The 57,671-nt window shown below is 29.4% G+C and carries 57 protein-coding genes and 2 tRNA genes (1 of these 59 running past the window's edge); 26 read left to right on the top strand and 33 right to left on the bottom strand.

Annotated features, from left to right (window positions below; translation table 11 throughout):
• Positions 1-974, bottom strand: the 5' portion of a protein-coding gene (locus Q0881_RS16660; protein ID WP_299162779.1) for a hypothetical protein. It extends 1,888 nt beyond the left edge of the window; 974 of the gene's 2,862 nt are visible here — the first part of the coding sequence; its start codon is at positions 972-974; its stop codon lies off the left edge, out of view.
• Positions 975-1,086: 112 nt separating this feature from the next.
• Positions 1,087-1,335 (bottom strand): hypothetical protein, encoded by a 249-nt coding sequence (locus Q0881_RS16655; protein ID WP_299162777.1) that lies wholly within the window; start codon positions 1,333-1,335, stop codon positions 1,087-1,089.
• 36 nt (positions 1,336-1,371) lie between these two features.
• Between Q0881_RS16655 and Q0881_RS16650 the strand changes: the two genes are divergently transcribed.
• Positions 1,372-1,791, top strand: coding sequence for a helix-turn-helix transcriptional regulator (locus Q0881_RS16650; RefSeq protein WP_299162774.1), 420 nt, complete (start codon positions 1,372-1,374; stop codon positions 1,789-1,791).
• Between the two features lie 66 nt (positions 1,792-1,857).
• On the opposite strand, the gene Q0881_RS16645 is transcribed toward Q0881_RS16650, so the two are convergent.
• From Q0881_RS16645 to Q0881_RS16635, 3 genes are read right to left on the bottom strand one after another with little or no spacing between them, the layout of a single operon-like run.
• Entirely contained in the window at positions 1,858-2,142 is a 285-nt protein-coding gene (locus Q0881_RS16645; RefSeq protein ID WP_299162770.1) for a hypothetical protein, read from the bottom strand.
• On the bottom strand, positions 2,143-2,847 hold the full coding sequence (locus Q0881_RS16640) for a hypothetical protein (RefSeq protein ID WP_299162767.1): 705 nt from the start codon (positions 2,845-2,847) through the stop codon (positions 2,143-2,145).
• Positions 2,822-3,046, bottom strand: coding sequence for a hypothetical protein (locus tag Q0881_RS16635; RefSeq protein ID WP_299162764.1), 225 nt, complete (start codon positions 3,044-3,046; stop codon positions 2,822-2,824). The genes Q0881_RS16640 and Q0881_RS16635 overlap by 26 nt, the downstream gene beginning before the upstream one ends.
• An 819-nt stretch (positions 3,047-3,865) precedes the next feature.
• Here Q0881_RS16635 and Q0881_RS16630 point away from each other — a divergent pair.
• Positions 3,866-4,675: a zinc-dependent peptidase gene (locus Q0881_RS16630; RefSeq protein WP_299162762.1), complete on the top strand. Its 810-nt coding sequence runs from the start codon at positions 3,866-3,868 to the stop codon at positions 4,673-4,675.
• On the opposite strand, the gene Q0881_RS16625 is transcribed toward Q0881_RS16630, so the two are convergent.
• Complete coding sequence (locus tag Q0881_RS16625; protein WP_299162760.1) at positions 4,670-5,302, bottom strand: Crp/Fnr family transcriptional regulator; 633 nt, start codon at positions 5,300-5,302, stop codon at positions 4,670-4,672. The genes Q0881_RS16630 and Q0881_RS16625 overlap by 6 nt on opposite strands.
• Before the next feature lie 126 nt (positions 5,303-5,428).
• Between Q0881_RS16625 and Q0881_RS16620 the strand changes: the two genes are divergently transcribed.
• Positions 5,429-5,848 carry a CBS domain-containing protein gene (locus Q0881_RS16620; RefSeq protein WP_299162757.1) on the top strand — a complete coding sequence of 140 codons (420 nt, stop codon included), beginning with the start codon at positions 5,429-5,431 and terminating at the stop codon, positions 5,846-5,848.
• 98 nt (positions 5,849-5,946) lie between these two features.
• Positions 5,947-6,099: a hypothetical protein gene (locus Q0881_RS16615; protein WP_299162755.1), complete on the top strand. Its 153-nt coding sequence runs from the start codon at positions 5,947-5,949 to the stop codon at positions 6,097-6,099.
• A 108-nt stretch (positions 6,100-6,207) separates the two neighbouring features.
• Here Q0881_RS16615 and rpe read toward each other — a convergent pair whose 3' ends face one another.
• Both rpe and Q0881_RS16605 read right to left on the bottom strand, forming a co-directional pair.
• Complete coding sequence (gene rpe / locus Q0881_RS16610) at positions 6,208-6,864, bottom strand: ribulose-phosphate 3-epimerase (protein WP_299162752.1); 657 nt, start codon at positions 6,862-6,864, stop codon at positions 6,208-6,210.
• Positions 6,865-7,011: 147 nt separating this feature from the next.
• Positions 7,012-7,875, bottom strand: a complete 864-nt coding sequence (locus tag Q0881_RS16605) for a sigma-70 family RNA polymerase sigma factor (protein WP_058884193.1) — start codon at positions 7,873-7,875, stop codon at positions 7,012-7,014.
• 225 nt (positions 7,876-8,100) lie between these two features.
• On the opposite strand from Q0881_RS16605, the gene Q0881_RS16600 reads away from it, so the two are divergent.
• The 3 genes from Q0881_RS16600 to Q0881_RS16590 are packed head-to-tail and all read left to right on the top strand — an operon-like array spanning position 8,101 to position 9,728.
• The gene (locus Q0881_RS16600; protein ID WP_299162750.1) at positions 8,101-8,670 is read left to right on the top strand and encodes a sigma-70 family RNA polymerase sigma factor; all 570 of its coding nucleotides are present in this window, start codon (positions 8,101-8,103) and stop codon (positions 8,668-8,670) included.
• Between the two features lie 5 nt (positions 8,671-8,675).
• Positions 8,676-8,882: a hypothetical protein gene (locus tag Q0881_RS16595; RefSeq protein WP_299162748.1), complete on the top strand. Its 207-nt coding sequence runs from the start codon at positions 8,676-8,678 to the stop codon at positions 8,880-8,882.
• Positions 8,883-8,909: 27 nt separating this feature from the next.
• Complete coding sequence (locus Q0881_RS16590; protein WP_299162746.1) at positions 8,910-9,728, top strand: hypothetical protein; 819 nt, start codon at positions 8,910-8,912, stop codon at positions 9,726-9,728.
• A 409-nt stretch (positions 9,729-10,137) separates the two neighbouring features.
• Here Q0881_RS16590 and Q0881_RS16585 read toward each other — a convergent pair whose 3' ends face one another.
• The 5 genes from Q0881_RS16585 to Q0881_RS16565 form a co-directional block, all read right to left on the bottom strand.
• Positions 10,138-10,839, bottom strand: coding sequence for a porin family protein (locus tag Q0881_RS16585; protein ID WP_299162743.1), 702 nt, complete (start codon positions 10,837-10,839; stop codon positions 10,138-10,140).
• A gap of 1 nt (position 10,840) precedes the next feature.
• Positions 10,841-11,569, bottom strand: coding sequence for a bifunctional demethylmenaquinone methyltransferase/2-methoxy-6-polyprenyl-1,4-benzoquinol methylase UbiE (ubiE, locus tag Q0881_RS16580; protein WP_299162740.1), 729 nt, complete (start codon positions 11,567-11,569; stop codon positions 10,841-10,843).
• Between the two features lie 21 nt (positions 11,570-11,590).
• Positions 11,591-12,484: a NifU family protein gene (locus tag Q0881_RS16575; protein ID WP_299162737.1), complete on the bottom strand. Its 894-nt coding sequence runs from the start codon at positions 12,482-12,484 to the stop codon at positions 11,591-11,593.
• 101 nt (positions 12,485-12,585) lie between these two features.
• Positions 12,586-13,980, bottom strand: a complete 1,395-nt coding sequence (locus Q0881_RS16570) for a hemin receptor (protein WP_299162734.1) — start codon at positions 13,978-13,980, stop codon at positions 12,586-12,588.
• Positions 13,981-14,028: 48 nt separating this feature from the next.
• Positions 14,029-15,297: a hypothetical protein gene (locus Q0881_RS16565; RefSeq protein ID WP_299162731.1), complete on the bottom strand. Its 1,269-nt coding sequence runs from the start codon at positions 15,295-15,297 to the stop codon at positions 14,029-14,031.
• Between the two features lie 147 nt (positions 15,298-15,444).
• Here Q0881_RS16565 and proS point away from each other — a divergent pair, with 147 nt between their 5' ends.
• The 4 genes from proS (at position 15,445) to rpsT (ending at position 17,771) form a co-directional block, all read left to right on the top strand.
• Positions 15,445-16,923 carry a proline--tRNA ligase gene (proS, locus tag Q0881_RS16560; protein WP_299162728.1) on the top strand — a complete coding sequence of 493 codons (1,479 nt, stop codon included), beginning with the start codon at positions 15,445-15,447 and terminating at the stop codon, positions 16,921-16,923.
• A gap of 294 nt (positions 16,924-17,217) precedes the next feature.
• Positions 17,218-17,289 (top strand) — tRNA-Glu (locus Q0881_RS16555).
• A 124-nt stretch (positions 17,290-17,413) separates the two neighbouring features.
• Positions 17,414-17,485, top strand: a tRNA-Glu gene (locus Q0881_RS16550).
• A gap of 34 nt (positions 17,486-17,519) precedes the next feature.
• Positions 17,520-17,771: a 30S ribosomal protein S20 gene (gene rpsT, locus Q0881_RS16545; RefSeq protein WP_299162725.1), complete on the top strand. Its 252-nt coding sequence runs from the start codon at positions 17,520-17,522 to the stop codon at positions 17,769-17,771.
• A gap of 306 nt (positions 17,772-18,077) precedes the next feature.
• On the opposite strand, the gene rodA is transcribed toward rpsT, so the two are convergent.
• The 8 genes from rodA to Q0881_RS16505 all read right to left on the bottom strand — a co-directional run bounded on the left by rodA (position 18,078) and on the right by Q0881_RS16505 (position 26,062).
• A complete protein-coding gene (gene rodA / locus Q0881_RS16540; RefSeq protein WP_299162722.1) occupies positions 18,078-19,355 on the bottom strand; it encodes a rod shape-determining protein RodA in 1,278 nt (425 codons plus the stop codon).
• The gene (gene mrdA, locus Q0881_RS16535; protein ID WP_299162719.1) at positions 19,336-21,219 is read right to left on the bottom strand and encodes a penicillin-binding protein 2; all 1,884 of its coding nucleotides are present in this window, start codon (positions 21,217-21,219) and stop codon (positions 19,336-19,338) included. The genes rodA and mrdA overlap by 20 nt, the downstream gene beginning before the upstream one ends.
• Positions 21,220-21,270: 51 nt before the next feature.
• Positions 21,271-21,777: a rod shape-determining protein MreD gene (gene mreD, locus Q0881_RS16530; RefSeq protein WP_299162716.1), complete on the bottom strand. Its 507-nt coding sequence runs from the start codon at positions 21,775-21,777 to the stop codon at positions 21,271-21,273.
• Positions 21,770-22,597 carry a rod shape-determining protein MreC gene (gene mreC / locus Q0881_RS16525; RefSeq protein WP_299162713.1) on the bottom strand — a complete coding sequence of 276 codons (828 nt, stop codon included), beginning with the start codon at positions 22,595-22,597 and terminating at the stop codon, positions 21,770-21,772. The genes mreD and mreC overlap by 8 nt, the downstream gene beginning before the upstream one ends.
• 16 nt (positions 22,598-22,613) lie before the next feature.
• On the bottom strand, positions 22,614-23,642 hold the full coding sequence (locus Q0881_RS16520; protein WP_299162711.1) for a rod shape-determining protein: 1,029 nt from the start codon (positions 23,640-23,642) through the stop codon (positions 22,614-22,616).
• Positions 23,643-23,722: 80 nt separating this feature from the next.
• The gene (gene purH / locus Q0881_RS16515; RefSeq protein ID WP_299162707.1) at positions 23,723-25,255 is read right to left on the bottom strand and encodes a bifunctional phosphoribosylaminoimidazolecarboxamide formyltransferase/IMP cyclohydrolase; all 1,533 of its coding nucleotides are present in this window, start codon (positions 25,253-25,255) and stop codon (positions 23,723-23,725) included.
• Positions 25,256-25,402: 147 nt separating this feature from the next.
• On the bottom strand, positions 25,403-25,528 hold the full coding sequence (locus Q0881_RS16510) for a hypothetical protein (RefSeq protein ID WP_299162704.1): 126 nt from the start codon (positions 25,526-25,528) through the stop codon (positions 25,403-25,405).
• An 81-nt stretch (positions 25,529-25,609) separates the two neighbouring features.
• Positions 25,610-26,062 (bottom strand): GAF domain-containing protein, encoded by a 453-nt coding sequence (locus tag Q0881_RS16505; RefSeq protein WP_299162701.1) that lies wholly within the window; start codon positions 26,060-26,062, stop codon positions 25,610-25,612.
• A gap of 109 nt (positions 26,063-26,171) precedes the next feature.
• On the opposite strand from Q0881_RS16505, the gene Q0881_RS16500 reads away from it, so the two are divergent.
• The 3 genes from Q0881_RS16500 to Q0881_RS16490 are packed head-to-tail and all read left to right on the top strand — an operon-like array spanning position 26,172 to position 29,301.
• Positions 26,172-26,582 carry a hypothetical protein gene (locus Q0881_RS16500; RefSeq protein WP_299162698.1) on the top strand — a complete coding sequence of 137 codons (411 nt, stop codon included), beginning with the start codon at positions 26,172-26,174 and terminating at the stop codon, positions 26,580-26,582.
• Positions 26,583-26,638: 56 nt separating this feature from the next.
• Positions 26,639-28,885, top strand: a complete 2,247-nt coding sequence (locus Q0881_RS16495) for a TonB-dependent receptor (RefSeq protein ID WP_299162696.1) — start codon at positions 26,639-26,641, stop codon at positions 28,883-28,885.
• 44 nt (positions 28,886-28,929) lie between these two features.
• The gene (locus Q0881_RS16490) at positions 28,930-29,301 is read left to right on the top strand and encodes a heavy-metal-associated domain-containing protein (RefSeq protein WP_299162693.1); all 372 of its coding nucleotides are present in this window, start codon (positions 28,930-28,932) and stop codon (positions 29,299-29,301) included.
• Positions 29,302-29,336: 35 nt separating this feature from the next.
• Here the strand turns inward: Q0881_RS16490 and Q0881_RS16485 are convergent, their stop codons facing one another.
• Genes Q0881_RS16485 through Q0881_RS16455 form a run of 7 tightly spaced genes read right to left on the bottom strand, consistent with a single transcriptional unit; the run spans position 29,337 to position 35,189 of the window.
• Complete coding sequence (locus tag Q0881_RS16485) at positions 29,337-30,257, bottom strand: pseudouridine synthase (protein WP_299162691.1); 921 nt, start codon at positions 30,255-30,257, stop codon at positions 29,337-29,339.
• Between the two features lie 46 nt (positions 30,258-30,303).
• Positions 30,304-31,224, bottom strand: a complete 921-nt coding sequence (locus tag Q0881_RS16480) for a geranylgeranylglycerol-phosphate geranylgeranyltransferase (RefSeq protein WP_299162688.1) — start codon at positions 31,222-31,224, stop codon at positions 30,304-30,306.
• Between the two features lie 9 nt (positions 31,225-31,233).
• On the bottom strand, positions 31,234-32,160 hold the full coding sequence (locus tag Q0881_RS16475) for a mevalonate kinase (RefSeq protein ID WP_299162685.1): 927 nt from the start codon (positions 32,158-32,160) through the stop codon (positions 31,234-31,236).
• A 53-nt stretch (positions 32,161-32,213) separates the two neighbouring features.
• The gene (locus tag Q0881_RS16470; protein WP_299162682.1) at positions 32,214-32,708 is read right to left on the bottom strand and encodes a hypothetical protein; all 495 of its coding nucleotides are present in this window, start codon (positions 32,706-32,708) and stop codon (positions 32,214-32,216) included.
• 19 nt (positions 32,709-32,727) lie between these two features.
• Positions 32,728-33,807, bottom strand: a complete 1,080-nt coding sequence (locus tag Q0881_RS16465; protein ID WP_299162679.1) for a diphosphomevalonate decarboxylase — start codon at positions 33,805-33,807, stop codon at positions 32,728-32,730.
• Positions 33,808-33,841: 34 nt separating this feature from the next.
• Positions 33,842-34,552, bottom strand: coding sequence for a LytTR family DNA-binding domain-containing protein (locus Q0881_RS16460; protein WP_299162676.1), 711 nt, complete (start codon positions 34,550-34,552; stop codon positions 33,842-33,844).
• The gene (locus Q0881_RS16455) at positions 34,545-35,189 is read right to left on the bottom strand and encodes a histidine kinase (RefSeq protein WP_299162674.1); all 645 of its coding nucleotides are present in this window, start codon (positions 35,187-35,189) and stop codon (positions 34,545-34,547) included. Before Q0881_RS16455 ends, Q0881_RS16460 begins: the two co-directional genes overlap by 8 nt.
• Before the next feature lie 628 nt (positions 35,190-35,817).
• On the opposite strand from Q0881_RS16455, the gene Q0881_RS16450 reads away from it, so the two are divergent.
• The 6 genes from Q0881_RS16450 (at position 35,818) to Q0881_RS16425 (ending at position 38,907) form a co-directional block, all read left to right on the top strand.
• Positions 35,818-36,183: a MotA/TolQ/ExbB proton channel family protein gene (locus Q0881_RS16450; protein WP_299162671.1), complete on the top strand. Its 366-nt coding sequence runs from the start codon at positions 35,818-35,820 to the stop codon at positions 36,181-36,183.
• A gap of 152 nt (positions 36,184-36,335) precedes the next feature.
• Complete coding sequence (locus Q0881_RS16445) at positions 36,336-36,683, top strand: hypothetical protein (protein ID WP_299162669.1); 348 nt, start codon at positions 36,336-36,338, stop codon at positions 36,681-36,683.
• Between the two features lie 3 nt (positions 36,684-36,686).
• Positions 36,687-37,586, top strand: coding sequence for a DUF6624 domain-containing protein (locus Q0881_RS16440; protein WP_299162666.1), 900 nt, complete (start codon positions 36,687-36,689; stop codon positions 37,584-37,586).
• Between the two features lie 85 nt (positions 37,587-37,671).
• Complete coding sequence (locus Q0881_RS16435; protein ID WP_299162664.1) at positions 37,672-37,905, top strand: hypothetical protein; 234 nt, start codon at positions 37,672-37,674, stop codon at positions 37,903-37,905.
• A gap of 18 nt (positions 37,906-37,923) precedes the next feature.
• The gene (locus tag Q0881_RS16430; protein ID WP_299162662.1) at positions 37,924-38,208 is read left to right on the top strand and encodes a hypothetical protein; all 285 of its coding nucleotides are present in this window, start codon (positions 37,924-37,926) and stop codon (positions 38,206-38,208) included.
• 78 nt (positions 38,209-38,286) lie between these two features.
• A complete protein-coding gene (locus tag Q0881_RS16425; RefSeq protein WP_299162660.1) occupies positions 38,287-38,907 on the top strand; it encodes a hypothetical protein in 621 nt (206 codons plus the stop codon).
• Here Q0881_RS16425 and Q0881_RS16420 read toward each other — a convergent pair.
• Positions 38,904-39,392: a sterol desaturase family protein gene (locus Q0881_RS16420; protein ID WP_299162658.1), complete on the bottom strand. Its 489-nt coding sequence runs from the start codon at positions 39,390-39,392 to the stop codon at positions 38,904-38,906. The two genes, Q0881_RS16425 and Q0881_RS16420, sit on opposite strands and share 4 nt — an antisense overlap.
• Before the next feature lie 486 nt (positions 39,393-39,878).
• Between Q0881_RS16420 and Q0881_RS16415 the strand changes: the two genes are divergently transcribed.
• A complete protein-coding gene (locus Q0881_RS16415; RefSeq protein ID WP_299162656.1) occupies positions 39,879-40,325 on the top strand; it encodes a KTSC domain-containing protein in 447 nt (148 codons plus the stop codon).
• 59 nt (positions 40,326-40,384) lie between these two features.
• Here Q0881_RS16415 and Q0881_RS16410 read toward each other — a convergent pair whose 3' ends face one another.
• The 3 genes from Q0881_RS16410 to Q0881_RS16400 are packed head-to-tail and all read right to left on the bottom strand — an operon-like array spanning position 40,385 to position 43,795.
• Positions 40,385-41,593 (bottom strand): NAD(P)/FAD-dependent oxidoreductase, encoded by a 1,209-nt coding sequence (locus Q0881_RS16410; protein ID WP_299162654.1) that lies wholly within the window; start codon positions 41,591-41,593, stop codon positions 40,385-40,387.
• A complete protein-coding gene (locus tag Q0881_RS16405; RefSeq protein ID WP_299162652.1) occupies positions 41,593-42,522 on the bottom strand; it encodes a GYDIA family GHMP kinase in 930 nt (309 codons plus the stop codon). Before Q0881_RS16405 ends, Q0881_RS16410 begins: the two co-directional genes overlap by 1 nt.
• Position 42,523: 1 nt before the next feature.
• On the bottom strand, positions 42,524-43,795 hold the full coding sequence (locus Q0881_RS16400; protein ID WP_299162650.1) for a hydroxymethylglutaryl-CoA reductase, degradative: 1,272 nt from the start codon (positions 43,793-43,795) through the stop codon (positions 42,524-42,526).
• Positions 43,796-43,937: 142 nt separating this feature from the next.
• Between Q0881_RS16400 and Q0881_RS16395 the strand changes: the two genes are divergently transcribed.
• From Q0881_RS16395 to Q0881_RS16380, 4 genes are all read left to right on the top strand, one after another.
• Positions 43,938-46,085 (top strand): S9 family peptidase, encoded by a 2,148-nt coding sequence (locus Q0881_RS16395; RefSeq protein WP_299162791.1) that lies wholly within the window; start codon positions 43,938-43,940, stop codon positions 46,083-46,085.
• 9 nt (positions 46,086-46,094) lie between these two features.
• Complete coding sequence (locus Q0881_RS16390) at positions 46,095-47,486, top strand: peptide MFS transporter (protein WP_299162648.1); 1,392 nt, start codon at positions 46,095-46,097, stop codon at positions 47,484-47,486.
• Positions 47,487-47,557: 71 nt separating this feature from the next.
• The gene (locus Q0881_RS16385; protein ID WP_299162645.1) at positions 47,558-49,327 is read left to right on the top strand and encodes a peptide MFS transporter; all 1,770 of its coding nucleotides are present in this window, start codon (positions 47,558-47,560) and stop codon (positions 49,325-49,327) included.
• Positions 49,328-49,424: 97 nt separating this feature from the next.
• On the top strand, positions 49,425-49,943 hold the full coding sequence (locus Q0881_RS16380; protein WP_299162643.1) for a DUF255 domain-containing protein: 519 nt from the start codon (positions 49,425-49,427) through the stop codon (positions 49,941-49,943).
• 6 nt (positions 49,944-49,949) lie between these two features.
• Here the strand turns inward: Q0881_RS16380 and Q0881_RS16375 are convergent, their stop codons facing one another.
• Complete coding sequence (locus Q0881_RS16375; RefSeq protein WP_299162640.1) at positions 49,950-51,971, bottom strand: ComEC/Rec2 family competence protein; 2,022 nt, start codon at positions 51,969-51,971, stop codon at positions 49,950-49,952.
• Between the two features lie 163 nt (positions 51,972-52,134).
• On the opposite strand from Q0881_RS16375, the gene Q0881_RS16370 reads away from it, so the two are divergent.
• Positions 52,135-57,671, top strand: a 5,537-nt coding sequence (locus Q0881_RS16370; protein WP_299162638.1) for a GEVED domain-containing protein, incomplete at its 3' end; no start/stop codon positions are given.

Below are 57,671 nucleotides of genomic sequence, written 5' to 3'. Positions count from 1 at the left end.
GCATATTTTTTACCAGAATTATCTATATCTGGTAAATTGTAAAAATTTTGACATAGTTTATTTAATCTACTATACTGATCATAGCTTAATTGTTGTCCCTCACTATTTAACCAAATTGGATAATAATCGTCTGATATTGAAGCTAGGTTTAAACCGTCTGAGCCTCCACTACAGATAATAATATTTTTAACTTGTAGCTCTTTTATCTCATTAAGAATTTCTTTTCGAGCATCTCTACTTGAAGTACGTGTTAAATCTTCATATAATGAAGTAATGAGGTTTTCATCAACTTTCTTTAATATTCTATCCAATCCATGGATATAATCATTGTCTTTTGATCCTAAATAGCCATGTTTGAAGTTTACAGTTTTTCCTTCTGTATTTTTTCGTTTAAATTCTGCTGGTTTATAGGTTTTAGCCCATGTTTTTAAATCATTCGAATACGCAAAAATTGGATAATTTTCAGTACTACTTGTGATCATTAGCTTACCTTCTTTCTTGGTAATCTTTTTATAATATTCTACTTCAAAAAAATTGAATTCTTTTGCTATTGGAGAAGTAATAAACCTACCTATACTTATTAAGTTATGATATTCTTTAGTCTTTACTTCAAAATATGTTTTTGGTAACTTATCTGTGTTATTTTTAAATTCAATATTTGCTGTATAAACGGTGTTATTTTCACCAATATTAAACTCAGCATATAATTTTTTCATTACCTCTATAAAAGAAAGCCCTGTTTTACTAATAATCGCGCTAACAGCATCATAACTTTTATCACCAAAATCTACAACTAACCATTTACCTTCTTTTTTAAATAAAGAAGCACTTGCAGTCTTTTCATTGGTACGGAATTTGAACTTCTTACTACCTGATGTTTCGCAACCAACGCAATTTGGAAAGTGTTTATGTAGAATATCTAAACCATCGCTAGTTGCGTTGTAAAGATCAGAGGTGTTGTACTTGTAGTTCATTGAAAAAGATTTACTTAGTCTCGTTTCGTTTATCAAATATTTTATATCTGCTAATTCTATTACTATTTAATTTTAAATAGTAGCGTTCATTGTTTTGAGATTGCTGCATAAATTATTCTTTGGTATTTGAAGAATATTTAAATTTTTTTAAAGCTTCTTTTACTTGTAAACCTTTCTTACCGTATTTAGGCTGTTTCTCTCCTCTGGCTATTTTTCCTACATATCTTGGGGTAACATTACATTCTTCTGCTATGATCTGATAAATTGTTTTTGGAGGAGACCCCATATTTTGATAATTGCTAGACATTTTTCTGTATATTTGTGTTACAATGTGACACGAATATACAGATAATTTCTGCATTAGCATATAATTTCTGTAAAATATTACATAAAAAATATGACTGAAGATTTTATTTCGCTAAATATCAACCACTTAGTTGGGAGGGAGAATCTTGCTAAAGATGCCTTTGGGAAAATATTTGGGTTAAATAGAGGAGCTATAAGTAGCTATATAGATGGGAAAGCAAAACCGAAAATTGATACATTACGGAAAATTTCTGAAAAGTATAAAATTTCTATTGATGATATTGTAAATAAGAATTTATCAAAAACCTCAGATGTATTTAATAATAAAGTTAGCTTATCGGGGGAGGTATCTGGTAAGTTAACCATAAAAGAAATTGAAATAGTAAGAGAAGCTATATTAATGTATGAAAAACAGCTTTTAGACGATCCTGTTTTCAATAAGTGGCTAGATTTAAAGCTTACTAAAAAGGAAAATGAAATTCATAGAGAATATCAAAAATTAAGAAATTAAAAAAACAACTCTCAATTAAGTGAATTAAAATTGAGAGTTGTTTTTTTTTGAAAAAATATAATTTAATTAGTAATTTAAAGGTAAGCCCGCTTTTTTTCTTAAAGATATATTTAGCTCAATTTCTTGAGTAAACGATTCTGTTAAGTTTTTATATTTTTCTAATCGACTTATTGTTTTTATAAAGTTTGTTTGCAAAAGGAATAAAGCTTTATTGTTTTCTCCAAGAACATTCTTTAAATCATTTATAATAATCTGAAACTTACAAATAGTTTCTTTATGAGTGAGATCTCCGTCTTTAAATTTAGATGTTAGATCTTTTATTTCTTTATTGATTAGTTTTAAGGATTTCACTTATGTCGAGGGGTTTAATAATTCTACTAATTCATTACCGTTTAAAATCAAATTTTCAATTTCTTTTTGATTTTCTTTTCTCTTTCTTTCTAAGGAGTTCAATAAATATACAAAACTATAGATAATAGTTGTTGATATAATTGCAGTAATTACAAAACTTAAATCATAGGAAAGTTTAGGGAAATCAGTTCTTGTTAAAAATGAACGTAAAACCCAGAATGAAGAAACGTAAATAAATCCAATACATGCAATTTTATATAATTTTTTAGTTCTTACGTTGGAGTTTGATTTAAAAACTAAATAAATACAGAATATTGATACAGAGAGGGCTAAGAAAGGTAGTCCTATAGCATATAAAAAATACCTAAACGAAGAGTATCCTAAAAAAGAGTATTCTTGTTTAAGTACATTTTTTTTTGCATGATATTTCTTTAATTCAATTTTCTTTGTAGTTTCTACTTCTTTCGCTTTTTGAATATATGTAGCAATATCTATTTTTTTATTTTCAAGCTGATTTAATAAATCTGTTCTTTCCTTGTTTGATTTATTAATTATTTTTTTATACTTAGCAAAATGGGTTTTATACGGTTTCCAATTTTTTAATTGTCCCCAATATGTATGACTATATGGTAAGCAACAAATTGTAAAAAATAAAACCCCTGTTAATAATGCTTTAAATTTACCCTTCTTGTTGGTTGTCATCATCTTCATCCCCAACTTCATCGTTTTGAATAAATTGTTTTTCTTGCTGTTCTTCATCTTCATCGTCCCCAACTTCATCGTTTTGAATAAGCTTAAGTTCATAACTGTTTTTTTCTTCTAAATTTTCTAATTTTTCATCGGTACAATTTGAAAATGTTAATACTGTAATCATTGTTACTAAAATTTTTAATGCTTTTTTCATTATTTACTTTTTTTATATTTTATTAAGTAAATATATGGTATATGAAAAAGATAAAAAGTCTATTAAAAACTAATTATCCAATACATTTTAACATTTTCTATGCAATCAAACAAATTTAATGCTTTTAAAATTAAAACTGCATAAATAAAACTAGTTCTTAAAAAAATAGGGGTATTAGGTATTAGCTGTTTAGGGGTATTAGGTATTGTGTATTACAGAAAAAAAACGTATAAAACTCAGAGTATATCTGTAATAGTTGGAGAAAATATGTATTTAAGATTTAGTTCTATAATTACTCAAATTTAACACATAAAAAAAGTGTGTAATCTTCTTATTAAAGAAAAATCTGCTGAATTTTATGTAAAGAGAAGGTCTTTATTTGTACTCAAAAAATAATGTACTCGCTTTTGTACTCATTTTTGTACTCACTATTTTCCTTATAATTATAGTATCTATATTATTGTTTTTATTTTTTGAGTACAATTAGTATAGAAATTATAATAAATAAATTAATATTGTAAAATATAATAGAAATAAATCAAAAGTTATAAAAAGCATAAACATAAAATTAATGAAAAATATCAATTACGTCCCATTTACTTCCCACGGTGATGCTTAATGTATTGTAAATCATCAGGTAGTGATTGTAAAAAAAATCCTCTCTGGGTCACAAAATAAAAAGCAGTAGAAGTTATTCTACTGCTTTTTTAGGGAAAAAGAAAAAGGGGTGCACTCTTTTCGAGTGAGCAATAAAAGTATAAAACAACTATTTCAAATTATGTAACATTTGTTACATAAGAGGTTTTTTATTTAAGAATAATGAGGTATTTTTCTATAATTAAGTATACTGGGTTTGTAATCAGTTTTTTAGGTGTTAGTGTAAGCATTTTAGAAACGATGTATGTGGCTGTTTTTAATAAACCAATATTTGTCCACTTCTATTTGGTAAAGAAAAAATTACCTAAAAAAAAGAAAGCTTTTTTAGTAGAAAATATATCATTTTATAATAAACTAAATAACAAACAAAAAGAATATTTTGAGCATAGGTTAGTACAGTTTTTTAGGAAATATGATTTTATAGAAAGAGAAAATGTAGAGTTAACACCAGAGATTAAAGTATTAATAGCGTCGTCATATATAAAATTAACTTTTGGTATGCGAAGATATATTACTACTACTTTTAATAAAATTGTGATCTATCCTAAAAGCTTTTATTCAGTAACAACAAAACTATATCATAAAGGGGAGTTTAACCCTAGATATAAAACAATAGCTTTCTCTTGGGAAGATTTTTTATTAGGTGAAATTATTGTAAATGATAATTTAAATCTTGGAATTCATGAATTCACTCATGCTTTAACTTTTCATGGAAGTAAATCTAAAGATGTAAGTGCTAAGATATTTTATAAGATATTTGAAGAAATAGTGTCTTTTATGAGTGATAAAAACAATGTAGAAGCAATTAAACAATCTAATTATTTTAGAGATTATGCGCTAACTAATAAATTAGAATTTGTAGCTGTAATAATGGAGCATTTTTTTGAAACGCCTGAAGATTTACAAAATAAGTTTCCTGTGTTGTTTAGAAAAATTGAAATAATGCTTAATTATAAGTCAACAAAATTATAATTCTAATATTTTTATTTGATTTCGATTTAACTCTATTTTGTCTTGCTTTTCTAAAGCTTTTAATAAACGAGAAATAACAACTCTAGAAGTATGCAAATCATTGGCTATTTGTTGATGTGTAGCAGAAATAAGATCGTTATTTGTAACCATAGCTTTATCTTTTAAATATTTGTACAGACGATCATGCATGTTTAAAAAAGCAATTGAATCTACAGCTTCAATAAATTCATTTAACCTAGAATGATAACTTTGTAAAATATATTCTTGCCAACTTTTATATTTACTTAACCATTCAGACATTTTATTTTTTGGAATCATTAATAATTTAATATCAGTTTCTGCAACAGCTTTAATTTTACTTTTAGTTTCTCCCAAACAACAAGAAAGAGTCATAGCGCAAGTGTCACCTTTTTCTATATAATATAAAACTAATTCATCACCATCTTTATCTTCCCTTAAAATCTTAATAGCACCACTAATTATTAAGGGGATAGAAACCATATAGCTATTAACATCAATAATAATAGTATTAGCTTCAAACTCTTTGTAAACGGCTAAATTTGAAATTTCATTAATTAATTCATCTTCAAATATGTATCCGTAATGTTTTTTTAAATCTAGTATCAATTTTGTTTTTATTTACAAAGTATAATGTACAAAGAAATAAAATAAAACAGCATGATTTTAATCAGTTTTTCTAGTGGATTTATTTCAGAAATTTGATATAGAAATAAACAATAAATCCACATTAAAATGAAAAAAAGAACGCCAGTATCAGTAATTATGAGTAAAAATGTAATTACTCTAAGTAGTACAGATGATTTAATACGAGCAGAAAAGTTATTTAAAAAAGAACATATAAGACATATTCCTGTAGTGAGTGGAACAGAAATAAAAGGTATGTTAAGTTATACTGATTTATTAAGAATTAGCTTTGCAGATGCTATAGACCAAGATGAAACAGATGTAGATACCGTAGTATATAATATGTTTACTATAGAGCAAGTTATGGCTAAAAACCTAGTAACTGTTAGTTCATCAGCAACAATTAAAGAAGTTGCAGAAATTTTATCTAAAAAAGAGTTTCACGCATTACCAGTAGTAGATAATGGGAGCCTAGTAGGAATTGTTACTACTACAGATTTGATTTACTATTTGTTAGAGCAATTTTAAAGTGCTAAAAGTAAGTGAAATCCTTACTTTTAGTATGGTTTTTTTTACTTGATATTATTTTTTATAATTTATTTTTGAGAAACTCAAAACACTATATTATGTTGAATGATATTTCAAATTTAGGCTCAGTTTTAAATAAATCTGAACAAAAATCTATAAAAGGAGGTTGGATTTATGTTATGTGCACTACATGTGACCCTCTACCTAGTGGTTATATTTGTATGAATAAACCTTTTTGTGGGGGAGTATAAAAATTAAAAGTTTAACTTTTTATTTATTAGAAGATTATTAATAACAACATTTTAAAGCCAATTTTATTTATATAAATAAAATTGGCTTTAAAAATTTATCTTACTTACTTAATTAATAATTGCTTTTAAATTAGAAATTGTTTCCGTAGGATTATCACTTTTAAAAACAAAACTACCAGCAACTAAAACATCAGCTCCAGCTTCAATAAGTTTATTCGCATTTTTATCGGTAACTCCACCATCAATTTCAATTTGACATTCAGAATTAGAAAACTCAATTAAGTGTTTTAATTGAGTTATTTTTTTATAAGTATTTTCTATAAAAGACTGCCCTCCAAAACCTGGATTAACACTCATAATACATACTAAATCTAAATCTTCTATTATGTCTTCTAAAACAGCAATTGGAGTGTGAGGGTTTAGTGCAACTCCAGCTTTCATACCAGCAGCTTTTATTGCTTGAACTGTTCTGTGTAAGTGGGTGCATGTTTCATAATGAACAGTTAATATGTCTGCTCCTAAATCAGCAAAAGTATCAATATATCTATCTGGATCTACAATCATTAAATGTACATCGATAGTTTTATTAGCATGTTTAGAAATTGCTTTTAAAACGGGCATACCAAAAGAAATATTAGGAACAAATACTCCGTCCATAATATCTACGTGAAACCAATCGGCTTTACTATTGTTAATCATTTCTACATCACGCTGTAGATTAGCAAAATCAGCTGCTAAAATTGAAGGAGCTACTAGTTTTTCCATTATAATTTGTTGTGTTGTTGTTGAGTGGCAAATATAGTCAAAACTATAGAGTGTATTAAAAAGAAAACTCTCGATAATTCGAGAGTTTTCTTTTTAATAATCAAAAAACGAATAGTTATAATAAACTACCGTTATTGTATATGTTTTTTAACCTAAGTAAGTCATTAATATTTTACTACGTGATGTGTGTTTTAATCTACGAATAGCTTTTTCTTTAATCTGACGAACACGCTCACGAGTTAAATCGAAAGTTTCACCAATCTCTTCTAAAGTCATTGGTTGATGTTCACCTAAACCAAAGTATAGTTTAACAACATCAGCTTCACGAGGAGTTAATGTTTCTAAAGCACGGTTTATTTCAATTCGTAAAGATTCGTGTAATAAAGTTCTATCTGGATTTGGAGACTCACCTGAGTTTAATACATCATATAAGTTCGAGTCTTCTCCTTCAATTAATGGAGCATCCATAGATACGTGACGACCAGAATTCTTCATTGATTCTTTTACGTCATTAACAGTCATATCTAATTTCTTAGCAATTTCTTCAGGACTTGGAGGTCTTTCGTTTTCTTGCTCTAAGAAAGCATACATTTTATTGATCTTGTTAATAGATCCAATTTTATTTAAAGGTAAACGTACAATACGAGATTGTTCAGCTAAGGCTTGTAATATAGATTGACGAATCCACCATACAGCATAAGAGATAAATTTAAAACCACGGGTTTCATCAAAACGTTTTGCTGCTTTAATTAAACCTAAATTACCTTCATTAATTAAATCAGGTAAAGTTAATCCTTGATTTTGGTATTGTTTTGCTACAGAAACTACAAAACGTAAATTAGCTTTAGTTAATTTTTCTAAGGCTCTTTGGTCACCAGCTTTAATTCTTTGCGCTAATTCAACTTCTTCATCAGCGGTAATTAAGTCTACTTTTCCTATTTCTTGTAAATATTTATCTAAAGATGCGGTTTCTCTATTGGTAACCTGTTTTGTAATCTTAAGTTGTCTCATGTAATTACGAAATATTTTTAATTTATCTATTGGCTTACATATTCTTATACGTAAGATGTTACATTAATGTTACAAAAAATAAAAAGTTTTTTATAAAATTTCTCAATTTGTTAAAGAATTGTTAATTTTGAAACTTGAAGAGAAAATTTTATGTGACTTCTTTTAATATTAGGTGTCTAAAATAGCAAGTCTAATTATAACCAATAAGGAAACCAAACTTAGCCCTTGAAAAGTCTTGATGCTACAAAATTTAGTGATGAAGAACTGGTTGCTAAAATAGTGGAGAAAAATGATACTCATTTATTCGCTATTTTGTACGACCGTTATGCTGGTGTTGTATATAACAAATGTTATGGCTTTTCTAAAAGTAAAGAAGAAGCTCAAGATTTAACACATGATGTTTTTATACGCCTGTTTGTAAAACTAAGAACTTTTAAAGGAAGGTCTAAGTTTTCTACATGGCTCTATTCTTTTACTTATAATTTCTGTGTAAATTACGTGCAGCGAAATAAAGAAAAGAAAAAGGAAAAAGTAACAATAGTAACGGACCAAATTAAAGAAGAAATTAACGAAAATGAAATAGATGACGCTGATTTATTTGAGTTGAAATCAGATAAACTAGCAAAAGCACTCGAAATGATATCTCCGTCGGAGAAAATGATTTTATTAATGAAGTATCAAGATGATATGAGTATTAAAGAAATATCAGAATTATTAGAGTTGGGTGATAGCGCAGTAAAAATGCGTTTAAAAAGAGCTAAAGAAAAAGTAGTTAAAGCGTATAACAAATTGTAATAATTATGGATAATCCATTTAAGAAAATATTACATAATGAAGAATTGCCAGAGGTACTAAAAGAAAAAGTACTAAACGATGTGGCAATGATTAAGCTTTCAATAGATATGGCTGATTTATTTGTGGTTAAATACCCAAATACAATAGCAGATTTATTAGGAGGTGGTACGCCTAAAAAAGAAGCTAAGGACAAGAATAATAATCAAAACTAAATTACATAACCAAAACAAACTATTATTATGAATGCGTTACAAGTAGGTTTTTTAGAATCCTTTAAAGATGTTTTTGAAAATGTTAAAGATTCTTTACCAACGGTATTAGGTTTTATAGGATTTGTAATTCTTGCCTGGATAATTATTAAAGTATTTTTATATATAGTAAGAAAAGCTTTAGCAAAAACAAAAATTGATGAATGGTCTAAAAAACTAAGGAAAACTGAAATTTTTGGTAATAGTACTATAAATATAGTATTAACTAATGTGATTTTAGCAGTACTAAAATGGTTTTTGATACTAACTTTTGTAATGGCTGGGTCTAATATTTTTGGAATAAATGTAATTTCTGAAGGTATACAAAGCTTTTTTGCTTACTTACCAAAATTATTAACTGCTCTTGGAATTTTTGTTGCAGGTGCGTATTTAGGAACTATTGTAAAAAAAGCAATTCAATCTATGTTTAAATCTTTTGAAATTTCAGGAGGCAATTTAGTTGGAAATATTGCGTTTTACTTAATAGTTATATTTTTGTCTATAACAGCATTAGATCAGGCGGGAGTAGATACTTCTCTGATAAAAAGTAATTTAACTCTTATAATTGGGTCAATTCTTCTAGCATTTACAATTGCTTTTGGTTTAGGTGCAAGAGACGCAGTCTCTAGATTGCTTTTTGGTTATTATTCAAGAAAAAATATAGGTATAGGAGAAAAGGTTGTTATTGGAGATGTAGTAGGAGTGGTTACAGCAATAGATAATATTTGTTTAACTGTAACAACAGATGAAGGTAAGGTAGTTTTACCTATTAAGGATGTGGTAAACAGTAAAATAGTTGTAAAAAAATAAATGATTAAATTTTTTTTTATATATTTGAGCCATATTTATATATAGAAAAATGATTTTAAAAAATGATAGATTTCGGGGGACTTCTATCTTATAGGTAAAGAATTTATTCTTTACTAATTAAATGGCCATCTAAAGATGGTCATTTTTTTTGTCCTTTTTTGTGACTTAAATAAATAAAAAGTGTCTAAATAAACGAAGATAGTTATCGGGGGGCATCTATCTTTTAAGTAAATGAGAGTGGTTTTTGGAAACAAAAACCACTCGTTTTATATATAAGGATTTTTAGGACTTAAACTTTGTGACCAAAACAAATTATAGGTGTCTTATACTATAGAAAAGAAAAGGAAATATAATTTTTATAAATTATAACCACAAAAAAACAGCTAATTTAATTAGCTGTTTTTTAATTTTATTCAAAAGAGAGGTGTAAGAAAACCCCTCTGGTCCCCAGAAAATCAATAGGGTCTGTCCATTGACTTGGAGATTTATTATCGTATTTAACTTCATTATTAACAGCAAAAACACCTCTAATAGATGGTGAGAATTTAAAATAACTAAAATAAAAGTCTACTCCAACACCCAATTCATACATTAGATTACTTGTAGTTGTTCTAAACTCACCGGCAAAATTATCATCACTATTATTTTCATTACTTGAAAAATTATAATCGTAAGATATTCCTCCTAATACATAAGGCCTTATATTATTAAGTCTATTTGTGCTTAATTTTAAAATTAAAGGTAAGTGTAAGTATGTAGCTCCAACTTCTCTTGTTTTTACATTGTCAGATCCAACAATATGCTTAAAAGTTAGGGTTTTGGTATTAGACATTAAACCTGGTTCAAATCTTAAATTTACATTATTATGTAATCTAAGGTCAGCAATTAATCCTACATTAAACCCTACTGAAGATTTTACTTCTATTTCAGCATTGTTAAATCCACTAGGTTTGTATCCTACTTTATATCCATTACTGTTTAAACCTAAATAAAAACCATAATGAAAAAGAGGCTTATCAAAACTAGGTAAATTCAATACTTTTTCTTGTTGTGCTTGAGAGGTAATTGAAACGATTCCAAAAATCCCAAAAAATAAAAGTTTTTTTAGCATACTATTTTAAGGCGGTATAAATTGATGCAACTCCAAAAGTTACAGGTAAATTCTTTGCATTCTTAAACCCATTTTTTTGCAAAATATTGTTGAAGGCTTTTCCAAATGGAAAAGAATTAGCACTTTCTGATAAATAAGAGTAGGCAACTTTATCTTTAGAAAATATTTTACCAATAATAGGAAGAATAAAATTAGTGTAAAACTTATAACCTTGTTTAAAAGGAAACTTGGTTGGGTTTGATGTTTCTAAAACCACAAATTTACCTCCAGGTTTTAATACACGAAGTATTTCAGTTAAGCCTTTGTCTAAGTTTTCAAAATTTCTTACTCCAAAAGAAACAGTAATAGCATCAAAAGTATTGTCTTCGAAAGGGATGCTTTCACTATCACCAACAATCATTTCAATTTTATTAGTTAAATCTGCTTTGGCTATTTTTTGTTTACCAACTTCTAACATTCCTGCAGAGATATCTAAACCTACAATCCTTTTGGGGTTTAATTCAGCCATCATTAAAGCTAAATCACCAGTTCCAGTTGCTATATCTAATATTTGTTGCGGGTTGTTTTCTCCAACTAATTTCACTACTTTTTTCCTCCAGCTAACATCAATTCCTAAAGAAATAACACGGTTTAATCCGTCGTAATCTTCAGAAATATTGTCAAACATTTTAGCGACTTGTTCTTTTTTTCCTAATTCAGAATTTTTGTATGGTTTGATGCTTTTTGACATGTTATTTTTTTTGCGATGAAATTATCCGTTAATAGCAACTACTTCGTTAATCTGATTTGGAAGCATTTCTTTAAGCATGGTTTCAATACCATTTTTTAAAGTTACTGTTGATGATGGGCATCCACTACAAGCACCTTGTAAAATAACACTTACTTGTTTAGTACTTTCATTATATGATTGAAATGCAATGTTTCCACCATCAGAAGCTACAGCTGGTTTTATGTATTCATCTAAGATATCAACAATTTTAGCTTCGGTATCAGTTAAGTCTTCTTTTGGAATTTCAACGTTTTGCTTTGTTTGTTGTTTAGGAAGTTCTTGTATAATAGTTTTTCCTTCTTGAATATAACTTCTTATAAAAGTACGAACTTCTTGATATACTTCATTCCATTCGACCATATCATATTTACTTATTGATATATAGTTTTCTGAAATAAAAACTTCTTTCACGAATGGGAAACTGAATAATCGTTGTGCTAAAGGTGATGATTTGCTTGCTTCATCAATATTTTTAAATTCAACATCGGTTTGTGTAAGTGCTTTATTTGTACCAAATTTCATTACTGCAGGGTTTGGAGTAACTTCAGCATATACTTCAACGGCATCTTTCTTTGTAGTTTCTTCTGTAACAATAGTATTACCTTCTTGTAAATAGTTTTCTATTTGTTCACGAACTTCTTCTTCAACATCGTCCCATTGAACTATATCATATCGCTGAATAGCTATGAAGTTTGCTGTAACTAACACTTTTTTTACAAAAGGAAGATAAAAAAGTTGTTGTGCTAAAGGTGAGTTTTTAGCTTCGTCTATATTGTTAAACTCATAACTGCCTCCATTTACTAAAATAGTGTTACTAACAAATTTTAGGATAGTCTCGTTATTAGTTTCTTGTATATTTATTTTAATTGAGCTCATAAGTTGTAAAATGAAGTGCAAAATTACGGTAAAAAACTGATATATGTATATATAAAAAGTCCTGCAAAAGCAGGACCTTAATGTTATTTATGTTTTTTAAACTATAGACTAAAAGTAATAGTTCCAGAAATTCTAGTAGTATTATTGTTTAATTCAATAGGGTTTACATTCACATTTGGAGAATTATAGATATTATAAGGACTGTTATTTTCTGATTTACTATATGCTAAATCAAACTTCATGTCTCCAAAGTTATACCCTAAACCTAGAGAATATCCTTTGGTGTGGTCTCTGTCTAGTGCATTTTTAAAAGGACTTTCCTCAAAATGATACCCCCCTCTAATACTCATTTTATCAAAACGCCATTCAGTACCAATATTTATGGCCTGAACATTTTTAAAATCATTATTGAAATTTTGATTTGCATTTATAAAAACTGCATCATTTTCTTGATACTTTGTTCCGCTATAATCTTTGTATGTATAGTCGGCACTAATTAAACCTTGTTTTCCAAATACTAATGCGGCACTTGCAGTTAATCTACTAGGAGTTCTTAATTTAAAAATATTAGAACTAAATTCTTCACCACTATTAATATCGGTAGCTTGATTTGAGGCTGAAATATCGGTATAACCTAGCCAATCATCATATCTAGAATCATTGGGATCAAAAACATTTAAGTTGCTTTCTTCAAAAACCTCAGGGTGCCAAGTAGGTGTTTCATAAGCTAACCCAAAACGAAATGTTTGATTTACTTTGTATATGAAACCTGCACTTAATGAAATACCATTCCCTTCAAAGTAACTGTCTTGAATGTTTAATGCATTTAGAGTATTACCATTAGTATCTTGATTAGTCTCTCTTAACCTTGTTATTTGACCAAATTTAAAACTATGAAATTTGATACTAGCTCCAGCAAATAATTTATTTTGATGTACTGCTGAGAATCCCATTTCTAAAATTGAACTTTCTCCTCTAGTAGTATTGGTAAAACGTTGTTCTTGTCCGTTGTCAAACTGATTACTTGTGTCATCTGGATGTTCATTAAATAAAGCCTGACCACTATTTCCACTTGAAGAAAAAGAACCTTCAAAGTCACTTTTAAGCCTATAGTTTACATTTAAAGAAAAACGATTCCAATCTGAACTGTACGCAGAATCGAAAGATAAAATAGCTCCAGCTTGAGAAATGTTTAAATAATCGTCTTGAATACCAACGGTATTACCATAGTAAGATGCTAAATATTCAGTATTTCGATTGTTTAAAGTAGCGGAAAAAATACTTTTCTTAGCCACAGCACCACCTGCAGGGTTAATACTTATAGCAGAAACATCAGCTCCAAGAGCTCCAAAAGCTCCACTCATAGCTTCAAAACGAGCGGTTCCAAAATTATCGTCTTTTGTAAAAAGAATACCTAAGTCATTATATCCTAAAGATTGAGAGTAGGCAGTATAAGTACTAGCGATGAGTATCGCATAAGTTAAAAATCGTTTCATGTTCTTTGTTAATTAGTTTAAAAACTTATTTAAAAAAGTTGGTTAAATTTATCTACGTCTGCTTCTTGAGCTTCTATTACTTGAAGAGCTTCTAGTAGAGCTACTTCTAGATGGTGTAGAATAACTACGAGTACTTCTAGAAGGAGTAGAGTAACTTTTTGAGCTTCTTGAACTGCTTCTGGATGGAGTAGTATAATTAGACTTTTTTACGGTTCTCTTTGTTGATCTGGTAGGTTTGTGTCCACCAGTATTATAATTTCTTGTATTTCTTTTTGTAGAATTAGCACTGCTATTACCTCTTGTATTATAGTTGTTGCGAGTACTTCTAGAATTGTTATAAGATCTATTTGAATTTCTTGAAGAACCACGAGTATTATATCCTCTTGTGTTTCTTGTAGATCTTCCGTTAGAATTATATCCTCTCGTAGATCTTTTAGTGCTTCTAGATGGTTTATATCCACCAGTATTGCCTCTAGTATTTCTAATTGTTCTTGTTCCTCTTGTACTACGTATAGAAGAATTTCTATTGTTTCTTCTATACGTGCTAGAAGATCTTCTAGAAGTAGAAGTTCCTCTTCTTCCAGTTGTATACCCTCTTCTAGATGTAGAGGTAGTTCTATAACCTCTATAAGGATTTGCACCTCTACGTGATCTATAATATCTATTATTGTAGTTGTTATATGGGCTATAGTAATTGTTTCTATAATAAGGCGGACAGTAGTTGTAAAAACCACCTGCGTAAAACCCTGTATTATAATAATGTCCATAGTTATATGGGTGCCAATAAGAATTATATCCCCAATAGTTACCATAATAACGAGAACGCCACCAAGGTCTATAATAAGAGTACCCATAATATGTATCCCAATCCCAGTTGTTATAATAGTGCCATCTTGGAGAGGTATTAATATTAATTACAACATCACTGTTGTTATTGTTATTGTATCCCCATGGCTCATTAGAATTATAGCCAATATTAGATTCTTGATCATCCTCATATATAATATCTTCCTCGTCATTAAAGTCAGTATTGTCAGATTTATAATTCTCAATATCAGTGAAAATATCTGTGCCGTTTAAAGCATCTAAACGCTCAACTTCTTTTGTAAAGTAGTTCTCATTATATTCTTTAGCTTCTCTTTCATTAGCATATACAACTTTTCGTTGTGATTGCTCTTGTCTTTCATTACCTTCATCGTAAATGCCGTCATCACTACTAGCAACCGTTTGCATTGTTCCGCAAGAAACAATTGTAGTTATCATAAATAATGATAGAATGTATAAAGGAAGCTTAGTATTGTAGTAATGTAACTTCATGTCTTATGTTTTTAGATTAGAATGAGCTTATTAAAAACTGAAATGCAAAAAACAATTTCTTTGTTGGGCTTGTAGCCTTTTTAATGTAGTTTTGCAAATACAATTTTACGCATAAAAAATAACAATATTTGTGCCAAACTTTTGATTATGAGCAAACATTTAACAAAAAGAGCAGAAGATTACTCTAAATGGTATAACGAATTAGTTGTAAAGGCTGATTTAGCTGAGAATTCAGCTGTAAGAGGTTGTATGGTAATTAAACCTTACGGATTTGCAATATGGGAAAAAATGCAAGCAGAATTAGATAGAATGTTTAAGGAAACTGGACATGAAAATGCTTATTTCCCCTTATTTGTGCCTAAAAGTTTGTTTGAAGCTGAAGAAAAAAATGCGGAAGGTTTTGCAAAAGAGTGTGCGGTAGTTACTCATTATCGTTTACAAAATGATCCAGATAATGAAGGTAAATTACGTGTTGATCCTGAGGCTAAGTTGGAAGAGGAATTAGTCGTTCGTCCAACATCTGAAGCTATTATTTGGAATACATATAAAGGATGGATACAATCGTATAGAGATTTACCTTTGTTAATTAATCAATGGGCAAATGTAGTTCGTTGGGAAATGCGTACACGTTTATTTTTACGTACTGCAGAATTTTTATGGCAAGAAGGGCATACAGCACACGCAACAAAAGCGGAAGCGATTTCTGAATCTGAACAAATGCAAGAGGTGTATGCTACATTTGCTGAGAATTTTATGGCAATGCCAGTAATAAAAGGAGCTAAATCTGAGAGTGAACGTTTTGCAGGAGCTGATAATACATTAACTATAGAAGCATTAATGCAAGATGGTAAAGCGTTGCAAGCAGGAACCTCTCATTTTTTAGGACAAAATTTTGCAAAAGCATTTGATGTAAAGTATACATCTAAAGAAGGTAAACAAGAGCATGTTTGGGCTACTTCTTGGGGAGTTTCAACTCGTTTGATTGGAGGGTTAATTATGACGCACTCTGATGATGCTGGATTAGTATTACCTCCAAAGTTAGCGCCTATCCAAGTGGTAATTGTACCTATATATAAAGGAGAAGAACAATTAGTCGCTATTTCAGAAAAAGTTAATGTTATAGTTAAAGAATTACGAAAGAAAGGAGTGTCTGTTAAGTTTGATAATAGAGATACTTTTAGACCTGGTGCAAAATTTGCTGAATACGAATTAAAAGGTGTTCCAGTAAGAATAGCGATGGGAAATCGTGATTTAGAAAATGGTACAGTTGAAGTAGCACGTCGTGATACTTTTGAAAAACAAACTGTTTCTAGAGAAGAGGTTGTTGATGTTGTTGTAGGTTTATTAGATGAAATCCAAGAGAATTTGTTTAAAAAGGCTTTAGACTATAGAAGTACTCATACTACAGAAGTAAATACATTTGAAGAGTTTAAAGATGTAATTAAAAATAAAGGAGGTTTTGTTTCTGCTCACTGGGATGGTACAATTGAGACTGAAGATAAAATTAAAGAACTAACAAAAGCAACTATTAGATGTATTCCTAACGATGCGAAAGAAGAAGCTGGGAAATGTGTTTTTACGGGTAAAGAATCATCCAAAAGAGTTCTTTTTGCAAAAGCATATTAAATAAATTAGACCCTGCTAAAAGCAGGGTTTTTTGTGTTCTGTTGTAAGGTCTTAATTTGTATTTAAACTGGGATGATAATAAATGAAGGTTTCTTGGTTTTGTTTGAAAAAAATATTTTTGAAATCACCGGTTTTTAGTTTTTATATTTTTTTTGAATTTCAGTTGATTATATTGGTTAATAGCAAGGGGTGTTTTATAGCTTTTTCATTTTTTAGAAAAAAAATAAAAAAAGCTTTGTTCAAATAAAAAACAGTTTATATATTTGCACCCGCAATCAGAAAAAAGATTGTTTTGGTCCGTTCGTCTAGGGGTTAGGACGCCAGGTTTTCATCCTGGTAACACGGGTTCGATTCCCGTACGGACTACTAGTTTAATTGATGTTTATAAAGGGTTTAATCATTTTTATAAATTGAGAATTAAAAAAAATAAAATTATTGCAAATATAAAAAAGTATTGTATATTTGCACCCGCAATCAAAGCGATTGTTTTGGTCCGTTCGTCTAGGGGTTAGGACGCCAGGTTTTCATCCTGGTAACACGGGTTCGATTCCCGTACGGACTACAAAGTTTTTTATAAACAAATAAGAATTAATAAAATGGCAAATCACAAGTCAGCAATTAAAAGAATTAGAAGTAACGAAGCAAAGCGCTTAAGAAATAAATATCAGCATAAAACAACTCGTAATGCTGTTAGAAAATTAAGAGCTAGTGAAGATAAGAAAGAAGCAGAAGGAATGTTTTCGTCAGTTGTATCTATGTTAGATAAATTAGCAAAGAATAATATAATTCACAAAAATAAAGCAGCAAATTTAAAATCTAAATTAGCTAAGCACGTAGCAGCTTTATAAGAAAAATAAGATTAGTTAATAGTTAAAACGCTTCAATATTTATTGAAGCGTTTTTTGTGTGCAATAAATTAAAATAATATTTTAAGGTATTATTGTAGGGTAATAATTCTTAATGTTAGAAATGAAAAGAAAGGTGTAAGATTGATTAAATTAACATTAAACAGTAACAATTATACTGATAATATAAAAGGGAAGAGGTTTTGTGCTATTATAAAATGTCTTAGTACATATACTTGGTAAGTATATGTCATAGTTTTTAAAGTATTGAGGTATAAATTATGTTTGTTGAAGTCTTTCGGTTTTCATCTACCAGTCGTACTTTTTATGCGCGTCTAAACGAATGAAAATAAACAGGAGTAATGTGAATCCCCATAACGAAGAGCCTCCATAGCTAAAAAAGGGAAGAGGGATTCCAATAGTAGGCAACAAACCTATAACCATTCCTATATTTACAATTAAGTGGAAAAAGATAATTGAGGCTATGCCATAACCATATATTCGCCCAAATTTGTTAGTCTGTTTTTCTGCTAAATATATGATTCTGTATAATAAAAACATAAATAGAATTATAACTAAAGAACTACCTAAGAACCCCCATTCTTCACCTACAGTACTATAGATGTAATCTGTTTCTTGTTCTGGGACAAATTTACCTTGTGTTCTGTCACCTTGTAAAAAACCTTTTCCAAAAAAGCCTCCAGAGCTAATTGTTAATTCTGATTGATACGTATTGTATCCTTTATCTTTAAGATCTGTTGTTTTGCCTAAAAGAATGTCAAATCTATCTTTTTGATGTGGCTCTAGAATATTGTCGTAAGTGTAGCCAATACCAAAAACAAAAAGGCTGGTAAAAAGATATAGACTTATTATTCTAATAACATTAAAACGAAAAAAACGTTTGTCTTTGTAAAGACCATATAAAGTAGATAAGGTGATTATAATTAAACAAATAAATAGAATCCATTTTGCTCCAAAATATATTGTTAGTATAAATAGAATTATTGATAATACTCCAAATAAAATATAAGCAAGTGTTAATCCTTCTCTATTTAATACAAAAAAGAAGGCAAAATAAATTAATACAGATCCCATGTCTGGTTGAAGAGCGATAAAAAAAGCAGGTAAAAATATTACAAAGAATGCCTTAATTTGGTTTTTAATCAATTTTAAATTGTATTGTCTATCACTCATCAATTTTGCAAGTGCTAATGCTGTAAAAGCTTTTGCAAATTCGGAAGGTTGCAGGCCTATTCCTCCGAAATTATACCAAGAGGTTGCTCCATTTATTTTTCTACCAAACACCAAGACTCCTGCTAATAATACTAGTGAAAAGATATATAAAACACTAGCAAATTGTTCATAGAATTTTGAGTTGAAAAATAAGATTAAAATAATTACAGGAACACTGAGACAAATAAAAATTAATTGTTTCCCATATTTACTAGAAAACTCAAAAGCTTCTCTGGTATCATCTGTAGATGAAGCTGCATAAATATTCATCCAGCCAAAACCAACTAATACAATATATAATAAGACTAGTACCCAGTCTATATCTTCAAAAATGTTATTTCGTTCCTTGCGCAAGTGTATCTTTCTTTTGAATTAATTTATTATATTGATCTTGAAGACTTAAATTAATCATTCTGTCTTCTAAGTTTTTTCGAGAAACACTTCCCTTAATATAGTTTTCAATCATTAAACTTGTTATCGGAGCAGCTATTGTTGATCCATATCCCCCATTTTCAATATAAACAGCCATAGCTATTTTAGGGTTATCTTTTGGAGCGAAAGCAATTAATATAGAATGATCTGGAGCTTGTACTTTCTCTCCATCTATAATTTTAATTTTATTTTCTGCAGTTCCAGTTTTACCACAAATATCAATTCCTTTTATTTGATACCATTTAGCGGTACCATAAGTAAATACTTCGTGCATTGCTTCAATAGCAATAGGAAAGTGCTTTGAGTCTATTGTTGTGTTTCTTTTAGTAGTAAATATAGAATCAGAAATAGGTTTGTCACCTATTTTTTTTACAACATGAGGAGTGTAAAAATATCCTTTATTAGCAATAGCAGCAGTCATGTTAGCTAGTTGCATTGGGGTGGTAAGTATTTCTCCTTGTCCTATAGCGTTAGAAATGGTATAGGTTGATTTCCATCTGTTTTTATACCATTTATTGTAAAATAAAGTGTCAGGAATCATTCCTTTTCTTCCAGAGGGTAAATCATAACCTAAATAATTACCAAGCCCAAAACTTTCAACATGTTTATTCCATTTTTGCATTCCAGTTTTTGGATCACCAGATTTATCAATAATTTTTTTATAAGTAGTGGCAAAATAACTATTACAAGATTTTGCAATTGCTGTTTTTAAGCGAATTGGTCTGCCTACAATTCCACAGTGACATCCCATAAACTCATTTTTTCTACTACCATACTTATACCCATGGTGACAATAGATCCCAAAGTTTTCGTCAATAACACCTTCTTGTAATCCTATTAAGCCGTTAATTATTTTAAAAGGAGATCCAGGAGGATACATGGCTTGTAAACCTCTATCGAAAGTAGGTGTGTTTATAGTGTCATTAAATAATTTTACAGAATTAGGAGATCGTTTACGTCCAACTAATAAATTTGGATCATAAGAAGGTGCTGTGACTAAAGCAAGAATTTCACCAGTTTTAGGTTCTATAGCAACAATACCACCTCTTTTACCTTTCATTAATAACTCTCCATACTGCTGTAGTTTACTGTCTATAGTTAGTGTTAAATCTTTCCCTGGTACAGCTAAAGTATCGTATTTACCATTTTTAAAAATCCCAGTAATTTTATTTAAATTATTTCTTTTAAAATGCTTTTTTCCTTTTATTCCTCTTAATTCTTTTTCGTATTCTTTTTCTACCCCTTGTTTACCTATTAATTCACCTTGCTCATAATAATTACTAGTTTTCGCAATGTGTTCATTTACTTCACTAATATAACCTAGAGCATTAGCAGCAGATTTAATAGGGTAATTTCGGATAATACGTTTTTGAATATAAAACCCCTTGTATTTAGAAAGTTTTTCCTGTAAATAAGCAAAATCTTCTTTAGCTAATTGTTTCAAAAAAACCGAAGGTAACCAACGAGCAAATTTTTCTGCTTTTTTAAAACGTTTTTTAAAACTCTGTTTGTTTATTTTTAAAAGTGAACAAAATTCTAATGTGTCTAGAGGTTCAACGTTTTTTGGTATCACCATTACATCGTATGACAATTGATTAGCCACCAGTAGTCTTCCATTCCGATCATATACATGACCTCGTTCTGGGTAATCGTATTCAATCTTTACAGTAGAACTTTGTATAGGGTTTTGATTACCCCCACGAATTACTTGTAATTGGAATAGTCTTACAATGTATATGATTCCAATTAATGTTATTAAAAAAAGTAGTAAAAAACTTCGTTTCATCCGTTGCTTTTATCTTTGTTATTGAGATAGGTGTTGTATGCTACAATTTTGTTAAGCAAGTTTTTTTCTAAAGATAAAACTTCCTAAAAAGTATAATACTAACGTAAAGACACTGGAAAAAAGTGTGTTAATCATTACGTTTGAAAAATTATAGAAACTAAAATTAATTAAACTAAATAAAATAAAATGATGTATAAGTGTTAAAATTACAGTGTAATTAAATACTTTATCAAATGTTTCAAGCCTTAAGTTAAATAATAGATAATCAGATTCAGTTTTTTTGAAAATAGTTTTAACCAAAAAGAGTCTTATATAAGCTATAAATAAAATAGAAAATGCATGTATTCCTCCAGAATTCGAAAAAGCATCAACACATAAGCCTAATAAAAAAGCTAAGCTTAAAAAAGGAAATCGATTTGTGTTTAGTGGATAAAGAAACACAAATATGATATATAAGTATGGATTAATATATCCTAAGAATAATATATTATTAAGAATTAAAACTTGTAATAACAAGAGAAAAATAAATAGAAATATGATGTAAATGGTTTTATTCATTTTTGTTTTCTACAGTTTTAATTTCTTTTTTATTTAAGTTTATTATAATGTATATATGCCCTAAGTTAGACATGTCATTAAATAATTTAATATTGATAGTGTTAGAAGCTGATAAGTTTTCTGGTACCTCTAAAATAGTTCCAATTGGAATTCCTTTTGGAAATATTGTAGATTTACCTCCAGTAATTATTGTGTCACCCACTTTAAAAATAGCTTGACGAGGAATGTCAGTTAATTGGACTGTGTTATAGTCTTTCCCATCCCAGGTTAAAGTTCCAAAATGATTATTGTTTTTAAAACTAGCATTAATTCTACTTTTTGAATTTAAAATAGATTGTACTCTAGCATATTTATTTGAAGCATTATCTGTAATACCAATAATTCCTTTACTATTAATCACAGCCATTTCTGTAGAAACTCCGTTTTTAACACCTTGGTTTATAGTAATAAAATTATTGGCTTTATTGTATGAGTTATTGGTTATTTTCCCATTAATATATTTGTATTGTTGATTAGGATGTAAAGAGTCAACAACGAAAGAAATTTTTGTACTATCAACTAGAGCATATAGTTTTTCTAGTTTATTTCTTAATATCTTGTTTTCTTTAGTAAGTGTTATATTTCTATCTTTTAAGTTTAGATATTCTGAAATTTCTGATGACTTTTCATATAAGCCTCCAGTAATAAAATTTGTTGAACTAATAAACTTACTTCGGTGAAAAGAATGATTATTAATGATTAATGCAACAGCAATAATTTCTAAAAATAGAAAAAACAAAAAGTTTTTATACCTCTGTAAGAAATAAACAAGCTGTTGCATAAGTAATCATTAAAATTTATTTGATTAATACAGATTTGTATTTCACAAGATTTTTCAATGCAATACCTGTTCCACGTACAACAGCACGTAAAGGGTCTTCTGCAACATAAACAGGTAAATCTGTTTTTCTAGATAAACGTTTATCTAAGCCTCTAAGCATAGAACCACCACCAGCTAAATAAATACCCGTATTGTAAATATCGGCAGCTAATTCAGGTGGCGTTTTAGATAATGTTTCCATAACAGCATCTTCAATACGTAGAATAGATTTATCTAAAGCTTTTGCTATTTCTCTATAAGAAACTTGTACTTGTTTTGGTTTTCCACTTAATAAATCACGTCCTTGAACCATCATGTCTTCAGGTGGAGTATCTAAATCTTCAGTAGCAGAACCTATTTGAATTTTTATTTTTTCAGCAGTAGTTTCACCAACATATAAATTGTGTTGAGTACGCATGTAATACATAATGTCACTTGTAAATAAATCACCAGCAACTTTTACAGATTGATCACAAACAATACCTGCAAGAGCAATAACAGCAATTTCAGTTGTACCACCACCTATATCAATAATCATATTACCTTTAGGCTCCATAATGTCAACGCCAACACCAATTGCAGCTGCCATTGGCTCATAAATCAAATAGATTTCTTTGGCATTCATATGGCGACCAGAATCAATAACGGCACGTTTTTCTACTTCAGTAATTCCAGAAGGAATACAAATAACCATTCTTAATGAAGGTGGAAAAAGTTTCTTTTTTATTGCTGGAATTTGCTTTACAAACTCTTTAATCATTTGTTCAGACGCATCAAAATCGGCAATAACCCCATCTTTTAATGGACGTATTGTCTTTATGTTCTCATGCGTTTTTCCTTGCATTCTGTTCGCTTCATGACCAGTAGCAATGATTTTGCCAGTCAATCTATTTCGAGCAACAATGGATGGATTATCGATAACAACCTTTCCGTTGTGTATAATTAACGTGTTTGCAGTTCCTAAATCTACTGCAATATCTTCAGTCATAAAGTCGAAAAACCCCATATGGTATCGTTGTTTTATATATTTAAGTGGAATCTTACAAATCTAATAAAAATCTGTAATGTATTTACATCTAAAAATTATTAATGTTTAAAATGTCTAGTTCCTGTAAAAACCATTGAAACTTCATTGTTATTACAGAAATCAATACTTAATTGATCTTTAATAGAACCACCAGGTTGAATTACACTTTTTATTCCCGCATTATATGCTATTTCAACACAATCTGGAAAAGGGAAAAAAGCATCACTAGCCATTACAGCTCCGTTCAAATCAAAATTAAAACTACTTGCTTTTTCAATGGCTTGTTTAAGAGCGTCAACTCTACTTGTTTGTCCAGTTCCTCCAGCTAATAATTGTTTGTCTTTTACTAAAATAATAGTATTAGACTTTGTATTCTTACATAACTTAGATGCAAATAATAAATCATCTAACTCATTATTGTCTGGTTTATTGTTCGTTGGATATGATAGATCTTCTAATTTATCAGTTTTATAGTCTTTGTCTTGAACTAAAGCACCATTTAAACAAGTTCGTACAGTAGTTTTAGGTAATGCTACTTCTTTTTGAATTAGTAAAACTCTGTTCTTTTTTCCTTTTAAAATTTCTAAAGCATCATCATCAAAAGATGGTGCAATTACAACTTCACAGAATAATTTATGAATTTCTTCAGCTGTTGCTTTATCAATATTTGAGTTTGAAATTAAAATTCCACCAAACGCAGAAACAGGATCTCCGGCTAAAGCATCTACATAAGCTTGGTAAATTGTTTCTCTTTGGGCAAATCCACAAGCATTGTTGTGCTTTAATATAGCAAACGTAGGAGCCTCTCCACTAAATTCATTCATTAAATTTACAGCGGCATCTACATCAAGCAAATTATTGTAACTTAATTCTTTGCCATGTAGTTTATCAAACATAGCTTCTAAATCACCAAAGAAGAAACCTTTTTGATGTGGGTTTTCTCCATAGCGTAATATTTTTCCGTTAGTTTCACTAATTTTTAAGACTTCTTCTTCATGGTCAGCATTAAAGTAATTAAAGATAGCAGTGTCGTAATGAGATGAGATATTGAAAGCCTTAGCTGCAAACTTTTTTCTATCAGCAATAGAAGTTTCTCCATTGTTTTCTGAAATTATATTTAAAAACGCATCGTATTGTTCCATTGAAGAAACAATTACAGTGTCTTTAAAGTTTTTTGCTGCTGCGCGTATTAAAGAAATTCCACCAATATCAATTTTTTCAATAATATCTTGCTCAGAAGCTCCTGAAGCTACTGTTTTTTCAAAAGGATATAAATCTACAATTACTAAATCTAATTGAGGAATATTAAATTCTTGCATTTCAGCAATATCACCATCATGATCTTGTCTATTTAAAATTCCTCCAAATACTTTTGGGTGTAGCGTTTTTACACGACCTCCTAAAATTGATGGATAAGAAGTTACTTCTTCAACTGGTACTACATTAATACCTAAATCTTTGATGAATTTTTCTGTTCCTCCAGTAGAATAAATAATTACACCTAAGTCATTAAGTTTTTTTACAATAGGCTCTAATCCGTCTTTGTGAAATACAGAAATTAGGGCAGATTTAATAGTTTTTGTATTGTTCATTGTTGTTGTGTTGTTAAGCGAACAAAGCTACTAAAACAGTAAGGGTTACGCAATAATTATTTTAGAAGACTATTAAAGAAAAATACCACCAAAATTACTAGAATTTTGGTGGTATTTTATACAACAAAGTGTGAAAAAAGTATTGTTTTATTCCGCGTTTTCTAAGAAATCACGAAACCATACTGTGAATTTTTCGATTAAAGATTGTTGAGATTTTGCTTGAGCATTAGCATTACCTAATGCAGCATAAGAAGGATATTCTTTAGTGCTCATAATTAAGGGGATTATGTGGGATTAATAAAACTTTTCAAATAAAAGAAAAAAAATCCTAATAATCAAATGATTACGTAAAAATTATAAAAAACTAGCAACTTTTTTACAAGTGTACTCTAATAATTCTTCATCTTTTTTAGAAAAAGCATTAACTGTGTGAGAATCAATGTCTATTTGACCAATATTTTCGTTGTTTACAAAAATTGGAATTACAATTTCAGATTTTACTTTCCATCCACAAGAAATATAATTGTCTTGTTCACTAACATCTTGCACAACAAAATTCTCATTACTTACGGCTACTTGACCGCAAATTCCTTTTCCAAACGGGATAATAATATGATCTGTAGGTTCCCCGTTAAATTGAGCTAACTTTAATTCGTCTTTATCTCCGTTTTTAAAGTAAAATCCAACCCAGTCATATAAAGAAATTTCTGAAGCTAAATAATCGCATATTTGCTGTAGCTTTAATTCTTTATCTGAATTGCTATCAGTTATTTTATCAATATTATTTTTTAATTCTTGTAAGTTCATTATTCATAAATTTAATACCTAGTTCGTAATAAAGCATTAGAGCTTACAAAAATAGATTTAACAACTGTTATAAAAAACACAATTTTCATTTTTTGTATATTTGCAGTCGATGAAACAAATAATTTCTAAAATATTTTCTACAATATTAGCTTTTTTAGTATTGTTTTCTACTTTTTCTTTTACAGTAGATAAGCATTATTGTGGCGATTTTTTAGTTGACGTCTCTTATCTTGGTGAAGCTGATTCTTGTAACGGATTAACTAAGGACGATTGTGATAGTAATCTTAAGAAAAAGAAATGTTGTAAAAATGAAGTTGACCAAATTGAAGGTCAAGATGAAATTCAAAAAGTTTCTTCTGAAAAAATAGACTTTAAAAAGGTTAAATTATTTGTAGCCTTTAATATATCATATAAATTGCTTTTTCAAAATGTAGAAAAACAATTTAACCCTCATCAATATTATTCACCACCTGATTTAATTTCTGATATACAGGTGCTTCACGAAGTTTTTATCATTTGATTTTACAATTCTTTTTAGAAGAAATAAGAATTGTAGAATTTAGTATGATATAAATAATGAAAAATAATATACTTAGTATTTTATTATTGATAACAGCTGTAACTTTTTCTCAAGAAAAAATTAAAGGGATAGTTAAAGATAATAATGTTAAAGATAATTTAGGTATTTATGGAGCTAGTGTATACTGGCTAAATACAAATGTAGGTGCAACTACCAATGAACAAGGTGAGTTCGTAATACCTTATAAAAAAGAATATAAAAAGCTTATTATTAGCTTTGTTGGTTATAAAACAGATACAATAACTGTTAGTAGTTTAAAGCCTATACGTCATTTTTTAAATGAAAATAATGCCTTAGAAGAGGTTTCTGTAAAGGCTAAAAAGAGTGCGACTCAAAGATCGTATTTGCAAACTCAAAACTTAGTAACCATTAATAGTGCAGAGTTATTAAAAGCTGCTTGTTGTAATCTGTCTGAAAGTTTTGAAACGAATCCGTCAATTGATGTGAATTTCTCAGATGCTTTAACTGGAACCAAGCAAATTCAAATGTTAGGTTTGGAAAGTCCATATTTATTAATAACTCAGGAGAATATACCGTCAATTAGAGGTGCTTCTCAGGCATTTGGTCTTTCTTTTACACCAGGTACTTGGGTAGAAAGTATTCAAATAACAAAAGGCGCAGGTAGTGTTGTAAATGGTTATGAAAGTATTTCTGGACAAATTAACGCAGAATTAGTAAAGCCATATACAAATCATAAATTTTTTGTGAATGCCTATGGGTCTGTTGGTGGTAGATTAGAGTTGAATACACATTTTAATCAAAAACTGAATGATAAATGGCAAACAGGATTGTATGTTCATGGAAATTATAGAGGAGAAAAATTTGATAAAAATAAAGATGGCTTTTTAGATAATCCATTAGCGGAACAAGTTAATATAATGAACCGATGGCAATATACAGATGCTGAAAAAGGTTGGGTAAGTTTTATTAATTTTAGATATTTAAGTGATGAAAAACAGGTAGGGCAGATAAATTTTAATCCCACTATTCATAAAGGTTCAAATACTATTTGGGGAAGCGAGATAAAAACCAAAAGATTTGATGGCTCTGCTAAAATAGGATATGTTTTCCCAGACTTACCATTTCAAAGTATGGGGTTTCAAGCAGCCTATAGTAATCATAAGCAAGAGTCGTATTTTGGGTTGAGAGATTATAATATTGAGCATCAAAGTTTTTATAGTAATTTTATCTTCAATTCAATTATTGGAGACACTAGAAACAAGTTTAAAACAGGTCTTAATTTTACATACGATAAGTATAATGAGTTTGTAAATGTTTCTATAGCTCAAAACTTTGATCGTAAAGAAAATTCTTTAGGAGCTTTTTTTGAATATGCCTATGATAATTCTGAAGATTTCAGTGTTACTGCTGGTTTAAGGATAGACACTCATAATTTATTAGGAACTTTTGTTACACCACGTTTGCATATTAGATACGTGCCTTGGGAAAAAGGAGTTTTAAGAACGTCAATAGGGAAAGGTAAGAGAAGTGCTAATATTTTTGCGGAGAATCAACAATTTTTTGCTTCATCAAGACAAATTAATATTGATGATGCTGGTGGGAAAATTTATGGATTAAGCCCTGAAGAAGCATGGAATTATGGTGTTTCATTTTTACAAGGATATAAGCTTTTTGGAAAAAAGGGAGACGTTACTTTTGATTTTTATCAAACAAATTTCTCTAATCAAGTAGTTGTAGATTGGGAAAACCCACAAGAAATTTCATTTTATAATTTAAATGGAAAAAGTATAGCGAACAGTTTTCAAATAGAGGTAAATCAAAACATTATACCTTTCTTTAATATGCGATTTTCATATAAGTTTTATGATGTTACTACAGATTATAAATCTGGTAATTTAGATAAAGCTTTACAAGCAAAGCATCGTTTTTTCGGTAATGTATCGTATGAAACTCCTAAAAAAGAAAATGATGCGCATTGGAAGTTTGATATAACGTATAATTGGATTGGAGAACAACGATTACCTAATACACAATCTAACCCAGTTCAATATCAATTGCAAAAATATTCTGAGAGCTATAATTTATTAAATGCGCAGATAACAAAAGTGTTTTCAAAGAAATTTGAAATATATGCAGGGGCAGAGAACATTACGAATTATAAACAGAAAAATCCTATACTAGAAAGTAATAACCCATTTGGTTCGAGTTTTGATACAACAATTGTATATGCACCAATATTTGGAAGTAATTTTTATACAGGGTTACGATTTAAGATTGATTAATAGAAAATAAATAGTAGAGTTATAAAATAATAAATGAAGAAAACATGAGAAAAATAATATTTATAATTGGTTTGTTGTTGATTGGTTTTTCAGCACAAGCTCAGAAAAAAAAGAAAAATGCAAAAGTATCTTTAGATGTAGATGGGGTTTGTATGATGTGTAAAAAAAGAATAGAAAAGGCAGCGTTAAACACTAAAGGAGTAAAATTTGCCCAATGGAATGTGAAAACACATGAGCTAAAATTAATTATTGATGAGCGTAAAACAAGCGTAAAGGCAATTCAGCAAAAAATGGCAAATGTGGGACACGACACTAAAGCAATGAAAGCTCCTAAGGAAGCTTATGACAATTTACACCCTTGTTGTAAGTATCGAGATGAAGAAATACAAGAAGATCATAAAGCAGAAAAGAAATAATAAAAAAATCCCGAGTTTAAAACTCGGGATTTTTTTTATATCATTTGTAAAGTATTTACTTCTTGTTCTGTCAATTCTCTCCATCTACCACGAGGTAAGTTCTTTTTTGTCATGCCAGCAAAGACAACTCTGTCTAATTTTGTTACAGTGTATCCGAAATTTTCAAAAATCTTACGAACAATTCTATTTCTTCCAGAGTGAATTTCAATACCTACTTCAGTTTTTCTTTCTCCTTCAACATAAGAAACGGCATCAATAAAAACTTTTTTTCCTTCAATAATTACGTCACCACGTAATTTGTCTAAATCAGATAAAGTTAATTTTTTATCTAAAGAAGCGTGGTATAATTTACGTACGTTGTGTTTTGGATGTGTTAGTTTTTTTGCTAATTCACCATCGTTTGTAAATAATAATAAACCAGTAGTATTTCTATCTAGTCTTCCTACAGGGTATATGCGTTCTTTTGTAGCATGAGCAACAATTTCCATTACCGTTTTACGACCACGATCATCTTCCATGGTAGTAATATAGTTTTTAGGCTTGTTTAATAAAACATAACGTTTTTTTTCTATAGAAATTAAAGTTCCATCAAAACGAACTTGATCACCAGGTTGAACTTTATATCCCATTTCGGTAACTAGTTTTTCATTTACTGAAACACTACCGTGTTCAATATACGTATCAGCTTCTCTACGTGAACAAATACCAGAATTAGAAATAAATTTGTTTAAACGAATACCAGTGTCTTCAGTTTTTTTCTGAACTGGTTTATTAGGTTGAGATTTTTTAAAATCTCTTTTAAACTGTTTCTTGTTATCAGAAGAACTAGTTGCAAACCTTTTTTTGTCTGAAGAATTACTGTTTTTCTGAGGTTTATCAGATCTAAATGATTTTTTTTCTTGAGGATTGCTGTTACGATCAGCTTGTCGTCCTCTCGACGAGTTTTTTGAGTTCATACTTAATTTTTAAAAAGTGGGCAAATGTACGTTAATTATTTGATTTTTAATCTAAAACTTCAACGACTTTATCTAGTATTAAAGACTTGTCTATAAACAATAAGCTAAATACACCGACTAATAAAAGCATTTTTAAAATGTTGTGTAATAGGCGGTATTGATTTGTTTTGGTCGCTTTCCATGTGTAAAACCCAATGAAAAACAAAGTGAGTGCAGCTAAGTAGAAATAGTATTTCATGTACTCAATAGCTGGATAGTTGAATAAAATTCCAATGGGAATTAAAGTTAAAAGCATTAATAAAATAATAAGCTTTTTAGTATTTTTTTCGCCGTATTTAACAGGGAACGTATTATAATTATTAGCTATTGCACCTTTTATGTTTTCTAAATCTTTAATTAATTCACGAATCATAATAATTAAAAAAAGAAATATAGCATGTATGAATATAACTTTTGAAAAATTTTTATAATGTATAAAAATCACAAAAAACGGAAGAATAGTTAAGATAGTAACACTAATTAAACCTATAAAAGGATGTTTTTTAAGCTTATGAGAGTAAAACCAAATTCCGAAAATATATACTGCAAAAAAAAGAGCAGCTCTCCAAGATACTAACCAACCAAAAACAAAACCAACAAAGTTTAAGAAGAAATATAAAGATAATTTGGTTTCTTGTTTAACATAGGAATCTAATCCAGTTTTTATTGGGCGATTAATTCTATCGGCCTTTTTATCGTAAAAGTTATTGATAATGTAACCCGAAGCAACTACAGAAACAGTTGCAATTACCAAATAAAGTAAGTGCCAATCTAAAAGTACTGGCTTTATTGCTTTTTGATCTGAAAAAATAAAAATAGCAGCCAAATATTGGGCTGCTATTAATACTAATATATTGTATCCCCTAATTACAGATAGAAGACTGAATAGTTTTAACAAAAATGTATTTGTTTTTAATATACTACTCATTTTACTATTTTAAAAACGATATACTAACTCTAATTTATAATCTTTTAGGCTAGTTTTTGCTTTTTGATAATCTTCAGTAAAGCCTAAGATGTAGCCTCCTCCTCCAGAGCCACAAAGCTTTAAATAATAATCGTTAGTTTGTATACCTTTTTCCCAAACTTTATGAAAAGCAGTAGGAATCATAGGTTTGAAGTTCATTAAAACAACTTTCGATAATTTTTTTACGTTACCAAATAAAGATTTTATATTTCCTTGTAAAAAATCATCAATACAAGCATCAGTATGAAGAGAAAATTCTTCGCTTAACATTTTACGAAACCCTTCATTTTTCATTTTATTCATGAAGATGTTTACCATTGGCTCAGTTTCCCCAATTTGCTCTGAATCTAGTAAGAAGACTGCTCCTTTTCCTTCTTTTTGAGATGGAATACCAGCCGGCTCAATATTTTCTTTAGAGTTAATTAATATTGGTAAACTTAGATATGAATTTAAAGGGTCTAAACCAGAACTTTTTCCATGGAAAAAAGATTCCATTAAAGAAAAAATTTGTTTTAATACTAATAATTTATTACGAGTTAAATTCTCTAAAACTGTAATTTTATTATTAGCGTATTTGTCATAAATAGATGCAACTAAAGCTCCAGAACTTCCTACGCCATATCCTTGTGGGATTGATGAATCGAAATACATTCCGTTATCGATATCATTTTTTAAAGAAACTAAATCAAAAGAAACTATATTTGAATTTAAGTCAGTCAAATAACGAGAAAATTTAGCTAAACTTTCATTTGACTTACTGGCTTCACCGGTTAAATTATTAGCGGATTTCAAGGCACCTTTATATGAGTTAAAAGGAATAGCCAAGCCTTTAGAGTCTTTTATAATTCCATACTCACCAAAGAGTAATATTTTTGCGTAAAATAAAGGTCCTTTCATATATTTTTTTTAGTTACAGGGCAAAAGTACAAGTAAATGTGTTAGTTTACAAACTAGTATACATTTTTATAAAAAGTCTTCCAAACACCAACTTTTTCATTATCTCTATATTTTCCTTTGGTTTCTATCTTACCATTTTTGTAAAAAGTTTTCCAAACGCCTTGTCTTTTACCATCATTGTATTTTCCTTGTTCTTTTAACTCGCCAGATTCGTAAAAGACTTTACGGACACCATCAAGCTTGCCATCTTTATAGTTTGCTTTATGAAAAGGTTTCCCGTTAGCATGGTAATATATAACTAAACCATCAAACACTTCGCCATCAGGTTTGTTAACTGTGCTATAACCTTCCATTTGTATTTGACCGTTTTTGTAATAATCTACAATCCAAAAGCCATTTTTAATTTTCTTTGGAGCTGGTCTGTAAAATTCATGATTCTCTTTAGAAGTTTCTTGCCAGTTTTTATCAAACCAGATAGTTTCTTGACCAGTTACTGATGAAGTTAAAAAACCGATAAACATAACTAATATTAATGTTGAAGTTTTCATAATTTCAAGGAATTTAAGGTTATTGTGGTTTTGCTCCCAATCCCACACTATCACAAATATACTGATTTTTTTGGCAGTAATTTGCTAAATCATTCTTAATAAATAGTTCAATGTCAGTCTTTTCTGAGTTAGGGTAAAGGACATGTACATTAGCCCCAGCATCTAGTGTAAAACAGATATTGCTATCGTTTTCATTACGGTATTCCCATATTTTATTTATAACCTCTAAAGTGTTTGGTTTCATTAAAATAAAATAAGGGTTACTAGTAAGCATCATGGCATGTAATGTTAATGCTTCGCTCTCTACTAAATTTATAAAATTTTTAATATCTCCGTTTTGAAGTATTTCTGTTAATTTTTCCAAATTATTATTTGCTTGTAAAAAGCGTTGTTCTGCATAAGGATGGTTGTACATTAAATTATGGCCTACTGTAGAACTTACTTGTTTTTCTCCTTTGTCTACTAATAAAATTGTGTCACAATAATTTTCAAAAATAGGATGTGCTTTATATGGGAATTTTACACCAAATAAATCCGAGCTATCTTCTATTTTTGCATGTTTCCCCCAAACAACTAATGGACCTTCAATACTTCTACTAGCACTACCAGAACCTAGTCTAGCTAAAAAAGAAGCCTTTTTATTAATAAAGGATTCTGTTATGTTTGGGCTTAATTGTTTTTCTAAACTCATTAAACACATGGCTATGGCTGACATACCACTTGCAGAAGAAGCAATACCACTACTATGAGGGAAAGAGTTTTCAGAAGAAATAACCATGTTATATTCTAATATATAAGAGCAATATTCTTGAATTCTTTCAAAAAAATTAGCTATTTTAGGTTTAAAATCATCTTTCTTTTTACCTTCAAAAAACAATTCGAATTGAGCATTCTCATTTTTTGCTATTTTAGAAAATTCAATTGTAGTTGTAGTATGGCAATTGTTTAAGGTAAAACTTATAGAAGCATTTTTTGGTATTTGCGGATCACTCTTACCCCAATATTTAACTAAGGCAATATTGCTTGGTGTTTGCCATGTAACGGATAAATTTTGTACTGATTTATTAGAAGATTGAAATTTAAATTCTGCTGTATTCAAAGTGTGAAATTTTGCTGTAAAGATAGAATTTCGCTTACACTTCTGCTAATTTTTGTAAAGTGCTTTCTTTATAGCCTCTACTAATAGGTAAAGCTTTTTTGTGTACCTCAATAAACTCGTTTGTGTAAGAAGAAATTTTACTTAGCGAAACCATATAAGATCTATGAATTCGAACAAAGTTGTTTTGAGGAAGTTTAATCTCAATGTTGTTCATAGTTTCCCTTGTTACAATTATAGTTTTCTCTAGAAAAACTTTAACATAATCACCTAAGCTTTCTATGTAAAAAATATCGTCAAAATTTATTTTAAACATTTTTCTATCTGAACGAACAAACATGAACTCTTTTTTAATAGGATTTTTAGTATCAACAATAATGCGTTTTGTTTGTGTTGGAACCACTTTTTGTACTGCTTCAAAAAAACGCTCAAAAGGAATAGGTTTTAAGAGGTAGTCTACTACATTTAAATTAAAACCATCAACAGCATAATCTCGATAAGCAGTAGTAAAAATTATTTTTGATTTTTCACCTATTATTTTTGCTAAGCTTAGTCCTGTTATTTCAGGCATGTTAATATCTAAAAAAAATAAACCCACTTCGTTTTCTTGAATAAAACGAATGGCTTCTGTGGCATTTTTGCAAGTTGTTAGAAGTTTTAAAGTAGGAGTTTTTACAACAAAAGAAGCTATTATCTCTCTAGCCATCGGTTCATCGTCAACTATTACACAAGTTATTTTTTTAGACATGATTTAATGGGATTTTAAGGTTAACCTCAAAGTTGTTGTTTTGTTGAGTTATTTTTAAAGAGTAATGCCTTTTAAATAACATTTCTAGACGTTTTTTAATGTTTTCTAAACCAATCCCTTTTTTTGAGTTGGAAGTTTCTTTTGATGTGTTTTGTATGTTGAACTCTATAAAATTGCTTGTTGTTGTTAAAGTAGCTTTTATTTTTAAAACACCATCAATTTGTATTCCATGTTTAAATGCATTTTCTACAAAAGGTAATAGTAACATTGGAGGTATTTCTATTTTTTTTTGATTAAGCTCTTTAGTAAAGAGGATATCTAAACTATCTTGGAATCGCATTTTTTCTAAAACTATATAATTATCTATGTGTTGAATTTCATTGGTTAATAATACAGAAGGTTTGTCTACTTGGTATAAAATATAATCTAATAAATTTGAGAGTTTTAGAATCATATCGGGAGCTGAATCCGATTTTTTAAGAGCAAATCCATAGAGGGTATTTAAAGTATTGAATAGAAAATGAGGGTGAATCTGCGTTTTTAAAAACTTCAATTCTTGTTCTTTTAGCTGTAATTGAGTTTGTAAAAATTTGTTTTTTAAATCTTCATTTTTTAATGTTGATTTATAGTTATGCATAACCATACCAAGCATGATAACTATTAAAATAATAAAATAGACACCTAAAACGATAAAGGGGAGTGTTTTAGTAAGAGGGGAAATATTGTTAGTTGTTAAACCTAGTAAAAAAACTAATCCGTATAATACAGAAAGGGTTATAAAAAAAGAAGATATTATAAAAGTATAAATAGTGTATAAAATAAAAAGACCTTGTTTTTTCTTTAAAAGAAATTTTGGGATTAAAAAATAAAGAAAAAAATAGCTAACACAAATAGTAACTGGCAGAAGAAATAAAGAAAAACGGTTAATATATGTGGTGTTTTTTGTTCCGTAGCCTAAAAAATAATTGTAGAAAAAATAAACACCAATCCAAAATAATAAATGGATTAAAACCTGAGGAATTATACGAAGTAAAAAAAATAATTTTTTCATATATACTGCAATATCTAATTTTTCAAAGAATATTTTATGATTCAAGAGATGAAATCCATTAAATTGTCGGCATATTACCATTTTAACATCTATTGTAAAAACTTGAGTTAAATTGGTTATTTGTATTGTTTTTGCATGCAAATGTCGAAATAAAAATAATCTAGATTAATGTAAATATACTTTTGAGGTATGTTTAACTTTTAAAATTTTTAATATGATTTTTTTGTTTTTTGGACAATTATCTAATAGGTTACAAGAAGGAGGTCCTGTTTTTATGTATCCACTTTTATTAATGTTATTATTATGTATAGCTCTTATTATATATGCTTTTATAAAAGGGGATGATGGTAGGTTTACAAAGTTAATTGGTCATGTAGGTTTGTTTGCTTTGGTTTGGGGGTTTTTAGGGCAGATGATTGGTTTGGTTACTGCTTTTGATAGCATAGAAGCTTTTAGTGATATGTCTCCAAATATTTTAGCTACTGGAATAAAAATTGCTTTATTAAATCCTATTTTTGGAATGTTTGTTTTCTTAATTGCTAGATTAGGAATTATAGCACTTCTATTTAAAAAGAAATAATCTCGTTTTTTAATATAAAAATCTCTTCATGAAAAAAAGTATTCTTTTTACAGCATTTCTATGCTCTTTTTTTACTGAAACACAGAGATTATTAAAAACTGATTTAAACCAATGATTAAAAACTATTAATTATAATATTTATATATATGAGAATGCCTTTATTAGATTTTTTAGCAAATGGAGATCTAAAATTTGTTATGATTTTATACACTTTTTTAATTATAGCAATTGTTTATTTTTTCAAGAAATTACGACAAAAAGAAGTCCAGGGACAATACAATTTAAAAATAAAAAAACTAATTAATTGGAGTTTGCTAATCGCTGTTTTTTCATTATTATTAGGTCTTTTACATAGTTTTTATTTTGTTTCTCAAGCAGAAGGAATTGCTAATCACCTGCTTTTTGGAGGGCTCGCAAATATGCTAATCACCCCAACATTAGGAGTGGCAATAGGAATGATTATAAAATTATTAAGTACTCCAATACCTGTGAAAAAATAACTTATGAAAAAGAATTTATTATTAGTTTTTATATTATTTAGCTTGTCGATATTTTCACAAAGTAAAGGAGATATTTTTAGAGAAGAAGGAAGTTTAGAAAAAGCAATTGTAGCTTATAAAGCAGATTTAGAAAAAGATGCAGAAAATTACAATAATGTATACAATCTGGCTTGTGCATATGCATTAATGTATAAAAAAGATAGCGCTTTTTATTATTTAAAAAAAGCATTAAATAAGAATAGTTCTTTATGGGCTTTGGCGGATAATGACTTGTTATCATTAACAAAAGATAAAAGATGGAAAATAATTGAACAACAACAATTAGCGAAATATCAGAAGGAGAAAATAAAATTGAAGAGTCCAATATACGCTAAACAATTATTGCAGTTAATAATGAAAGATCAGTCTTTTGATTATCAGCTAGACATTGCAAAACGTTACTATATGAAAAAAGGTAAAGCCCCACATTGGTACTATCCAATAGCACAAATGAAGAAAGAAATTACTGAAGGGAATTTTGCTATAATGGAAAAATTAATTGCAGAAAAAGGTTGGCCAACTTACACAAAGGTAGGTAAATTGGCAGCAGATGGTCCCTTATTAATTATTAATCATCATAAAGAAGAAGCTATTCGAATTAAATACTTGCCAAAAATTAAAAGAGCTTGCTTAAAAGGAGAGGGAAGTTGTATAGAATATGCTAAGATTCAGGATCGTATATTGGTAAATACAGGGAAATCGCAATTGTATGGAATGCAATTTAGGTATAACAATAAAAGAGAATTAGAACCGTTTTCTATACAAGATCCTAAAAATGTAGATAATAGAAGAAAAGAGATTGGTTTGGAACCTTTAAAAGAATATTTAAAACGAAAAATTAACTACGATTGGAAAATTAATTAAAACTATTTTGTGATTAGTTTATAGATAAAGTACCCAGTTCAATTTTGAATTGGGTATTTTTGTAGTATAATCATGAGTATGGTCTATGAATAGAAAAATAAAACTAATTTGGGATTTTAAAGGCCCAGATGGTTTAGAAACAGCAAAGCACCATTGTGTGCATTTAAAAGAATTCGCACAGATAGATAATTTACCATTTGATGAGGTAAACTATAAGGAATTAAATCCGATGCATACATATGCATATATTACCGTTGATGAGATTCATATGAAAGTATTTAGAGATGCTTTAAAACCTCATAGAGGAGAACTAGCTTAATTAATAAAAAAATAAAATATGTTTTTAATAAATGCTTTAGCAAAACCAAAAAAATCATCAGAACATTACGATGAAGTTTTAGGAGCTTATGTAAGCTTGTATATTGATTATAAAGATATAGAAGGGGCAATCCGATTGGCAAAATTCTATATAAAAGATGAAGGATGGAAAGTAACTGAGATTGAAGAAGAGTATTTCACATTGAATTCAGTAAATGATGTGGATGATGACCAAAAAGAATTATACGAAGATGCTGTAGAATATGGATACTCAATAGTTTTTAATTGTTACGAAGAAGAATAGTTTAATTGTACTGACTAGATTTGTTTTCTTTTGAAAAGCAAATCAAAATGCAGTACCTTTTCAGAAAATTTATGTTGTATGAAAAATAAGTTCATTTTACTTTCACTATTTTTAGTGTCTTTACATGGTTTTTCTCAACATAAATTTTTAACTTATTCGGCTCATAAGTCTATTACTGAGGCTATTCGTATAAATAATGAGTTAATAGCAGGTAGAACTTCTTTTTTTGAAAAACAAGCAGAAGAAAAACCGCTAATGTTTCAAAAAACAAAAACTAGAGTAATAGAGTTTAATAGACTCTCTAATAACTTATCTAAGTATATAGAAAAGCTTCAAAAGAAAGCAAATACAGAGCAAGTTTTGTATGATTTATTGGTAGATGATTTTTATAAGGATATTCTTTTTGAAAAAGAGGGAGGATTGAGTTATAAAGGGAAAAAACTTAAAATAAAAATAGATAGTCTCTACAATCATTCTATTAAGATAAATGTGCATAAGTTATCGCAATTAGAGAATTTTTATAATGGGCATTTTAAAACAAACGACGTTTTTTATGATCATGATGGGAATGAGATAGACTATTTTAAATATCATTTTTACGATAAATCTAACTACGGAATTATGATGTCTATGAATTGCTTACTATTAGATGTAAAAACATTTCAGTTATTATATTACGGAACAATTATGAGTTATTAATTGTTGGTGTTTTTAGAAGTGCTTTTTTCAAAAGTAGTATTATAATCTTCTCTAACAGTACCCATTATTCTATCCCAAAAAAGAAAATACAATCCGTAATTTCCATTGAACTTCTTATGATGTAAATTATGAGCTACAGAAGTATTAATCCATTTTCCAATAAGCGTTTTATGAAATTTTTTAGGGTATAATTCAAAACCTAAATGCCCATAAACATTATAAATTATCTGGAATAAAAAGAATAAGCCAAAAGAAGAAATGTGAACCGGTAGGGTAAAAGCAATCAGAGGAGCAATTAAAGCTTCTAAAAAAGCTTCAAAAGGGTGAAAAGCATAAGCAGTCCAAGGAGAAGGATTGGTAGATTTATGATGAATTAAATGTACGCTTCTATAAAGTTTTGGATGATGCATTAAGCGATGTATCCAGTAAAAATAAGTGTCATGTAAGAAAAACATCCAAGCCCAACTTAAAATGTAGTATGCCATACCATATTCATTGAAATTAAAATAGATATTGGTGTAAGGAAGTAAATAGTAAAAAACAAAAAGAGCTACAGTAGCAAAAATAGAAACAGAGAAAAAAGAGTAAATAACATCTCTTTTATAATCTTTAAGCTTAGGAAGCTTTTTTTGAATTTTCTAAACCATAAAGTCTTTTTAAGTACAAGATAAAATAGGACAAAAGCTGATCCAGCAATAAAAAGGTAACGCAATAGAATTTGAGTTGCATCACGAATCCAAAATTCAATAAAAGTTTCTTCTGTCATTATTTTTTAAAAATAAATAAAATAAAAATAGAGACAAAATAAAGGGCTAATCAATTAGTATTATAAATATAAAGGGTTTATGTTTTGCGTGTAATTTGAATACGTGTTCAGATAATGATTATGTTTTTTTTAAAATAAATGAGTTTTCTAGTTGATATTCAGGTAATATGAGTAGTTTTGCAGGCTAAATTTTTGAATTCAGATAATGAAGAGAATAAAACAATATAAAAAACTTTTTAAAGTAGAAGGAGCTATTAATTTAAAAGAATTAAAAACTACTTATAGAGGGTTGGTAAAAGAATGGCATCCAGATAAATTCCAAGACGAAGAGAAAAAATTAGAAGCAGAAGAGGTTAGTACAGAAATTATTGATGGATATCATTTTTTAGTAAGTATTGCTCCAGAAACAAAAGAAGCTAATTTAGAAGCATATCACAAGACAATTACAGAATTTAAAGTAGAAGATTATCAACACAAAAGCATGTTGTTAGAAGTTACTTTTACAGACGGTAATACATATGAGTATTTTGGAGTAAACAAAAAACTTTTCATCAAGTTTATAAATGCAAAATCGATTAATAATTTTGGAAAAAGAAACATTTTCAATTCTTTTATTTATAGAAAATCGAAAAAAGCAATGGCTACAGCTTAAGTAGTGAAAATTAAATAAAAAACACCTCATACTTAATTTTAGTACGAGGTGTTTTTTATTTATTCAGAAATGCTTTTTGCGCAAATAAATCCGCCAGTCCAAGCATTTTGAAAATTAAAGCCACCAGTAACAGCGTCAATATTTAAAACTTCACCAACAAAAAATAAGTTTTTGTGAAGCTTGCTTTCAAAACGTTTAAAGTTTATTTCTTTTAAATTTACACCACCAGCAGTAACAAACTCGTCTTTAAAAGTAGTTCGTCCATTCGCATTGAATAAACCTTTGGTTAACTGATTCGCTAAATTATTTAATTGTTTATTACTTAAATCACCCCAATTCTGATTTGGTTTAATTTCAGCAGCAACAACAAAGCGCTCCCATAAACGACGTGGAATATCAGAAAAAGGAGATTTTAAATTTACTTGCTTTTTAGCTTGTTGTTTCTTTAATAGGGTTAATTCATCTAAAACCGAATCAAAATCTTGTCCAAGCCAATTTACTTCAACATTATATTGGTAATTTTTATCAGCTAAAATGCGAGCTCCAAAAGCAGAAAGTTTTAAAATAGCAGGGCCACTTAAACCCCAATGGGTAATTAATAAAGGGCCAGAGTTTTCTAAATTAGTTCCAACAAGTTTAACATCGGCATTAGGAACAGAGATGCCGCCTAAGTCAATAATTCGTTTGTCTTTTATATTGAAGGTGAATAAAGAAGGAACAGGGGCGATAATAGTATGATTTAAAGTTTTACATAAATCCCACACTTTTTTAGAACTACCAGCGGCAACAACTAAAAAATCAGCATCAAATTGCTTCTCTTTGGTGTTAATAATCCATTTGTTTTCTTGTTGAGAAACACTATTTACACCGTGGTTTTTCAACACTTTAATGCCAAGGTTATCAACAGCGTTTGTAAAGCAATCAATAATAGCTTGTGAAGTGTTTGCTTCAGGAAAAACTCTGTTGTCGTTTTCAATTTTTAAAGGAATACCTCTATTGTCAAACCATTCAAAAGTATCACCCGTCATAAATTGATGAAAAGGCCCAAGTAATTCTTTTTCACCTCTTGGATAGAATTTTGTTAGTTCTTTAGGGTCAAAACAAGCATGCGTAACATTACAACGCCCTCCACCAGAAATTTTTACTTTTTGTAAAACATCTTTTCCTTTTTCAAGAATAGTTATGTCTAAATCAGGATTATTTTCTTTTGCATTTATCGCTGTAAAAAAGCCAGCTGCACCACCACCAATAATTACTACTTTCTTCATTATAAAATCATTTCTTTGTAAGGTAAAATGGTGTTAAATCCTTTTTGGTTAAAGTAATTTATAGAATCATCATTACCAGTAGCTAAAATAAAGTCGCCACCCCAAGCACCTAGGCTTTTAATTTCTCCAAAGTAATCAGAGAAAAGACGTTTTTTAACAGGTTGTTGTTTAATAATAGAGCTAATTATCTGTTCGTGCTCAATAATTATTTCACCTAAGTTCTTAGATGAGTTAGTTGCTAAAAATTCTTGAGTTAAAGAGTCTATCTCGGTAATAAGTGTTTTAGCTTCTTCTTTATGTTGTTTGTATTGTGCAATACCTTCTCTGCTGTTTTGTTTTTGATTTAAATACACAAAAAACAATTCATCAGTAAAACTTGGATTAAATTCTACTTCTTCAATAATAGGTTTGCTTTCTTTTAACTGATATAAAATTGGTGAGTTATGACTTGCACAAGCAATGTCGTATCCACTTCCAGAAAAAGCATTCCATAGTAATGTAAATGGATTTACATTGGCCCAAGAAGCGATGTTGTTTATTAAAGTAGAAGAACTTCCAAGTCCCCAGTTTTGAGGGAAAGTTAGGTTTGTTTTTACAATAAATCCATTATTGCTATCCAGAAATTTAGGATTTAAACGTTTTGCTTCTAGTAAAATATCTCGTAAAGTTTCAGCTATAAATTCGGCACTACCTTCTTTGTTAGAATTAAATGTAGCTGAGGTTAAGCGTAGTTTAGGTAGGTCAAAACTAGCTTCAAACCAACATTCACCAGTATTGGTAAAACTTCCCCAAATAAGTTGAAGTTCTTGTATTGGTTCAATAATTAAATCTTGTCCAAATTTTGTAGGCACAGCTAATGAAGTAGCTCCGTCTAAGACAACATATTCACCTGTTAATAATAATTTTCCGTTGCTATAAAATGTATCCAAACTACTTTTTTAATTCGTTAAATTTATCAACAACAGCACTATGAGAAACAGTTTTGTTTTCAAAATAAGTTGTTATCTCTTCTTTTTCTTCAGAAGAAGCACCTAACTGATTTAAAATGTTTTGTAGATGCATTTTCATATGTCCATGCTGAATGCCTTTGGTCGTTAAAGCACGTAATGCAGCAAAATTTTGAGCTAAACCTGCTGTAGCCATTATTTCCATTAATTCTCTAGCAGAAGGTCTTTGCATCATATCTAACGATAATTTAGCCATAGGATGTAATGCTGTTAAGCCACCTACGGTACCTAATGCTAAAGGAAGTTCAATCCAGAACGTAAAAATGCCGTCTTTAACAGTACAATGCGTTAAACTTTTGTATTGACCGTCTTTTGAAGCATAGGCATGTGCACCAGCTTCAACAGCTCTAAAATCGTTCCCTGTTGCTAAAACAACAGAATCAATTCCGTTCATAATCCCTTTGTTATGAGTAACAGCTCTATAAGGTTCTATTTCTGCAATTTTTACAGCTTGTTCAAATTTTTGAGCAAATTTATGAGGATTTTCTCCTCCTAAATCTTCTACTTTACAACTTACTTCAGCTCTAACGATACATTCAGGTACATAATTAGAAAGGATGCTCATTACAATTTCAATATCATCTTTTCTAAACTGATTAGCGATAGCTTCTAAACAAGAATTAATAAAGTTAGCTCCCATTGAATCTTTCGTTTCAAAAGTTACATGGAGTTGAAAATAATTTTCAAGTTTATCTGTTTTATCAATTAATTGGATGTCTAAAATCCCACCACCACGTTTTTCCATGTTTTTTGTAATAGAAGCTGTGGCTTTGTATAATTGAGGTTTTTGTTCGTTAAAATAAGCTTCTAATTCATTTTTATTTCCAGAATATATAAAGTGAACTTGACCAATTTTAGTAGTAGAAATTACATTTGTCTTAAAACCTCCACGAGTACTCCAAAATTTAGCAACTAAAGAAGCAGCTGCAACAACAGAACTTTCTTCAACTACCATAGGTATTACATAATCTCGATTATTAATAACAAAATTAGGAGCTATACCATATGGCATATAAAAATTAGAAATAGTATTTTCAATAAAATCGTCGTGTAGCTGTTGTAATTTATCATCTACATTCCAATATTGTTTTATAGTTTTAATAATTTCTGGTTGGTTGTTGAAATAATTAATAGACAACCAATCTATTTTTTCTTCTTTCGAAAGCTTAGAAAAACCTGAAATGATTTTAGACATTCTTTGTTAGTTTTGTAAGGGTCAAAGATAAATTAATCCTGTTAAAATGGGGTTGTTATTTAGGATTTCTAGCAATTTTGGAGGTGTTTTTGATGATTTTTCCGTAAACTTGGCAAACTTTTTATACAAACAACAAATCAATATGAAGAAAATATTAATGTTTTTTATAGGGATATCTACGCTTGTACAAGCTCAAAAAAAAGATATTTCTTTAGAAGATATATGGAAAAAGGGCACATTTAGAGCAGATTACATGAACTCTTTAAATTCAATGAATGGTGATTTTTATTCATTATTAAATTATTCCGAAGGAGGCTCTTCTGTAGATAAGTATAGTTACGAGACTTTAGAAAAAGTTGCAACAATTGTAGATAGTAAAGATTTAAATGGTTTAAAAGCATTTCAATCATATAGTTTTAATAACGACGAATCAAAATTGATTTTAGGTACTGCCTTTAAACCGATTTTTCGTCGTTCTTTTTTAGGTACCTTTTATGTTTATGATATTGCTACGAAATCGTTAGATTTAATTGGTGAAGATATTCAAGAACCAACTTTTTCTCCTGATAGTAAAAAAGTAGCTTATGCAAAAGGTAACAATTTATTCATTAAAGATTATTCTGAAAACAATGTAGTTTACCAAATTACAAGTAATGGAAAGAAAAACGAAATTATAAATGGTATTACTGATTGGGTATACGAAGAAGAATTTGGTTTTGTAAAAGCTTTTGAATGGAGTAAGGATAGTAAATATTTAGCATACTTACGATTTGATGAAAGCAAAGTGAAAACTTTTTCTATGGATGTTTACGGAAAAGAAAAATACCCAACCCAACATGTATTTAAATATCCAAAAGCTGGAGAGGACAATGCGAAAGTATCGTTGCATATTTTTTCATTTGAAACGAATAAAACAGCTGAGATTACTGTAGGGGAATACGAGTATATTCCAAGAATTAATTGGACAAATGAAGGGAATGTTTTATCGATTCGTACATTAAATCGTCATCAAAATGACTTAAAAATGTATTTTGTTGATGCAAAAACATACAGCAGTTCTTTAGTTTTAAATGAAACAGATAAAGCTTATGTAGAAGTTAATGATGATTTAACGTTTTTAAAAGACAACAGTTTTATTTGGACTAGTGAGAAAGATGGATATAATCACATTTATCACTATGATAAATCAGGTAAATTAATAAACCAAGTTACAAAAGGTAACTGGGAAGTAACATCTTATTATGGTTATAATGCTGATAAAAAAACAATTTATTATCAGTCAGTAGAAAATGGTTCTATTAACAGAGGAGTATATAGTATTTCTTTAAAAGGTGATAGCAAAAAGCTGTTAAGTAATCCATCAGGAACTAACAGAGCTTCATTTAGTAAAAACATGCATTATTTTATTAATACTTTTTCGGATGTTAATACACCTAATGTATATACTTTAAGAAACGATGTAGGAAAAGTATTAAAGACAATTAAAGATAATGCAGCTTTAAAAGAAGTAATTGCTGGATATAATTTAAGTAAAAAAGAATTTTCAACCATTAATGTAAATGGAGAAGACTTAAATATGTATACAATAAAGCCTGCTAATTTTGATCCAAATAAAAAACACCCAGTATTGATGTATCAATATTCAGGGCCAGGGTCGCAACAAGTATCAAATAGTTGGAACAGTGCAAATGATTACTGGCACCAAATGTTAGCGCAAGATGGTTATATTATTGTTTGTGTTGATGGTAGAGGAACTGGGCTTAAAGGACGTGATTTTAAAAAAGTAACGTACATGAACTTAGTTAAGCATGAAACAGAAGATCAAATTGCTGTAGCTAAAAAATTAGCAGATTTACCATATGTAGACGCTAAAAGAATTGGTATTTGGGGATGGTCTTTTGGAGGTCATATGAGTACAAATTCATTATTAAAAGGAAACGATGTTTTTGCCGCGGCAATTGCAGTTGCTCCAGTAACTACTTGGCGTTTTTACGATACAATTTATACAGAACGTTATATGCGTACACCTGAAGAAAATCCTACTGGATACGATGAAAACTCTCCATTAAATTACCCAGAATTATTAAAAGGGAAGTATTTATTAATTCATGGAACAGGAGATGATAATGTACATGTTCAAAATGCTTATAGAATGGCAGAAGCATTAATTCAGGCAAATAAGCAATTTGAATGGGGAATGTATCCAGATAGAAATCATGGGATTTACGGTGGAAATACTCGTATGCATTTGTACACAAAAATGACAAACTTTATTAAAAACAATTTATAAAATATAACTATGAGTACAGTAAAACAACCACACGAAAAAGAATTGTTTGGGCATCCAGTAGGACTATATGTATTATTTTTTACAGAAATGTGGGAACGTTTTTCTTATTATGGAATGCGAGCTCTTTTGGTTTTATATTTAACTTCAAAAACAACGGATTTAAATCCAGGTGTTGGTTGGTCTCAAGGAGAAGCACTTGCTCTTTATGGTTGGTATACAGCATTAGTATATATAATGTCTATCCCTGGGGGAATTTTGGCAGATAAATTTTTAGGTCAAAAGAAATCAGTGATTCTAGGTGCAATTCTTTTAGTTATTGGGCATAGTGTTCTTGCTTATGAAGCTATGTGGGCTTTTTACACAGGTCTTGTATTTATAATTCTTGGAGTTGGGTGTTTAAAACCTAATATTTCTACAATGGTAGGAGGGCTTTATAAAAAAGGAGATGTACGTAGAGATAAAGGATTCACTATTTTTTATATAGGAATTAATATTGGTGCATTTTTGTCAGGAATAGTAGTAGGTTATGTTGGTGAAGTTCATGGTTGGCATTATGGTTTTGGATTAGCAGGGATATTAATGGTGTTAGGTTTAATTCAATTTTTAGCGGGTCAAAAATACCTTGTTCATGTTGGGAATTATTTAGGAAAGTCAGAAAAAGTAGAAGATCAAGAAGCATATAAAAGGCCTCTTACTAAAATTGAAAAAGATAGAATAATTGTTTTAATGACTTCTTTTTTATTAATAATTGCTTTTTTCGCTGCATTTGAACAAGCTGGTGGTTTAATGAATATTTATGCAAGAGAGAAAACAGATAGAATGTTAATGGGATGGCAAGTTCCAGCTACATGGTTTCAATCTTTAAACTCTTTTTTCATCATAACTTTAGGAGTCGGTGTAGCTAGTTTTTGGGCTAAAAGAAAATTAAAAGGAACAGAAGCTTCCTCTTTATATAAAATGATTATTGGTTTAGGAATTACTGGTATAGGATTCCTATTTATGTCAGCAGCAGCAGCAGAATATGATACTACAGGAACTTCTGCTATGTATTGGTTGGTTTTAGCTTATTTATTTCATACAATTGGAGAATTATGTTTATCTCCAGTATCACTTTCATTTGTAACAAAATTAGCTCCTGCAAAATATGCTTCTATTATGATGGGTATTTATTTTGCGACAACAGGTTTAGGTAATAAAGCAGCTGGATTACTAGGAGAGTCTTCTTCAATTTTTGGAGAATTCAAAGTGTTTACAGGAATTGCTATTTTCTGTGTAGTTTTTGCTCTTTTAGTGTTTATTTTCTTGAAGAAATTAAAAGCACTTACTCATGGAGCAGAAGATAATGAAGTTGATTTTAGCACAAAAGAAGCTGAAGGATTTGAATTAGCAGATAACAATTAAAAATAAAAACGAAACCTTGTAATAGTTACTATTGCAAGGTTTCTTTCATTTATAAACTATAGAACAAAAATATGAGTACAAATCTTGAAAGTCTTTTTAAAGACAAAGTATTAGGACATCCAGCAGGATTGTTTGTGTTATTTTTTACAGAAATGTGGGAGCGTTTTTCGTATTACGGAATGCGTGCTTTATTAGTATTATTTTTCACAGCATCTTTATTAGATGAAGGATGGGGATGGCCTAGAGAATGGGCATTTGCTATTTTTGGTACATATACCTCACTAGTATACTTATCAACGATGGTTGGTGGTTATTTTGCTGATAACGTAATAGGTATAAGAAAAGCGGTAGTTGTTGGTGCTTTGTTAATGACTATAGGACATGGGTGTATGGCAGTGGAAACTCCATTTTTCATCTACTTAGGTTTAGGTTTGTTAGTGATAGGAAGTGGTTTTTTTAAACCAAATATGACTTCTATTATTTCTGAAATGTATGCAGAGAAACCAGAAAAGAAAGATGGGGCTTATACCATTTTTTATATGGGAGTAAATGCAGGTGCTTTTTTAGGTATTTTATTATGTGGTTATTTAGGTGAAAAAATTGGATGGTCTTGGGGATTTGGTGTAGCAGGAATCTTTATGTTATTTGGATTATTACAGTTCTGGTATGCACAAGGTATTTTTGGAGATATAGGTTTAGCTCCTAAAGATAAAGACGAAGATGTTATTGATACATTAATTAATGACGAGAAAACTTCAACTGATGACGGACAAAGAAATCCATTTACAGGTTTCCAAAAAGGACTAATAGCAGTTTCTTCTTTACTAGGTTTATTATGGATTTTTAATGATCCAATATCAAAAATATCAGAAGGGAAATACAATGTCTTCCCATTTGAAATGGCAGGGATGTCAGGATCTACAATTGCAATAATTACTGCGTTTGTGATATTTATTCTGTTATTAGTAATTAGAATACCTAAATATACACCGGTATTAAGAGATAGGATGTTAGCAGTAATGTTCTTTGCTTTTGTAACGATATTCTTTTGGGCTATTTTCGAACAATCACCTAGTTCATTAACTGTTTTTGCAAGAGATTACACTGATAGGGTTTTGGAAGGAAGTGCAGGCCTTATTTTTAAAATAGTAAACTCTTTAATGACATTAATTCCTTTGGGAATAATTACTTGGGTGTTGTATTTATTATTCCAAAAGACGTTTGCTAAATACAAATGGTCAAACATATTTTTAGCAATAAGTTTCTTAATTATCTGGATAATTGCCATAGGGATGTTAACAAAAGAGTTTCAGAAAGATACAGCAGAAATTCCAGCTTCTTGGTTCTCTGTTTTAAATTCGTTATACATTATTACATTAGCACCATTGTTTTCTAAATGGTGGGAAAGTAAATACAATCCAAATGCAAATATGAAATGGGCTATTGGAATGGGATTATTAGGTCTTGGAATGGCTGTTATAGCTATTGGTGCTAGCGATATTGAGCCAGGAGCTAAAACTGCATCGGTTAGTGTTATTTGGTTAATTTTAGTGTATTTATTCCATACAATGGGAGAGTTATGTGTTTCTCCAGTAGCGCTTTCTTACGTATCTAAGTTAGTGCCAGGACGTATGATTGCTTTTATGTTTGGTGTTTGGTATTTAGCAGTAGCAATCGGAATGAAGTTGGCAGGTGTATTTGCAGAGTCTTCTGAAGCAATAGCACAAGAAGAAGGTTTAAGTAGTTTCTTTTGGTTGCTAACGTTTATTTCTTTTGGTTTAGCAGTATTATCAGCAGTGCTATATCCAGTTATAAAAAAGTTAATGCATGGGGTGAAATAACCCTAAATAAAAGTTAAAACAATATTATAGCCTGTCAAATATTAAAATTTGACAGGTTTTTTTGTAAATTTGGAATACTTATTGAGACTTAAGAGATATGAAGAAATTAATATTAGTAGCAGTTTTAGTAATTGTTTCAGTTGGAGTACAAGCTCAGGATAAAGTTAATTGGTTAACTTTTGAAGAAGCAATGGCAAAAAATAAAGAAAATCCAAAACCGATTATAATCGATTTATATACAGATTGGTGTGGTTGGTGTAAGAAAATGGATAAAACTACCTATAAAAATGAAGTAATAGTTAAATATATTAACGATAACTATTACGCGATAAAGATGGACGGTGAAGGCAAAGAAGATATTACTTTCCAAGGAAAAACATATAAGTTTGTTCAGCAAGGTAGAAGCAAATATCATGAATTAGCAGCAGCTATAATGAAAGGGAAAATGAGTTACCCTTCTACAGCATTTTTTAATGAACAAGAGCAACTAATTCAAACGGTACCTGGATATCTGCCAAAAGAACGTTTTGAAAAAGTATTAGCATATTTCAATAAAGGTAATTATAAGAAAACAAGTTGGAAAGATTTTGAAAAGAATTTTAAAGGTTCAATCTAATACGTTTTAATCAATAATATAAGCTCCGTTTTCACCAGTATAGTGAAACGGAGTTTTTTTGTTTTTACAGGTGATTTTCCACCTATTAATATAGCTTTTGTAGTTACTTCCATCAGCAATTATTTGTTTAGGCTTTAAAGTGTTTATTAGACGGATTAAATTAATTTTAGGAGAGTTTTGTAATAGTACAATTGGTGAATTAATGGAAACATTATAAATACCTAAACTATCAATAATTAAAATCGTTTCAGATTTAAACTTAAATAAATTAGTTGTATTTCTTGTTGAGTTTTTTTTTATGCCTTCACTTCTTTGATAATTTTTAATTAATCTTTTAGTAGAGTTTTTTAAAGTATCTGCAACATTTAATATTTGTAAGTGATTCCCATTTTTTGTAGCTAGAATATTTTCTCTGTTTTTGTGAAAAACAATTATTTCTTGTTTAGCTTGTTTACGGTAAGTTTCATAAATGAAATTAACCTGAAGAATCATGACTGTTATTAAAACATATATAAATTGTTTCATTTTTTTATGGATAACAAATTGATAAGAGAAAATAATAATAAGGTACCAAAAAATCATTTCGTTAAATGACATTGAAATATCTTGGAATAAAAAATTTTCTTGATCAGCAATCCAACTAACAGTATTATTCATTGTAGAAATTACAAAAGCATACGCCTTAGTAAATAAAAAAGGAAGTATATTCAAAAGGGATAGTATGATAATTAAAATACCACCAATTAAAATACTTGCTAAACAAGGAATAATAATAAGATTAGAAAGTATAAATAAACTAGGGAACTGATGAAAATAAAATAAGCTAATAGGTAATACTCCAATTTGAGCAGCAATAGAAACGGAAAATAAGTTCCATAATTTATTAAATAACCAGAGTTTAGGTTTCCATAACTTAAAAAGTATAGGTTGTATCCATATGATTCCAAAAACGGCTAAATAACTTAATTGAAACCCTACATCAAATAAATACAATGGTCTTAGTAGTAATAAGAATAGCATTGAGCTAACTAAAGAATGTTCTACTATTTTCTTTTTCTTAAATGATTCACCAATAGCCACAAAGGTAAACATGGTAACAGCTCTAACTACAGAAGCAGATAACCCAGCAATAAAAGCAAATCCCCATAATAAGAGAACTATTAAAATTGTTTTTATAAAGAAACCATGTTTTAAGGCTTCAAGAGGTTTGAAAAGATAAGAGAAAATTAAAAAAATAACACCAATGTGCAATCCAGAGATTGCTAAAATATGAATGGCTCCAGCTTTAATGTAGCTTTCACTAAGTGTTTTAGATATGTTCTGACGTTGGCCTAATAGAAGTGCATTAATTACCGAAAATTCATCAGGTTTAAAATGTTGTTTTTTTAAAGAAGATTGAATTTTATCTCTAAACTTTTCAGCAACACCATTAATTGAGGTTTTTCTTCTATCTAAAAATTTATAATCATTTTTCGAAATAAAAACTTGATGATGGATATGTTGTTTTGCTAAATAGTTTTTATAATTAAATTGATAAGGATTTAATGATGGAGTTATGTTTTTAAATTCAGAAGTTATAAAAACACGATCATCAATTTTTAAAGGAAAAAAAGTACTGTCTTTTTTCAGATTTAATAAAACACTACCGATTGTTTTTTGTGAGTCAATTTGAGCTACTTGAACAATAAATTTATGATAATATTTTGTAGGTTTTAATTTTTTTGTAATAACCAATGTAGCGGAAGAACTGTTAGAAATATGTTTGTAATAAAAGTTAGAATAATTTTTAGGGTTACTTATAAAGGTAGCGAAAATGCCTATTAGCATAAAAAACAGCAATGTAATTATTGAAAATAGTTTACGGAGGTTAGTCTTTTTTAAAAAGTATAAAACAGTTAAGATTGGTAAGATAAAAGCATTTAAATAAGTGAAGTTAGAGTTCCATATTTTTCCATAAAACTGTATTATAATTCCAAAAATTATACATAATAAGAAATGAAAAGGTAAATAGTCTAACAATTTTCTCATAACAAATTAAAGCTATGTATTCTAAGAGTATTATGATTTACCGTTTATTACGTAATACCTACCGTTAGTTACATAGATGATTACGAAGATTGTTTTGTGTAAGGTTATTAGTAGATTTAGGTGTCCCTTTGCAGATGAATAAATAATATTTTGATTATTTTATATGAAAAAATCATTACTACTAGTTGCCCTTTGTTTGTTGTTTTCTTGTAATAGTAAGAATAAAAAGAAACTTATTTTTTTAAATAAAAATGTTTATGAGTATCCAGTTTGGGAAGACATGCTTTTACAAGAAAAAGTAAAGTTTGCGGATGTTGTTGTGGCTTTTAAAGCTTATGCTTCTACTCATAATTTAGATAGGGAAACTATAGAGCATTTTGAGAAATTAGAAAAAAGAGCGAAGTCATTATTAGATAATGAAGGTTATTTAACTTCAGATTTAGGGTATTATAAAGAACTTTTAGCATATAGAAGAGCATTACCTAACACTAAAAAAAAGACAATAGATTATAAAAGTGACAAAACGTTTTTTTTATCAAATTTACCAAATGAAAATAGCTATGGTAGTTGGAAAAACATTGGGCCTTTTGGTAACCCAGAAGTACATTGGTCAGCAACAGGAAACGGAGCAATACAATATTTAGAAATGCATCCAACAAATCCTGCAATAATGTATGCTTGTTCTAGAAATGGAGGACTTTGGAAAACGATAAATTACGGAAGAAATTGGACTCCAGAAACCGATTATTTTGCAACAAATAATACCTCTTGTATAGAGGTTGCTCAAGAAAATCCTTCGATATTATATTTAGGAGCAGCAGAGGATCAAAAAATATGGTATTCTAATAATGAGGGAGTTTCTTGGGAGGATAGAAGTGTTGGTATTTCGGGAACTATTTATGATATTCATTCAGATCCAACGGATGCATCTAGAGTATTAACGGCGACTTCTAAAGGGATTTACTTAAGTACTAATTCAGGAGTTACTTGGGAACTTAAACTAAGTGGAAGGTATACAGATATTGATTTAACGGATAATTGGGATTTAATAATAGTATCTGATGATAATGCTAATGTAGCACCAGTGTTGAATTTTTCAAAAGATAAAGGAGATAACTTTATAGAGAAAAACATTATTACACATTTAAGTGAAGTTGATCGCTTTTATATTGGTATTCATAAACCAACAACAGGAGCTACAAAAGTTTTTGCATATGGTTTAATTGATGATAATAAACCTACAAGATTCATCGGTTTATGGAAGTCTGATTATGAACCAAATCCAGTAGATAACATTTCTTATTTTAATTTTGTAGAAGTGAAACACGCTACATATAATTACCCTAATGGAGCAGTTCCTTTGGTAAAAGAAAATAATGCTCAAGGATTTACAGAAGAAGATTCAGATTATTATGGAAGTATTAATCCATATTCACAAGCAACCTGGGTAAGTGATTATTATGTAAGTCCAAACAGCCCTAATAGAATGTTAACATTTAGAGAGAAATTTTGGGGAAGTGGAGATGGTGGTATATTATGGGAAAAAAAACCAAGTTATGGAGAAAGTAACTGGGCAGATAATAGATATGTAACGACTAATGTAGCAAAAGATACTTTATTTTGGTGTAATGATGGAGGTATGTGGGCTATAAAGGAAAATGACTTATTTCCGACTGTTGCCGAAGTTACAGCTTCAGGCTTATCAAAATATAATTATGTAAATAGTAAAGTAATTTCAAAAAACGGAGATATTTGTGTTTCTGAAGGATCACAGATGGATGTAAGTCAGATGGATAAAGGAGTTTTTATGACAGGAGGGCAAGACATAGGACAAATATTTACTAGAAATGGGAGAGATAGTCATGTGGCTTCAGCCGATGTTTATAGAGGAAGAATAAAACCTACTGATGATACTAAATTCATAACTGGTAAGCTTACTGTAAAACTTGATGGAGGAACAGCTGATTTTTCTGTATATAATAACATAGAAGCGGATCATTTTAACTCTAATAGGCTGTATGGTTTTACTACAGGAGACGTACGTTTAGTACGTTCACCTTCAAACAAAGATGGCTGGTTAATGAATGGGTTTAAAGGGGAGAATAGAGCAAATGCTATAGGACATTCTTGGATACCTACTTATAATAATTGGGAAACAGTGTCAATTATCTCCACAGGAATTACAAGTTTAAAAGCAGGTACTTTTGAGCAATCTAGAGCGAATAAAGAAATAGCTTTTCTTGGAGATGAGGTAGGGAACAAATTGTTTTATACAGAAAATTTATCAGGAACTGAACCTACTTGGCTACAGTTGTCTAACGCGCCAAAAGCTTCTCTTTATAGAATAGCTACGCATGAATATAACGAAAATATAATTGTATTGGCGACCAATATAGGAGTTTATATTTCTAAAGATAAAGGTGAAACATGGAAGTTGAAAGGTAATTTTCCATCAAATAAACCAATTTCTGTTTTGATGGATAAAAATACTACAGAAGGAATTTATATACGAACAAGTTTTACTGTATATTATACAGATGAAGGTTTAACTAATTGGGTAGAGTTTAATAAAGGATTGCCATTACAAAACCTTAGTGATATGCGTATTGCTCATTATCCAAATAACGATAGTAGATTGTATGTTTCAAAATATGGAAGGGGTGTATGGAGTTCAAGTTTACAATCAGTTTTAAATAAAAACGGAGATATGCCTATCGCAGATTTTACTATTTATGGGAATGACTCAAATGAAATCATAGCAGGTAATTCAATTACTTTAGTAGATCAATCATCAAATGCAACGCAATTACAATGGACATTAGAAAATGGAAATGATATAATTAATATATCTAATCAAACTAACCCTAAAATAATATTATCAACCCTAGGATATTATAAGGTAACATTAAAGGCAAGTAATGCCCATGGATCAGATGTTATTGTAAAGGAGCAATATATTTTAGTTCAATCCAAGGTAAACCCTGTTTGTGTTTTAACTACTACGGGCAATCTTCCTTGGTATAAAGGGTTTAAAACTATTGAGTTAAGTGGAGATGTGTATAGTGTCCCATCGAAAAATAATTATATAGAAGCAGAAAAGGTTTTCAAATTGTTTTCAGAAGAGATATCGTCAATTTCTATTAAAGATAGTTATACAGGAGCTTATAGATTTTATATAAAGGCTTGGATAGATTATAATAATGATGGAGATTTTGATGACGAAAATGAGGAAATTATTAATTCTCAAGGGAAAGTTGAAGACTTTTCATCAAATTTTACTGTACCTAATACAGCAGTTAAAAATAAACCTTTATTAATGAGAGTAACAGGATTAGAGTCTTCAACACCTCCAAGTTCATGCCAAACAAGTGGGACGAGGCAAACAATTGATATGCTAGTTAAAATAAAGCCAAAGGTAAAATTTAATAATATACGACATTCATTAATAAAGAGTAGTAGTGTAGCTTTAGAAGCAGCATTTGATGGGGCAGTCAATATTATAAGTTCAGGGTTTGTATATTCTAAATTTGATGGAAACTTAAATGTTGATAATTCAAATGTAAGTATACACCCTTCAGTAATATTAAATAATAACATTTTTTTAAACTCGATTACTAATTTAGACTATAATGGTAAATATTATTATCGTCCATTTGTTAGAGATCAAAATGGAGTTCATTATGGAGATAAACAAAGTTTTGAGCTTATTCCACATAAAATTCCTTTAGCAGAAAGTTTAATAGCTTTAAATCTTGGTAATAATAAATGGAAATTAAAAGGAGTAGTTTATCCAGAGAATAATAATTTAGAAAGGTTGCATATAGAATATGGAACTACAATTTTTGATAGCAGTATTTCTTTTGACCCTTCATTATATAGTAAAGATACTCAATTTAATATTACAACAGATATTAACACTGTTATAGGAAATACATATCAGTTTAGAATAAAATACATTGCTGAAGGGAGAACTTTTTACAGCAATGTTATTAAGTTTGATACTGATAAGACTATATGTGAGCCTATTGTTGGAGGCAGTCCATGGTATAAACGAATTAGAAATGTAACCTTTAATGGGAATTCTAATGATAGCTCAGGGAGTAATGGTTATGAGGATTTTACAAGTATAATTTATGATGTAGAAGAAGGAAGGGACTATTCAATTTCTATTACCGATTCATATACACCAGGGTATAATTTAAGCTATATTGTTTATATAGATTATAATAATGATGGAGATTTCACAGGTTATAATGAAATTGTAGCCCAAGGCACACCTAATGATGACACTTTTACTGGGGTTATAACTATTCCTACTGATGATGTTGGGTATGATACAAATTTAAGAATGCGTGTAATTGGATATAATGGAAATATGAACAGCTGTTATATAAGTACAGGGCAAATAGAAGATTATTTTATTAAGATAGCCCCTGTAAAAATGCTTATTGCTGTTACAGAAGAGTTTTCAAGTATCAATGGGAAATTAGGAGGAGTCACAGCGAGTGTTTTAGATAATGACTTATTAAATGGATCGGTTTTAAATGCCTCAGAGATTACTTTAACACCCGGCACTACACCAACTCCTTTAAGCGGAAATATATTGATGAATTCCGATGGAACAATTACGGTAAGCCCAGAAACTACAGCAGGTACTTATGATTACGAATATACAATTTGCGAAAAGTTAAATCCATCTAATTGTAGTACAGTAATAAGTAAAGTAGTTGTGGATAGTTCAGTAATAGAAGCAAAAACTGAAACTTTCACTAATATAAATGGAAAAGTAGGAGGAGTAACAGCTAGTGTTTTTTCAAATGACCTATTAAATGGTTCATTGTTAAATAATATTTCATACATCAATTTAACGGCTGGAACTTCTCTGAATCCATTAAATGGAAATATTGTAATGAATTCCGATGGAACAATTACGGTAAGCCCAGAAACTACAGCAGGTACTTATGATTACGAATATACAATTTGCGAAAATTTAAATCCATCTAATTGTAGTACAGTAATAAGTAAAGTAGTTGTGGATAGTTCAGTAATAGAAGCAAAAACTGAAACTTTCACTAATATAAATGGAAAAGTAGGAGGAGTAACAGCTAGTGTTTTTTCAAATGACCTATTAAATGGTTCATTGTTAAATAATATTTCATACATCAATTTAACGGCTGGAACTTCTCCGAATCCATTAAATGGAAATATTGTAATGAATTCCGATGGAACAATTACAGTAAGTCCAGAAACAACAGCAGGTACTTATAATTATGAATATACAATTTGCGAGAAATTAAATCCATCTAATTGTAGTACTGTTATTAGTAAAGTGATTGTAAGTAGTGCTATAATAGAAGCCAAAACAGAAGAGTTTGCAAGTATCAATGGGAAATTAGGAGGAGTCACAGCGAGTATTTTAGATAATGATTTATTAAATGGATCGGTTTTAAATGCCTCAGAGATTACTTTAACACCCGGCACTACACCAATTCCTTTAAGCGGAAATATATTGATGAATTCTGATGGAACAATAAGCGTAAGCCCAGAAACTAGAGCAGGTACTTATGATTACGAATATACAATTTGCGAAAAGTTAAATCCATCTAATTGTAGTACTGTTATTAGTAAAGTAGTTGTGGATAGTTCAGTAATAGAAGCAAAAACTGAAACTTTCACGAATATAAATGGAAAAATAGGGGG

The organism is uncultured Tenacibaculum sp., assembly GCF_947494125.1.
Taxonomy (GTDB): Bacteria; Bacteroidota; Bacteroidia; order Flavobacteriales; family Flavobacteriaceae; genus Polaribacter.
Note: the sequence above shows the minus strand (reverse complement) of the source record. Positions and strands in the feature narration are given on the sequence as shown.

Coding starts and splice junctions, on each gene's coding strand:
- Q0881_RS16655 (WP_299162777.1), bottom strand. CDS start 1,335: ATGCAGAAATTATCTGTATATTCGTGTCACATTGTAACACAAATATAC.
- Q0881_RS16650 (WP_299162774.1), top strand. CDS start 1,372: ATGACTGAAGATTTTATTTCGCTAAATATCAACCACTTAGTTGGGAGG.
- Q0881_RS16640 (WP_299162767.1), bottom strand. CDS start 2,847: ATGATGACAACCAACAAGAAGGGTAAATTTAAAGCATTATTAACAGGG.
- Q0881_RS16635 (WP_299162764.1), bottom strand. CDS start 3,046: ATGAAAAAAGCATTAAAAATTTTAGTAACAATGATTACAGTATTAACA.
- Q0881_RS16630 (WP_299162762.1), top strand. CDS start 3,866: ATGAGGTATTTTTCTATAATTAAGTATACTGGGTTTGTAATCAGTTTT.
- Q0881_RS16620 (WP_299162757.1), top strand. CDS start 5,429: ATGAAAAAAAGAACGCCAGTATCAGTAATTATGAGTAAAAATGTAATT.
- Q0881_RS16615 (WP_299162755.1), top strand. CDS start 5,947: ATGTTGAATGATATTTCAAATTTAGGCTCAGTTTTAAATAAATCTGAA.
- rpe (WP_299162752.1), bottom strand. CDS start 6,864: ATGGAAAAACTAGTAGCTCCTTCAATTTTAGCAGCTGATTTTGCTAAT.
- Q0881_RS16605 (WP_058884193.1), bottom strand. CDS start 7,875: ATGAGACAACTTAAGATTACAAAACAGGTTACCAATAGAGAAACCGCA.
- Q0881_RS16595 (WP_299162748.1), top strand. CDS start 8,676: ATGGATAATCCATTTAAGAAAATATTACATAATGAAGAATTGCCAGAG.
- Q0881_RS16590 (WP_299162746.1), top strand. CDS start 8,910: ATGAATGCGTTACAAGTAGGTTTTTTAGAATCCTTTAAAGATGTTTTT.
- Q0881_RS16585 (WP_299162743.1), bottom strand. CDS start 10,839: ATGCTAAAAAAACTTTTATTTTTTGGGATTTTTGGAATCGTTTCAATT.
- ubiE (WP_299162740.1), bottom strand. CDS start 11,569: ATGTCAAAAAGCATCAAACCATACAAAAATTCTGAATTAGGAAAAAAA.
- Q0881_RS16575 (WP_299162737.1), bottom strand. CDS start 12,484: ATGAGCTCAATTAAAATAAATATACAAGAAACTAATAACGAGACTATC.
- Q0881_RS16570 (WP_299162734.1), bottom strand. CDS start 13,980: ATGAAACGATTTTTAACTTATGCGATACTCATCGCTAGTACTTATACT.
- Q0881_RS16565 (WP_299162731.1), bottom strand. CDS start 15,297: ATGAAGTTACATTACTACAATACTAAGCTTCCTTTATACATTCTATCA.
- proS (WP_299162728.1), top strand. CDS start 15,445: ATGAGCAAACATTTAACAAAAAGAGCAGAAGATTACTCTAAATGGTAT.
- rpsT (WP_299162725.1), top strand. CDS start 17,520: ATGGCAAATCACAAGTCAGCAATTAAAAGAATTAGAAGTAACGAAGCA.
- mrdA (WP_299162719.1), bottom strand. CDS start 21,219: ATGAAACGAAGTTTTTTACTACTTTTTTTAATAACATTAATTGGAATC.
- mreD (WP_299162716.1), bottom strand. CDS start 21,777: ATGAATAAAACCATTTACATCATATTTCTATTTATTTTTCTCTTGTTA.
- mreC (WP_299162713.1), bottom strand. CDS start 22,597: ATGCAACAGCTTGTTTATTTCTTACAGAGGTATAAAAACTTTTTGTTT.
- Q0881_RS16520 (WP_299162711.1), bottom strand. CDS start 23,642: ATGGGGTTTTTCGACTTTATGACTGAAGATATTGCAGTAGATTTAGGA.
- purH (WP_299162707.1), bottom strand. CDS start 25,255: ATGAACAATACAAAAACTATTAAATCTGCCCTAATTTCTGTATTTCAC.
- Q0881_RS16510 (WP_299162704.1), bottom strand. CDS start 25,528: ATGAGCACTAAAGAATATCCTTCTTATGCTGCATTAGGTAATGCTAAT.
- Q0881_RS16505 (WP_299162701.1), bottom strand. CDS start 26,062: ATGAACTTACAAGAATTAAAAAATAATATTGATAAAATAACTGATAGC.
- Q0881_RS16500 (WP_299162698.1), top strand. CDS start 26,172: ATGAAACAAATAATTTCTAAAATATTTTCTACAATATTAGCTTTTTTA.
- Q0881_RS16495 (WP_299162696.1), top strand. CDS start 26,639: ATGAAAAATAATATACTTAGTATTTTATTATTGATAACAGCTGTAACT.
- Q0881_RS16490 (WP_299162693.1), top strand. CDS start 28,930: ATGAGAAAAATAATATTTATAATTGGTTTGTTGTTGATTGGTTTTTCA.
- Q0881_RS16485 (WP_299162691.1), bottom strand. CDS start 30,257: ATGAACTCAAAAAACTCGTCGAGAGGACGACAAGCTGATCGTAACAGC.
- Q0881_RS16480 (WP_299162688.1), bottom strand. CDS start 31,224: ATGAGTAGTATATTAAAAACAAATACATTTTTGTTAAAACTATTCAGT.
- Q0881_RS16475 (WP_299162685.1), bottom strand. CDS start 32,160: ATGAAAGGACCTTTATTTTACGCAAAAATATTACTCTTTGGTGAGTAT.
- Q0881_RS16470 (WP_299162682.1), bottom strand. CDS start 32,708: ATGAAAACTTCAACATTAATATTAGTTATGTTTATCGGTTTTTTAACT.
- Q0881_RS16460 (WP_299162676.1), bottom strand. CDS start 34,552: ATGTCTAAAAAAATAACTTGTGTAATAGTTGACGATGAACCGATGGCT.
- Q0881_RS16455 (WP_299162674.1), bottom strand. CDS start 35,189: ATGCATAACTATAAATCAACATTAAAAAATGAAGATTTAAAAAACAAA.
- Q0881_RS16450 (WP_299162671.1), top strand. CDS start 35,818: ATGATTTTTTTGTTTTTTGGACAATTATCTAATAGGTTACAAGAAGGA.
- Q0881_RS16445 (WP_299162669.1), top strand. CDS start 36,336: ATGCCTTTATTAGATTTTTTAGCAAATGGAGATCTAAAATTTGTTATG.
- Q0881_RS16440 (WP_299162666.1), top strand. CDS start 36,687: ATGAAAAAGAATTTATTATTAGTTTTTATATTATTTAGCTTGTCGATA.
- Q0881_RS16435 (WP_299162664.1), top strand. CDS start 37,672: ATGAATAGAAAAATAAAACTAATTTGGGATTTTAAAGGCCCAGATGGT.
- Q0881_RS16430 (WP_299162662.1), top strand. CDS start 37,924: ATGTTTTTAATAAATGCTTTAGCAAAACCAAAAAAATCATCAGAACAT.
- Q0881_RS16425 (WP_299162660.1), top strand. CDS start 38,287: ATGAAAAATAAGTTCATTTTACTTTCACTATTTTTAGTGTCTTTACAT.
- Q0881_RS16420 (WP_299162658.1), bottom strand. CDS start 39,392: ATGGCATACTACATTTTAAGTTGGGCTTGGATGTTTTTCTTACATGAC.
- Q0881_RS16415 (WP_299162656.1), top strand. CDS start 39,879: ATGAAGAGAATAAAACAATATAAAAAACTTTTTAAAGTAGAAGGAGCT.
- Q0881_RS16410 (WP_299162654.1), bottom strand. CDS start 41,593: ATGAAGAAAGTAGTAATTATTGGTGGTGGTGCAGCTGGCTTTTTTACA.
- Q0881_RS16400 (WP_299162650.1), bottom strand. CDS start 43,795: ATGTCTAAAATCATTTCAGGTTTTTCTAAGCTTTCGAAAGAAGAAAAA.
- Q0881_RS16395 (WP_299162791.1), top strand. CDS start 43,938: ATGAAGAAAATATTAATGTTTTTTATAGGGATATCTACGCTTGTACAA.
- Q0881_RS16390 (WP_299162648.1), top strand. CDS start 46,095: ATGAGTACAGTAAAACAACCACACGAAAAAGAATTGTTTGGGCATCCA.
- Q0881_RS16385 (WP_299162645.1), top strand. CDS start 47,558: ATGAGTACAAATCTTGAAAGTCTTTTTAAAGACAAAGTATTAGGACAT.
- Q0881_RS16380 (WP_299162643.1), top strand. CDS start 49,425: ATGAAGAAATTAATATTAGTAGCAGTTTTAGTAATTGTTTCAGTTGGA.
- Q0881_RS16375 (WP_299162640.1), bottom strand. CDS start 51,971: ATGAGAAAATTGTTAGACTATTTACCTTTTCATTTCTTATTATGTATA.